The organism is Afipia birgiae 34632, assembly GCF_000308295.2.
GTDB classification, from domain to species: domain Bacteria; phylum Pseudomonadota; class Alphaproteobacteria; order Rhizobiales; family Xanthobacteraceae; genus Afipia; species Afipia birgiae.
The window spans coordinates 2,603,563-2,660,329 of record NZ_HG326652.1 but is presented as its reverse complement, the minus strand read 5'-3'; the positions used below and the strand labels follow the sequence as shown (position 1 = coordinate 2,660,329).

Sequence of the window (56,767 nt, the reverse complement as noted above, 5' to 3'; positions counted from 1 at the left end):
GCTGAGATCTGCTGAGATCGCCAAGCACGCGCCGCTGCTGACGGATGCGATCGCGCATGTCGCGCATCCGGCGATTCGCAACAGAGGCACATTCGGCGGCAGTCTCGCGCACGCCGATCCTGCATCGGAGCTTCCTGCCTGTGTTCTCGCGCTTGATGCTGTTCTCCTCGTGCGCAGCAAGAATGGCGAGCGCCGCATCCGGGCCGTGGAGTTCTTTACCGGCATCTATGAGACGTTGTTATCTCCCGAAGAGTTGCTGATTGCCGTCGAGATTCCTGTCGCAAAGCCGAATGCGGTTCACTTCTTCCACGAATATTCGCGGCGGAAAGGCGACTACGCCATCGTTGGACTGGCGGCATCTGCAATTCGGGATGGTGATGTGTTGGAAAACCTGCGGCTTGGTTACTTCGCGGTGGGCGACAAGCCGATGCTTGCGACGGCGTCGGAGCATCTGACGGGGCGACCGGTCACCGCGTCGATGCTGGCTGACGCGCAGACTGCGCTCGACGCGGAGCTTGATCCGCAGGAAGATCAGCAGGCCTCTGCCGGAATGCGCCGCTATCTCGCGCGCCAGTTGATGGCGCGGTGTGTGTCGACCTTGCTCGACCGTCAAGATCTTGCAACAAGGGCGCTGGTGTGACGGATCTCGTGCCAATTTCTCTGACGGTCAACGGCGAGCGCGTTTCCGCGCAAGTACTGCCACGATTGAATCTGGCTGATTTCCTGCGGGAACAGCTGGGGCTCACTGGAACGCATGTCGGCTGTGAACACGGCGTGTGCGGAGCGTGCACGGTTCGCGTCAATGGCGACACCGTGCGTGCCTGCCTCTTGCTTGCCGTGCAGGCAGAAAATGCATCCGTTCAGACGATCGAGGGATTGTCCGATAGCGGGGAAGTATCTGACCTTCAGGCAGCATTCCGCGCGCGCAATGCCCTTCAGTGTGGATACTGCACGCCGGGTATGTTGATGGCCGCGCAGGATATTCTGATTCATGAACCGCAAGCAGATCGCGAGCAAATTCGCGAGCATCTCTCCGGCAACTACTGTCGCTGCACGGGTTATCATGCGATTGTCGATGCTGTGCAAGCGACGGCCCGTGCGCGTTCGGAGCAGACACGATGAACGACGGCTCCGAGAAGCAGTCCGGTCTTTCGGTTTTGGACCGTCCGAATTCGTATATCGGAAAGACGGTGCCGCGCCCCAACCTCGACCGGCTCATGCAGGGGCGGGGGCAGTATGTCAGCGACATGGTGCTGCCGCGCATGGCGCACGTCGTATTTCTGCGTTCACCCTATGCCCACGCGAAGATCCTGAGCATTGATGCCGCAGTAGCAAAGACGATGCCGGGCGTGATCGCGGTGGTCACGGGGGCCGAGCTCGCGAAAGTCATTACGCCGTGGGTCGGCGTGCTGTCCCATCTCAAGGGTCTCAAGTCGGCTCCGCAGCACGCCATCGCGATTGATCGCGCTTGTTGGCAGGGCGAGGCGGTGGCGGCGATCATTGCGACCAGCCGGGCTCTGGCTGAGGATGCCGCCGAAGCTTTGTCGGTGGATTACGAAGAGCTCGTTCCAGTCACGGACATGCGCACTGCGCTTGATCCCGATACGCCGGTGATTCATTCGACCTTGGGGGACAATCTGGCCTTCGAGCGCAATCTCGATGCTGGAGCCGTTGATCAGGCTTTTAAGGACTCGGATGAGGTTGTGGAAGCCGAGTTCGTCTTCGGCCGTCACACCGGTGTTACGCTAGAGCCGCGCGCGGTTCTTGCGGACTGGAATTCCGGAGAGGATCGCCTGACCGTTTATCTGGGCACCCAGGCGCCGCATATGGTGCAGAATATCGCTGCCCTGCATTTGGGTCTCGATGAGGCGCAGGTTCGCGTGGTGTGCAAGGATGTCGGCGGTTCGTTCGGCATCAAGGTTCACATCTATGCCGACGAGATGGCAACACTTGCCCTGTCGAAACTGCTGCGCCGCCCGATCAAATTCGTTGCCGACCGCGTCGAGAGCTTCAACACCGATATTCACGCGCGCGATCATTTCTGCAAGGCGCGCATCGGCGTCAGCAAAGACGGGACAATCAACGCATTCGAGATCGACGACGTTACCGGTATCGGCCCGTACTCGATGTATCCGCGCACCAGCGCGATCGAGGCCAATCAGGTCGTCAATCTGGTCGGCGGCCCCTACACGACTCAAAATTATCGCGCGCGGACTCGCGTGGTTTTCCAGAACAAGAATGTCACCTGCCAGTACCGCGGCGTCGGGCATCCGATCGCCTGCTCGATCACTGAAGGGCTTGTCGATCTCGCGGCGCAGCGGATCGGGATGGATCCGATTGAAATCCGCCGCCGCAATCTTATTCGCGATGACGCCTATCCTTGCGGCTCGCCGTCAGGACTTAAATTCGAGGCGCTGTCGCATCATGCGTCGCTCGATAAACTCGTCGCAATGATGAATTACGATGCGTTACGAGCTGAGCAGGCCGATCTGCGCAAGCAGGGGATCTATCGCGGCATCGGCATTGCGAGCTTTATCGAGGTCACAAACCCGAGCGCGGCGTTCTACGGCGTGGGCGGGGCGCGGATTTCGTCACAGGACGGTGTTGCCGTGCGTCTCGACGCCACCGGCCGGGTGATTTGCCAGACCAGCATCACCGAACAGGGGCAAGGGTCAGAATCGCTGACCGCGCAGATCGTCGGCAGTGTGCTCGGCGTATCGATGGAACGCGTGCGCGTGATTCTGGGAGACACCGATAATACGCCATACGGCGGCGGCACCTGGGCATCGCGCGGAGCCGGCATCGGCGGCGAGGCCGCCTTGCAGGCGGCGAAGGTGCTCCGTAAAAACATTCTGGATGTCGCGGCAGCCATTCTTCAAGCCAAACCGGGTGATCTCGATATCGTCAATAATGCGGTCGTGGATGCCGACGGTGGACAGCAGCGCATCGAATTGCATGAACTGGCGCGCATCGTGTACTTCAGGCCTGATACCCTGCCGCCTGGATTCCAGCCCGAATTGATGGCGACCCGGCATTTCGTGCCCCGCGAGTATCCGTTCGCGTTCACTAACGGTGTTCAGGCTTCGTGGCTTGAAGTGGATACTCAGTCAGGATTTATCAAGCTGCTCAAGCATTGGGTCGTCGAGGACTGCGGCACGATCATCAATCCCCAACTGGTAGATGAGCAAATCCGCGGCGGGGTGGTTCAGGGGCTAGGTGCGGCGCTTTACGAACACTGTATCTATGACGAGCGCGGACAGCTCACCAATGCCAACATGGCGGATTACCTCGTTCCCATGGCGGGCGAGATGCCGGATATCGACGTTGGGCATATTGTCTCTCCCACACTGGATGGCGAACTCGGGGCCAAGGGAGCGGGAGAAGCGGGGACAGCAGCAGCAGCAGCTGTCGTCACCAATGCCGTGAACGACGCGCTTGCGCCATTCAATGTCGCCGTTACTGAAATTCCGCTGACACCAAAAATCATTCTCACCGCTCTCGGGCGGATCTGATCGCACAACAAAGAACATCAACCTTGGAGGAATACATGGCTAACAAGACGACAGGTTCCATCTCTCGCCGCCGCTTGCTGACAACCGCTAGCGCCGGCGCTGTTCTGGCGGCCTCGCCGTTTCGTATTAATCTGCTTCAGGCGCAGGAAGCGACGATTAAGGTCGGATTTCCGGTCCCGCTGACCGGTCCATACGGCACCGAAGCGCAAGATCAGGTGCGTGCGGCTGAAGTTGCCATCGCTGAATTCAATGAAGCTGGCGGCCTCAACGGCCGGAAGGCCGAGTTGCTCGTACGCGACGACAAGCTCAATCCGGGCGAGGCGGCGACCCGTACGCTGGAACTGATCGAGAAGGAAAAGGTCAACTTCATCGTCGGCAGCCTGTCTGCGTCGGTTCAGCTCGCCGTGAACAATGTCACCAAGGAACGAAAGACCATTTACAACTCGATCAGCCAGTCCGATGAAATCAACGAGGTCAAGGATTTCAGCAAGTACACGTTCCACGAAGCACTCACGCCGCACCTGACCGCGGGCGCCGTCGGACGTTATGCGTTTCCGAAATTTGGCAAGAAGGTCGCGTTCCTCACGGCGGACTATGCCTACGGCCATGAGATGGTGCGCGGCTTCCAGGAGGCCGGAAAGGCATTTGGCGTTGAAAGTCTCGTCGATATTCGTCATCCGCTCGGCACAACAGACTTCTCGGCCCTGCTGCCGCGTATCCAGGCGTTGAAGCCGGACATCCTCGTCATCAGCAACTTCGGCCGTGACCAGCAGATCGCGCTCAAGCAGGCCACCGACTTCGGTATGAAGAAGAGCATGAAGATCGTTGCTCCGATCCTGCTTTATACCGGTCGCATTGCCGCTGGAGCGCAGGCATTCGAGGGCGTCATCGGTGGAACCTCGTATTACTGGGGTATCGAAGACAAGGTTGCGTCTGCGAAGGCGTTCAACGACCGCTTCCGCAAGATGCACGGTGGAAAGGTGCCGTCGGATTACGGCGCGCTGGGCTATGCCGGCGTGAAGACCTTGCTGATGGGGGCCAAGGCAGCTGGCACCACTGACACCGACAAGGTCATTGAGGCCGTCGAAGCGCTTAAGTACGACTATTACAAGGGCCCTGAGTACTATCGCAAATGCGACCATCAGGCAGTGCAGTCGGTTCTCATCATCGAGTCTAAATCGAACCCTGAGAAGGGCGATGCCGACGTTTTCAAGGTCCTCGCCACCGAGGAGCCGACCGAAAAGAACCTGCGCACCTGCGAAGCGCTCGGCCACAAGTCCTGAACCATTTGAACTAACGGACGCGCGTCCATCATGGGCGCGCGTCCTCTCTGGAGATATCCATGGCCGGTTTGAGTTTCGATCTGATCGCGTTGCAATTGTTCACCGGTCTGGCGCTCGGCGCGATCTATGTGCTGTTCGCCATTGGGTTGTCGCTGATCTTCGGCATGTTGACCGTTGTGAACTTCGCGCACGGTGCCTTCTATATGGTCGGCGCATATGTCGGACTTTTCCTTCTCTCGCTGGGAGGAAATTTCTGGCTTTGCCTCATCGCGGTCCCATTGATCGTTGGCACCGTCGGTCTCGTTGTCGAGCGGTTCTTGATCCGGCCGCTGTATGGCCGCGGCATTGATTATCCGCTGCTTCTGACATTCGGTCTGAGCTATGTGATGGTCGAGCTCGTTCGTATTGCCTTCGGCAAGAGCGGCTATCCGTTCGATACGCCTGAGATCCTGCAAGGTGCGGTGAACATAGGCGTCGGATACTTCCCACTCTATCGCTTGTTCGTCATCGGTATCGCGGCAGCTGTTCTTCTGGGTCTCTGGCTTTTCCTCGAGCGTACAAGCTTCGGCCTGATCATCCGTGCGGGTGCGCGTGATCCGCAGATCGTCCGCGTGCTTGGCGTCAACGTCTCGCGGGTCTGGCTGTTTGTTTTCGGCATCGGTTCCGGTATTGCGGCATTGGCCGGGCTTCTTGCCGCGCCGCTGCAAGGCGTTATTCCCGAAATGGGAGCGACGATTCTTGCCGAGGCGTTTGTCGTGACAGTTGTCGGCGGCATGGGCTCGATCGGAGGCGCAGTCATTGCTGGCCTTCTCGTTGGCGTGGTCGTCAGCATGACGTCGCTGTTCGCGCCCGAAATGGCCAAGGTTTCGATTTTTGCCTTGATGGCAGTAGTTCTTCTCGTCCGTCCGCAGGGCTTCTTCGGCCGTGCCGGGCTCATGAGCTGAGGCGAGTAAAACAATGAATGAACTTTCACAGACCCTGACGCAGCCGGGCGTTGCTTCGGCGAGTTGGTTCGATTTCGCCAAGCGTCATCGGGCGATCCTTGCCAGCATTTTCGTACTGGTGTTTCCCTTGGTAATGCCGTTCACGGCATTGGCCGTGAACATCTTGATCTATGGACTCTACGCACTCGGTTTCAATTTGCTGTTCGGATATCTCGGACTGCTGTCGTTCGGGCACGCAGCATTGTTTGGAACCGGCTCCTATCTCTGCGGTATCGCAATCGTTCATTTCGGGTTGCCGTGGTATCTCGCCATTGTGGTCGGAATTATTGGCGGCGCTGTGATGGCTGCTGCGATCGGCGCGTTGGCGATCCGTACCCGCGGCATCTACTTCGCTATGGTGACGATGGCGCTGTCGCAATGCGTCTTTTATATCTTCTATCAGGCGGTCGATTGGACCGGTGGCGAGAACGGTCTGCGCGGAATCAACGTTCGCGTCATTGACATATTCGGTCTGAAGCTCGACTTCATCGATCCGCTGACCCGTTATTATGTCGTTGCGGTGTTTGTCATCCTGGCGTTGTTCATGCTGTCGCGGATTCTGGCGTCGTCGTTTGGCGCCGTAATCGAAGCCATCCGGGAGAACGAAGCGCGGGCGCGTGCCTCCGGATATGACGTGACGCGAACGCGGCTCATTACATTCATCCTCTCCGGTGCATTCTGCGGCCTCGCCGGAGCGCTGATGGCGCTCCATCTGTCCATCGTACCGATCGAGATCTTGCATATCGAGACATCGGGCATGGTGGTGATGATGTCGCTGCTGGGAGGAATGGGCACGTTCTTCGGCCCGTTCGTCGGGGCTGCGGTTTTCCTGTTGCTTGAGAATCTGGTCTCGATCTGGACCGTCCACTGGCAGCTGTTCGTGGGCGCGGTCTTTATGATCTGCGTCCTGTTCTTCCCGGCAGGCATCTGGGGAACGATCTTGAAGTGGGTCAATAAATGACGTCGGTAGACACATCCTCGCAGGTTATTCTGCGCACTACCGGTGTGAGTAAATCGTTCGGGAAATTCGTCGCCCTGAGCAATATCTCTGCCGAGTTCTCGCGGAACGCGATCACATCTATTATTGGGCCGAACGGCGCCGGGAAGAGCACCTATTTCAATCTGTTGTCAGGCGCTTTTCCTCCGTCCACCGGCAAGGTCGAGTTCGAAGGACGCGACGTCACCAATATTGCGCAGCACGAATTCGCACATATGGGCATCGCAAAGTCCTTCCAGATTACCAACGTATTCCCGCAGCTGACGACGCGTGAGAACGTTCGCGTCGGGCTTCAGGCATTTGTTTCGCGTTACGATATCTGGCGGCCACGGGCCAAACTTCCGGGCCTTGTCGAAAGGGCCGACGCGTTGCTTGCACAGGTCGGGTTGTGGGATCGTCGCGAGCGGCTCGCGAAGGAACTCGCGCACGGCGAGCAACGCGCGCTCGAAATCGGCATGGCTCTGGCGAGCAACCCGCGCCTGTTGCTGCTGGACGAGCCGACTGCAGGAATGAGTCCTGAAGAGACGCGCGTAATGATGGACCTCATTGTTAAGCTCGCCCAGGAACGCACCGTCATTCTGGTCGAGCACAAGATGAAGCTCGTGATGGGTATCAGCGACAGGGTGCTCGTACTTCACCACGGCGAGCTGCTTGCACAAGGAACGCCGACCGAAGTCCGCCAGAACGAGCAGGTCAAGCGGGTCTATCTTGGCCAGCGGGAGCACTAGAGCGATGTTGCGTGTCGAAAATCTCAACTCATGGTACGGCGCCAGCCATGTGCTGCAGGACATTGGCCTTGAGGTGAACAAGGGCGAGATCGTTTGTCTGATCGGCCGTAACGGGGCCGGCAAGACCACAACCCTGAAGTCGATCATCGGCCTTCTGGACAAAACGCGGGGTTCGGTGACGTTCAAGGGCAAGGAAGTGCTTGGCGAGCCGGCGCATGTCCGATTCGGCCTGGGACTGGCTTATGTCCCTGAGGAGCGCCGGATCGTTCAGGGACTGACCGTGCGGGAAAACCTGCGGCTCGGCCTCGTCGCGTCGCCTGACAAGAAGGACGAGGTTCGGCGTATCGCGCAGATCGCCGAAATTTTTCCACGACTGGCGGAGCGGCTGGATCAGGAAGCCGTCACAATGTCCGGCGGCGAGCAACAGATGCTCGCGATTGCGCGCGCCATGATCGCCCGGCCGGATCTCATCATGCTTGATGAGCCCTCCGAAGGCATCATGCCGGTACTGGTCGATGAAATGTTCGAACTGTTCCGCAAGATGAAATCGGAAGGGACGACCATTCTGCTTGTCGAACAGAACGTGGAACTGGCGCTCGATATCGCCGATCGTGCCTACGTGCTGGATCAAGGCTCTGTCGTGCATCATGCGACCGCCGCCGCTCTGCTGGCCGACGACGAAATCAAGGAGCGCTATTGCTCGGTCTAGCCCAAGGGCTGCCGAGACATTCGCTCGTCCATAAAATTATCGATCGATAAATAAAACAGAAGGGCATCATCATGAAAGTCGACAGAGCCGCGATCTATGAAGCCGCCAAGAAGCTCTCAAACTGGGGCCGTTGGGGCGCGGACGACCAGATCGGGACGCTTAACAACGTCACGTCTGAAGATGTCATTAACGCGGGCAAGCTGATCAAGAAGGGTAAGGTCTTCTCGTTGGGGCTTTCGCTGAAAGAGCCTATCCAGTCGGGATTGTTCGGAGGCCGGTGGAACCCGATTCATACCATGCTGGCGACGGGCACCGATGCTGCGGCAGGGAATCAGGACATCCCATCACCCTATCTGCGCTATGCCGACGATGCGATCAACATGCCTTGTCAGGCATCGACGCAGTGGGACGCTCTCTGCCACATCTTCCTCAATGACAAGATGTACAACGGCTATGATGCCAAGCTGGTCGACGCGCGCGGCGCGAAGAAACTTGGTATCGAGCACACCCGCGACAAGATGGCAGGCCGCGGAGTGTTGCTCGATGTTGCCCGGTTCAAGGGCGTTGAATCGCTCGACGACGGCTACGCCATCACCAATGCGGACCTCGATGCCTGCGCCAAAAGGCAGGGCGTCGAAATTCGCAAGGGTGACTTCGTGATTGTTCGCACCGGCCACCAGGAGCGCTGCCTGAAGAAGAAGGATTGGTCGGGCTACGCGGGTGGCGATGCACCCGGCATGGCATTTGAGACTTGTTATTGGATTCGCGAGAAGGACATCGCTGCGATCTGTACCGATACCTGGGGATGCGAAGTCCGCCCGAACGAGACCAACGAGGCCAATCAGCCCTGGCACTGGGTGGTGATCCCGGCGATCGGGATTTCCATGGGCGAAATCTTCTATCTGAAGGAATTGGCGGAAGATTGCGCAGAAGATAAGATCTATGAATTCTTCTTCGCTGCACCGCCGATGCATTTGCCGGGCGCAGCCGGATCGCCGATCAATCCTCAGGCAATCAAGTAATCGCGGAGAAATCTGATGGCGAAGTATCTCAAGCGTAGCCGCGACGCTGCTCAACGGGCTGAGGACGATTCAAAGGTCCGCACCTCAGTTGAAGGGATTCTTGCGGACATCGAGAAGCGTGGCGATGACGCGGTTCGGGAACTGTCGGTGAAGTTCGACCAGTGGGATCGCAAGGACTACCGGCTGACTGATGCCGAGATCAAGGATTGCGTTGGGCAATTGTCCAGGCGGAACATCGATGACATCAAGTTCGCTCAGGAGCAGGTCCGCAATTTCGCTCAGCATCAACGCGATGCGATGAAGGATGTCGAGGTCGAGACGCTGCCGGGTGTCGTTCTTGGTCACAAGAATATTCCGGTCAACTCCGTCGGTTGCTACGTCCCCGGCGGCAAGTATCCGCTGCTGGCATCTGCGCATATGTCGGTCATCACCGCAAAGGTTGCCGGTGTCTCGCGCATCATCACCTGTGCGCCACCGTTCCAGGGCAAGCCGGCTCCGGCCATTGTTGCCGCGCAGCATCTTGCAGGTGCGGATGTCATCTATTGCCTCGGCGGCATTCAGGCTGTCGGTGCGATGGCGATCGGGACAGCGTCGATCGCACCGGTCGACATGCTGGTTGGACCGGGCAATGCATTCGTGGCGGAAGCGAAGCGTCAGCTTTACGGGCGCGTCGGGATCGATTTGTTCGCGGGCCCAACCGAAACGCTGGTGATCGCTGATGAAACCGCGGACGGCGAGATATGCGCGACCGATTTGCTCGGGCAGGCCGAGCACGGGCCGAATTCCCCGGCGATTCTGCTCACCAACTCCGAGAAGCTCGCACGCGAGACCATGGCGGAAATCGAACGCCTCCTGAAGATTTTGCCGACCGGGGCCGTCGCGGCCAAGGCGTGGGAAGACTATGGCGAAGTAATTGTCTGCGATTCCGAAGAGGAAATGGTGAAGGAAGCGGACCGCATAGCCTCCGAGCACGTGCAGGTGATGACCCAGGATCCGGATTACTTCCTGAAGAACATGACCAACTACGGCGCTTTGTTTCTGGGATCGCGAACCAACGTGGCTTACGGCGACAAGGTGATTGGCACCAACCACACCCTGCCGACCAACAAGGCAGCACGCTACACTGGCGGGTTGTGGGTCGGAAAATTTCTCAAGACCGTGACTTATCAGCGCGTCCTGACGGACGAGGCATCTGCCATGATCGGCGAATATTGTTCGCGCCTCTGCATGCTGGAAGGCTTCGCTGGTCATGCCGAGCAGGCTAATGTTCGCGTCCGGCGTTATGGTAGACGCAACGTGCCCTATGCGAGCGCCGCGGAATGAGCGGCCAGTCGCTGCCGGCAACGCCGACCTTCCGGCTTGATGGCCGGCGTGCCTTGGTCACCGGAGCAGGTCGTGGCATCGGCCTCGCGGCGGCTGCGGCGCTGGCGGAAGCAGGTGCGCATGTCACGTTGTGCGCACGTACCACGAGCGAGATCGACGAAGCGGCAGCGGCGCTAAACAAGAAGGGCTTTGCGGCGGATACGCTCGCCCTTGATGTGACGAACGTGGCGGCCTTCCGCGCGGCGATTGACGCGCGGGAGCCATTTCACGCTTTCGTCAATAATGCGGGGACTAACCGGCCCAATCCCTTCACCGATGTGCCGGTTGAGGATTTCGATGCGGTGATGAACCTGAACGTGCGTGCGGCGTACTTTGCAGCACAATCCGTCGCCAAGCGGATGCTTGCGGCGGGCGCTCGTGGCTCGATCATCAATATGTCGTCGCAGATGGGGCATGTCGGCGGCGCCAACCGATCGCTTTACTGCGCGTCGAAGTGGGCGATGGAAGGCTTCTCCAAGGCGATGGCGATTGACCTTGCTCCGCAAGGCATTCGCGTGAACACACTATGTCCGACCTTCATCGAGACGCCGATGACAAGGCCGTTCTTCGAGAATGCTGCGTTCAAGGAAAGTGTGCTCTCAAAGATCAAGCTCGGGCGCCTCGGTACCGTTGAAGATCTGATGGGGGCGATCGTCTTCCTCGCCGGCGATGCGTCAGCGCTGATGACGGGCTCCTCGCTCATGATCGACGGTGGATGGACGGCGGATTGATGCCTCGGGCGTCGTCAGAACTGTGAGCTAGGGCATCTGTAACGACGCCGCATCATAGATCTGGATCGTGGAGGGCTCGGACAGCATGCCCCGCAGCGCCTTCACGAATTCGCGAGATGCCGGCACCTGAAAGTGAGCCATCAAGGCTCGCCCATCAACCCATTGCTCGACGAACACGAAGCGTAGCGGATTTTCACAATCGATATGCACGGCATGCGAAATGCAGCCGGGTTCCGTGCGCGAGCGATGAACATGCTCCAGGCTTAGCCTGCGAACTTCGTCGAATGTTTCAGGCTTGGCGATGGCGTCTCCGGTCACGACAATCATGTGTCTCTCCCAGGATGCTTCCACCAGGCGGCTTTGCCGGCTGATGGAGCGCGTGGAGAGATTAGCCCATTGGGACGGCATGGAAGAGCGGCGCGGTGTTGTTCTCACCGCGCCGTCAAACTCAATTTCAAGGTACTTATCGTAAAATCAGGCCTTGGCGACTTCGTGGCTGGCCATTGTCTCCAGCGCTTTCACCATTGCGGAATGGTCCCAGGCTTTGCCGCCTTGAGCCACGCAGGAATTGAAGAGCTGCTGGGTCATTGATGTATTTGGCAACGACAGGCCAAGCGCCCGCGCGCCGTCCAGCGCGAGGTTGAGGTCCTTCTGGTGCAATTCGATGCGGAAGCCCGGATTGAACGTCCGCTTGATCATACGTTCCCCATGCAATTCGAGGATGCGCGATGTGGCTAGTCCCCCCATCAGCGCCTGTCTCACCAGTGTCGGATCGGCGCCTGCCTTTGATGCAAACAGCAGGCCTTCGGCGACGGCCTCAATGGTCAACGCAACGATGATCTGATTGGCGACCTTGGTGGTTTGGCCGTCGCCGTTGCCGCCGATCAGGGTGACGTTCTTGCCCATCCTCTCGAACAGGGGCTTGACCGTGTCGAATGCGCTTTGTGGTCCGCCCACCATAATAGTCAGCGATGCGGCCTTCGCGCCGACTTCGCCGCCGGAGACTGGCGCGTCCAGATAGTCCGCGCCCTTCGCGTTGACCTTCTTTGCGAATTCTTTTGTCGCGATTGGTGAAATCGAACTCATGTCGACGACGACCTTACCCTTCGAAAGTCCTTCCGCGACGCCGCTGGCGTTGAAGAGAACCGACTCAACGTCAGGCGTATCGGGCACCATGATAATGACGACGCTCGCTCTCTCTGCGATCTCCTTGCCGGACTTGCAGGCGATAGCGCCCGCGGCAACGAGTTCTTTCGACGCGGCGGACTTCTCCAGCACAAACAGGCGGTGCCCGGCGGCCTGCAGGTGGCCCGCCATCGGCCGCCCCATGATGCCGAGGCCGATGAAACCGATATCGGTCATTTTCTGATCTCCCTGGTTCTTCTTGATTACGCATCGACCGTATGCGCTTCGTACCACCCAAGACCTTCCAGGGTGGTGGTCCTCGGCTTGTATTCGCAGCCGATCCAGCCACGATATCCGATCTCGTCGAGATAGCGAAAGAGGAAGGGATAGTTGATTTCGCCGGTCCCCGGCTCGTTCCGGCCGGGATTATCGGCCAGCTGGATATGCGCGATGCGATCCAGATGCTTCTTCATGGTCGGTGCGAGGTCCCCCTCCATGATCTGCATGTGATAGATGTCGTACTGGACAAACAGATTCTCCGAGCCGACTTCCGAAATGATCTGGATTGCCTGCTCCGTCCCGTTGAGGAAGAAGCCCGGGATATCGCGGGTGTTGATCGGCTCGATCAGTAGCTTGATTTGCTGCTTTGCAAGCGCTGTAGCGGCATAACGGAGATTCTCTACGAAAACGGCGTGCAACTCTGCTGGATCGGCGTCCGCCGGCGCTATCCCAGCGAGGCAGTTCACCTGCCGGCAGCCCAGCGCCTTCGCGTATTCAATGGCGCGCTTGACGCCGTCGCGGAATTCGGCGGTGCGATCGGAAAGAATTGCGATGCCGCGTTCTCCGGCGCCCCAGTTTCCCGCAGGCAAATTGTGCAGCACCTGAGTAAGTCCATGTTGCTGCAACTGTTCGCCCAACACTGCCTTTTCAAAGTCATAGGGAAACAGATACTCCACGCCGCTGAACCCAGCCGCCTTGGCTGCCGCGAAACGCTCGAGAAACGGCAGTTCGTTGAAGAGCATGGTGAGATTGGCTGCGAATTTTGGCACGAGGAATGTCTCTTTCTTGTTTGTGACGCTGGTCGCGCGGTCAGACAGGTAGCAGCTTGCCTCGGGAGGTCTTCTCTGGGCTCGCCGGCGTGTCGTCGAGCGGCAAGTCGAGCACTTCTTCGAATTCGACAATATTGTCGATCTCGGTCCCCATCGCGATGTTGGTGACCCGTTCGAGAATGAATTCGACCACTACCGGGACGCGATATTCCGCCATCATCTGACGCGCCGTCGCGAACGCGGCCTGTGCGTCTTCCGGATGCGTGACCCGGATCGCTTTGCAGCCAAGCCCTTCCGCTACGGCAACGTGATCGACGCCATAGACTCCGAGTTCCGGCGCATTGATGTTCTCAAATGAAAGCTGGACATGGTAATCCATGTCGAAGCCACGCTGCGCCTGACGGATCAAGCCGAGATAGGAGTTGTTCACGACGACGTGGATGTAAGGCAGCTTGAACTGCGCGCCAACGGCCAGTTCCTCGATCAGGAATTGAAAATCATAGTCCCCGGAAAGTGCAACGATCTCGCGCGTCGGATCGGCGGCGCGTACGCCGAGCGCGGCGGGCAGGGTCCAGCCAAGCGGGCCGGCCTGACCGGCATTGATCCAGTTGCGCGGGCGATAAACGCCGAGGAATTGCGCGCCGGCGATCTGTGACAGACCGATTACGCTGACATAGCAGGTATCACGGCCGAAAGCCTTGCTCATCTCCTCGTAAACGCGCTGCGGCTTGATCGGCACGTTGTCGAAGTGGCTCTTGCGCAGCATGGTGCGTTTGCGGTCCTGAACCGCCGCGGGCCATGCCTGCCGCTCTTTCAGCTTGCCTGCTTTGCGCCATTCCTTCGCGATAGAGACGAATAATTCGAGCGCGGCTTTTGCGTCCGAAACGATTCCGAAATCTGGATTGAACACGCGGCCGATCTGAGTCGGCTCGATATCGACATGCACGAAGGTGCGGCCCTTGGTGTAAGTCTCGACCGATCCGGTGTGGCGATTGGCCCAGCGGTTACCGATGCCGAGCACAAAGTCCGACTCGAGCATGGTCGCATTGCCGTAGCGGTGGCTGGTTTGAAGGCCGACCATTCCGGCCATCAGGACATGATCATCCGGGATCGCGCCCCAGCCCATCAGCGTCGGCACCACGGGAACATTAACGATCTCGGCGAACGCCACGAGAAGGTCGGACGCATCGGCATTGATGACACCGCCGCCGGCCACGATCAGCGGGCGTTCGGCGGCGTTGAGCATATCGAGCGCCTTCTCGACCTGCCTGCGCGTTGCGGCGGGTTTGTAGACCGGCAGGGGCTCGTAGGTCTCGTCGTCGAATTCGATCTCGGCGAGCTGGACATCGAGCGGCAAGTCGATCAGCACCGGGCCGGGACGGCCTGAGCGCATGATGTGGAACGCCTGACTGAAGACACGTGGCACCAGCGCTGGTTCGCGCACCGTAACGGCCCATTTGGTGACGGGCTTTGCGATCGACTCGATGTCGACGGCCTGGAAGTCCTCTTTGTAGATGCGTGCACGGGGCGCCTGCCCGGTGATGCATAGGATCGGGATTGAATCGGCGATAGCCGAATAGAGCCCGGTGATCATGTCGGTTCCGGCCGGGCCGGAGGTGCCGATGCAGACGCCGATGTTCCCCGCCTTGGCGCGGGTGTAGCCCTCGGCCATGTGAGATGCGCCCTCAACATGGCGCGCCAGGATGTGATTGATCGATCCGCGCTTCTTGAGAGCGGAGTAAAGTGGATTGATCGCGGCGCCCGGAACGCCGAATGCGCAGACGATGCCTTCCTTCTCAAGGATACGCACCGCTGCATCGATTGCCCGCATCTTCGCCATGTCACACCTCGAATGGTTAGGTTCGATGTGATCATCACGAGGACGGCGGGTCGTCTCAATGGTCTTGAATTTGTTTCCCGCGATGCGACGTACATGTGAAATTCTCTCGCGCGATCAAACGACTAGAGAGAAGTAAAAGTGAAAATCTGAATGTAAGCAAAATTGCGCTGCGCTCAGCTCTTGCCTTGAACAACCGGCATCACGCCTCCGAGTGCGATGGTCAGCTCGGCTGCAACGTCGCGTACGATATTGCCGATGATCGGTACGCGCTCCTCGGTGATGCGGGATGTCATCCCGGAGACCGAAATCGCGGCTAGCGGCTCGCTGCAATCGTTGTAAACCACCGCAGCGATGCACCGAAGCCCCATACGGGCTTCCTCGTCATCGACGGCGAAGCCGCGCTGCCGGACGATCTGCAGCGCCTTGAACAGTTCGCCCGGACGGACGATCGATTTCTCCGTCAATCGCGGCATACCCTGACGGTGAATGATCGCATTCACGTCTTCATCGGAATATGTCGCCAGCACTGCCTTGCCGACGCCGGATGCCACCATGGCCACGCGGCCGCCCACCTTTGTGAGCGAGCGCATGATCTCGCGGCTCTCCATGCGGGTCAGAACAATGATGGTTTCGTCATCAACAACCGCAAGGTTCGCGGTTTCACGTGTTAGATCGCGCAGCTTGCGCAGATAGGGCATCGCATGGGCGACGAAGTTCCGGCGCCGCGCGAACGTCGATCCAACGGCGAAGCTGCGGGCGCCGATGTGCCACTTAGCCTCGCTTCGGTCGAACTGCACGAAACGGCGCTTCTCAAGGGTTGTCAGCAGGCGATGGACCGTAGAGGTGGACAGGCCGGTACGCACGGCAAGATCGGTGAGCCGGTAGCCTTCATCGTCCTCGGCAAGAGTTTCGATCAGCGTCAGAGCGCGGTTGACGGACTGAACGCCGCCGTCCTTGCCTTCGGTTTCCGCCTCAACGCCGCTTCGCGGCTCGATTAGCCTTCGCCGGATCACACTTTTCTTCATTACTACCTACGGCCGTCGATAGAAGTGAAGCTCGTGCTGAAAAGAGAAAGGGGTGCCGCCCCATTGGGGCGGCACCCCCGGTCTAGATTACAGCAGGCCCGCGCCGCGTGCCCACTTGTATTTCGCGCCAAGCACTTCGACAGGGAGTTCAGTGGAGTACGCATAGGCCGGGATACCGTTCTGGTAGAGATACTCGGCGGCTTCCTCGACCTCGACGTCGCCGGCAAGTGAAGCCACCATCGGCTTGCTGATGCCCTTCGCTTCCATCTCTTTCTTCACCTCGACCATGTTCCTGGCAAAGACCATCGGCGGAGTGACGATGGTGTGCCAGTAGCCGAGGATCAGGGAGTGGATGCGATCATCCGACAGGCCGAGCTTCACGGTATTGACGTAGGTGATCGGCGGTTCGCCGCCAGTGATGTCCACAGGATTGCCCGCTGCACCGAACGGCGGGATGAACTTGCGGAAGGCAGTATCAAGATCCGGCGGCATCGCCATCAGCGAGAGACCGTTGTCGACTACGGCGTCGGACAGCAGCACGCCTGAGCCACCCGCACCGGTAATGATGAGAACGTTCTCGCCCTTCGGAGTCGGCAACACGGGAATGCCGCGTGCGAACTCCAGAAGCTGCCGCAGCGAACGGGCGCGAATAACACCCGACTGTTTCAGCACGTCCTCATAGATCTTGTCGTTGCCAGCCAGCGCGCCGGTATGGGACGAGGCTGCCTTGGCGCCGGCCGAAGTACGGCCTGCCTTGAGGACCACAACCGGCTTCTTCTTGGAGACGCGCTTGGCGGCTTCCGCGAAGGCGCGGCCGTCCTTCAGATCTTCGCAGTGCTGCGCGATGATCGTCGTGTTCGGGTCCTGCTCGAAGAAGGCGAGCAGATCGTCCTCATCGATATCCGACTTGTTGCCGAGGCCGACAATGGCGGACACACCCATCTTGGCGGAGCGGGAGAAGCCGATGATGGCCATGCCGATGCCGCCTGACTGTGACGACAGCGCCGCAGAGCCCTTGACGTCGTAGGCCGTACAGAAGGTCGCGCAGAGATTGGATGGCGTATAGTAGAAGCCATAGATGTTCGGCCCCATCAGACGCACATTGTACTTCTTGCCGATCTCGACGATTTCTTCCTGCAACGCAGGTTCGTTTGCCTCGGCAAAGCCCGACGGAATCAGGACTGCGCCGGGGATTTTCTTCTCGCCGCACTCGGTGAGCGCTGCAGCAACGAGTTTCGCGGGAATCGCGAACACAGCGGTGTCGATCGTGCCCGGGACGTCCTTGACACTCTTGTAGGCCTTGATGCCCATGATTTCGTCGGCCTTGGGATGGATCGGATAGATCTGACCCTTGTAGCCGCCGTTGATGAGGTTTTTCATCACCGAGTTACCGATCTTGCCGGCCTCAGCCGAAGCGCCGATGACGGCGACCGCCTTCGGCATCATGATGCGGTTCATCGCGGTGACGATTTCTTCGTTCGAACGAGGCGCGGGGCGCGGCTTGTAATCGAAGTCGACGACGATGCGAACGTCGGCAGCGATTGCGTCCTTCTTGGTCGCGAACACCGGGTTGAGATCGAGTTCGACGATTTCAGGGAAATCGCTGACAAGCTGCGAAACATTGACAATGATGTCCGCGAGCGCCTCACGATTCACCGGATCGCCACCGCGTACCCCGTTCAGCATTTCGTGGGCCTGGATACCGTCCAGCATGGACAGCGCATCGGCGTTGGTCGCGGGGGCAAGGCGGAAGGTGACGTCTTTCAGCACTTCGACGAGAACGCCACCGAGGCCGAACGCTACCAGCTTGCCGAACGAGCCGTCGGTGATGCTTCCGACGATGACTTCCGTGCCGCCCAGCAGCATCTGCTGAACCTGGATGCCTTCGATCTTGGCGTCGGCCTTGTACTTCTTCGCGTTTGCGAGAATGGTCTCATAGGCCTTTTCAGCGTCAGCTGCGGTTTTCACGCCGACGATCACGCCGCCGGCCTCGGTCTTGTGGAGGATGTCGGGGGAGACGATCTTCATGACTACGGGAAAGCCCATGCCGGTCGCGATCTTGGCGGCATCGGCGGCGGACTTGGCAACGCCTTCCTTCGGAACCGGAATTCCGTAAGCATCACAAACCAGTTTGCCTTCCGGTGCGGTCAGGCTGGTGCGTTTGTCTGCTTTGACGGCGTCGAGAATCTTCCGAACTTCGGCCTTTGCCTGCTGTCCAACGTCGATCTTTCGCGCTGCGTCCTGCGAATGAGCCATTACTTCCTCCTGTCACGTCCACTTCTTGAGATCGGATTGCGCACGGGTTGTCGGACGGTCGTCCCCGAGCGCTTGAGCACCACGTTTTAACGTTGGCCAGCGCGTTTCAAGAGGCGCGCGAGCAAAATGCCTACATTTGGCATTTGGCATACCAAGAACCATGTTTGTCAAGCCCGTTCGGTGGGCTTTCGTGGCGCAGGGCGGCTGCTTGACACGTTGGCATCTGGTATGCCAAGAACATAAACAACGCTCCCGTGGTATACAGCCCTCAAACCAGAGAGGGAGATGATTCATGGTTACTCAGAAAAACTCAAAGGTTCCACTGAACGAGCAGGATATCGCGATCGTGCGCATCGCGCCGGAAGCCAGTTTTAAGAACAAGGCTTACGACGCGCTTAAGGAAGCTATCCTCAAAATGGATATCTACGCCAGCCCGGACCCTGTCATGCTCGATGAGCGTGCGCTTTCGGAACATCTCGGCGTCAGCCGGACACCGATCCGCGAAGCGATCGCGATGCTGGAGCAGGACGGTTTCGTCAAAACGGTTCCACGCCGTGGCATCGTGGTTGTGCGCAAGACGAAGGCTGAAATCGTCGACATGATTCGTGCATGGGCCGCGCTCGAAAGCATGGCCGCACGTCTCATCACCACGACCGCGCGCAAGAAGGACATCTCGGCGCTGCGCAACTTCTTCAAGGACTTCAACAAGGATCGTCTGCCGCAGGATCACATCAATGAGTACTCGAAGGCGAACATCGCGTTCCATCAGGCGCTGATTTCGCTGAGCGAGTCCCCGGTTCTGGTGGATATGACCAACGACATCCTTCTGCACGTGCGCGGTTACCGTCAGCTCACGATCGGCCGGACCGATCGTACGGCGGTGTCGCTGCCTGAACATCTCGCGATTATCGAAGCACTCGAAGAGCGCGATACCGAACTCGCTGAAAAGCGCGCGCGCGACCATACGCTTGGGCTTGCGACTTATGTCGAAACCCATGGACAGGAAATCTTCACGTAGACGAACGATCAAAAGAAGAGACTAGGGAGGCCACCGATGCTGACGACGGCGAGTAAGGTAGAGACGACGGCTGCAAACGATGCAGAGCAAGAGCTGACGGATGGCTTTCATCTGATTATTGACGCTCTCAAGCTGAATGGTCTCAATACGATTTATGGCGTTCCGGGTATTCCGATCACGGATTTCGGCCGCATGGCGCAGGCCGAAGGCATTCGCGTTCTGTCGTTTCGTCACGAACAAAATGCCGGCTATGCCGCTTCGATCGCGGGCTTTCTGACGAAGAAGCCTGGTGTTTGTCTCACTGTTTCGGCGCCCGGCTTTCTCAACGGCCTGACGGCGCTCGCTCATGCCACGACCAATTGCTTTCCCATGATCCTGATCTCTGGTTCATCGGAGCGCGAGATTGTCGACTTGCAGCAGGGTGACTACGAGGAAATGGACCAGCTCGCGATCGCGAAGCCGCTGTGCAAGGCCGCGTTCCGCGTGCTGCATGCGCAGGATATTGGTATCGGTGTTGCTCGCGCGATCCGCGCTGCGGTCTCCGGTCGTCCGGGCGGTGTCTATCTCGATCTCCCGGCCAAGTTGTTCGGGCAGGTGATGAACGCGGACGCCGGCAAAAAATCGCTGGTGAAGGTCATCGACGCGGCCCCGGCACAGATTCCGGCTCCGGATTCGGTCAAGCGCGCGCTCGACGTGCTGAAGTCGGCGAAGAAGCCGCTCATCATTCTCGGCAAGGGCGCATCGTACGCGCAGGCCGATGACGCGATTCGCGCGCTGATTGAGAAAAGCGGCATTCCGTTCCTGCCGATGAGCATGGCCAAGGGCCTGCTGCCGGATACACATCCGCAGTGCGCCGGTGCGGCGCGGTCGACGGTGTTGAAGGATTCGGATGTCGTCATGCTGATCGGCGCGCGGCTGAACTGGCTGCTGTCGCACGGCAAGGGCAAGTCATGGGGCGACGCTCCGAAGAAGTTCATCCAGATCGACATCGAGCCGAAGGAAATGGACTCGAACGTCGAGATCGTGGCGCCTGTGGTCGGCGACATCGGTTCGTGCGTCACCGCTCTTCTGCAAGGCATGGGCGGCAACTGGACTGCCCCGCCGGCGGATTGGACCAAATCCGTTCAGGCCAAGCGCGATGACAACGTTGCCAAGATGGCGCCGCGTCTGATGAACAACAATTCGCCGATGGATTACCACGGCGCGCTCGGTGTTCTGCGCACCATCATCAAGGAGCGTCCGGACGCCATCCTTGTCAATGAAGGCGCCAACACGCTCGATCTCGCGCGCGGCATCATCGACATGTATCAGCCGCGCAAGCGCATCGACGTCGGCACCTGGGGCATCATGGGCATCGGCATGGGTTATTCGATTGCTGCGGCCATTGAGACCGGCAAGCCGGTACTCGCGATCGAAGGCGACAGCGCATTCGGGTTCTCTGGCATGGAAGTGGAAACGATCTGCCGCTACAAACTGCCGGTCTGCGTGGTGATCTTCAACAACGACGGCATCTATCGCGGTACAGACGTCAATCCGTCGGGCGGCTCGGACGTGGCTCCGACCGTTTTCGTAAAGGGCGCTCGTTACGACAAGATGATGGAAGCTTTCGGTGGTGTTGGCGTCAATGCGACGACTCCCGATGAGTTGAAGCGGGCTGTCAACGCGGCGATGGATTCAGCTAAGCCCACGCTTATCAATGCGGTGATCGACCCCGCTGCGGGCAGCGAAAGCGGCCGCATCGGCAATCTCAATCCGCAAAGCGTTCTGAAGAAGAAATAAGGCCACACCGTTGGGTTCCGCTCAACCAATTTCAGTCCTCGAACTCGGCGTCAGAAGGCGTCGGTTGATACGGAGTAACAGATAATGACACAGGCGCTGAAGGGCGTTCGCATCCTTGATTTCACCCACGTTCAGTCGGGACCGACATGCACGCAGTTGTTGGCATGGTTCGGCGCCGATGTGATCAAGGTGGAGCGTCCCGGCGTCGGTGACATCACCCGCGGCCAGCTCATGGACGTCCCGAATGCGGACAGCCTCTACTTCACGATGCTCAACCACAACAAGCGTTCGATCACGCTAGACACCAAGAACCCGAAGGGCAAGGAAGTCCTCACCGAGCTGATGAAGAAGTGCGACGTGCTGGTCGAGAACTTCGGTCCCGGCGTGCTGGATCGCATGGGCTTTCCGTGGGAAACTATCCAGAAGATCAATCCGAAATTGATCGTGGCGTCGATCAAGGGTTTCGGTCCTGGCCCTTACGAAGACTGCAAGGTGTATGAGAACGTCGCGCAGTGCACCGGCGGTGCTGCATCGACGACTGGTTTCCGCGACGGCCTGCCCCTGGTGACCGGTGCGCAGATCGGCGACAGCGGTACCGGTTTGCATCTGGCGCTCGGCATCGTCACCGCGCTCTACCAGCGCACGGTCACGGGCAAGGGTCAGAAGGTCACGGCGGCGATGCAGGATGGCGTGCTCAATCTGGCGCGCGTCAAGATGCGCGACCAGCAGCGTCTCGCACACGGTCCTCTCAAGGAATACAGCCAGTTTGGCGAAGGCATTCCGTTTGGTGATGCTGTGCCGCGCGCCGGCAACGATTCCGGTGGTGGCCAGCCGGGCCGCATCCTGAAGTGTAAGGGCTGGGAGACCGACCCGAACGCTTATCTCTATTTTATCACCCAGGCTCCCGTCTGGGAGAAGATTTGTGACGTGATCGGCGAGCCTGGCTGGAAGACGCATCCGGATTACGCTAAGCCGGCAGCGCGTTTGCCGCGCCTGAATGAGATTTTCGCGCGCATCGAACAGTGGACCATGACCAAGACCAAGTTCGAGGCGATGGATATCCTCAACAAGGATGACATTCCGTGCGGTCCGATCCTGTCGATGAAGGAAATTTCCGAGGACAAGTCTCTCTACGCTACCGGCACTCTTGTTGAGGTCGATCATCCGACGCGCGGTAAGTACATCTCGGTCGGTAATCCGATCAAGCTCTCGGACAGTCCGACCGTGGTGACGCGCTCCCCGCTGCTCGGTGAGCACACTGACGAAATCCTGAAACAGGTGCTCGGCTTCAACGACAACCAGGTTGCCGAAACGCACAATTCGGGTGCGCTTGCTCCGCCCCGGAAGGTTGAAGCAGCCGAATAACAACGAGCGATTCTTCTATTTATTGCTGGGGCCGGCGGTTCTTCCGCCGGCCTTTTCTTGCGGTTGGCATCGCGTCAAACAGGTAAGCTACGAGAGGGGTTGCGGCATTTTGTCACCATGTCGCTCGCTGTTGCGATGCGGCGAAGAAAATGCCGCGATGCAAAATCGCGCATTGAGGCTGGTATCTGGTATGCCTAGATAAGGGGAGCGAAGCGCCTGGCTCATGATGGGCGCTGATTAATCGCTTCGAAAGGTCGCCCAAAAATGTCAAAGACTGCCCTCATCGACACTGTTTCCTCCCCTGGAATCTTCCGTCAGCTGCTTGCTTTCGTTGACGATTTTCTGATGAAGAGTGCGCAGATTTCTGTCCGCAATGGTGATCTGCCGCGGTTCGGCCTCTGAGGAGAGCGCCTCCATCCTAAGTTGGGATGGATAGCCGAAAGACTTCAGCTGCTTGTCAAAGGCCCCGATTTTCGGGGCCTTTTTCTTATTCCAAGTCCAAACGATATCGCACCGCCCAACGGGGATGCCTCAGAATTTCTCTTGTAGTCTGGTATAATGCATACAAGGATATGGCTCAGGCAGTGTTTGTCGATAACAAAACAGAACAACGCGCCTTGGGAGGGGAAACTGGCCAACATCGTCCTGACGATTGCAGCCGCTGCTGATCACAGGGCCGACGGATGTCGGTCTAGCTATCAGCGTGAACTTCCTCACAATGATTGCGATGACCGCTGCGTGCTGCGCATGCGGGCATCTTGCGCCATGTGTACCGCAACTCGGTTTCAATGAGGGGCTTGCACGGGACGCAATAACGATAAGAAAATCCGGAGCTGCGCAAAGCAGATTTCGGGACCAAGCCGCCGTTGAGCGGCATGAAACAACGGGTGGGAGAAACGCGATGATGTGGTCGTCTAATCGAACGTTATGTCTTGCACTGGGTGTTGGAGTTTCGCTGGGAGCGGGTTTCGCATCCAGTCCCGCTTCGGCGGCATGGGAGCCGACACGGCCAGTGGAGATCGTTGTACCCGCAGGCACCGGCGGCGGCGCGGACCAGATGGCTCGCACCATTCAGGGCATTATCACCAAGCACAACCTGATGAAGCAGCCGTTGGTGGTGGTGAACAAGGCTGGCGGCGCCGGCGGCGAAGGCTTCCTGGATGTGAAAGGCTCGGCGGGCAATCCGCACAAGCTGGTCATCACTCTCTCCAATCTCTTCACGACGCCATTGGGAACCGGCATCCCATTCAGCCACAAGGATCTGACGCCGGTCGCCATGATGGCGCTCGACGAATTCATCCTGTGGGTGAATGCGGACAGTCCCTACAAGTCTGTGAAGGATTACATCGAGGCTGTGAAGGCTAAGCCCGGTGAGTTCAAGATGGGCGGCACAGGATCGAAGCAGGAAGACCAGATCATCACGGTTGCGATCGAGAAGGCCTCCAACACCAAGTTCACCTATATTCCATATCGTGGCGGCGGTGAAGTGGCAGTTCAACTCGTCGGCAAGCATGTCGATTCCACCGTCAACAATCCGATTGAAGCTGTCGCGCAATGGCGCGGTGGAGCTGTGCGCCCGCTCTGTGTGTTCGACGCCAAGCCGCTGCCGTACAAGGATGCGGTCGCGGATGGAAAGGCATGGGGTGACATTCCGACCTGCAAGTCGCAGGGGCTGGATGTCGAGTACGTGATGCTGCGCGGGTTCTTTACATCGCCGAAAGCGACCAAAGAGCAGGTCGACTATTACGTCGATGTGTTCAAGAAGGTTCGCGAAACGCCCGAGTGGCAGAGCCTGATGAAGGATGGCGCCTTCAATCAGACCATGATGATCGGTCCCGAATATTCGGAGTGGGTCGACAACGAGCAGAAGCGGCACCAGGCCTTAATGAAGGACGCCGGCTTTCTAGCGGCGCCGCAGTAGCATCAAAGGTCAATACTGCCGGCGGATTATCGCCGCCGGCAGGGCTTTAGCGCGGGAAAAAAACATGAGCGAGCATTCTTCTGGAGTTGGGCAGCGCGGTCCGTCGCATCGATGGACTGAATTAGGGGTCGCGGTATTCTGCATCCTGTTTGGCGTGATCACGATCATAGGCAGCGTGAAGGCTGGATCCGGGTGGGGTCCTGAAGGTCCGAAAGCCGGATTCTTTCCCTTCTACATCGGCGTCATCATTGTGCTGGCGAGCCTCGTGACCTGCATTCAGGTCTTCATGGAGTCCGATGACGGGCAGCTTTTCGCGGAGTGGGGTCAGCTTGGTCAGGTGATGTGCGTCGTTGTTCCGACCACGATCTACACTCTGAGCATTCCGTATCTCGGCATCTATGTCGCTTCGATCATCCTGATTGCGCTGTTCATGAAATGGCTCGGTAAATACCCGTGGACCATCACGGCTGCCATAGCGCTCGGCACTCCGTTCGCGATCTACTTGTTCTTCGAAAAATGGTTCCTCATTCCGTTGCCAAAAGGACCGTTGGAAGACTTGCTCGGTCTCTGAAAATTCAAAGCTGCGGTAGAGGACTTCGACATGGAAGAAATCGTAAATCTGTTTCACGGCTTCGCGACGGTTCTGCAGCCGTTCAACATTATGGTCATGATCATCGGGATCTTGCTCGGCGTTATCATCGGCGTGCTTCCCGGTCTCGGCGGTGCTAACGGTGTGGCGATCCTGCTGCCACTCACATTTAGCATGACGCCGACGTCGGCCATCATCATGCTGTCTTGTATCTACTGGGGAGCGCTGTTCGGCGGCGCCATCACGTCGGTGCTGTTCAATATCCCCGGCGAGCCTTGGTCCGTGGCCACGACATTCGACGGCCATCCCATGGCTCAGAAGGGCAAGGCCGGCGAGGCGCTCACCGCGGCATTCACGTCGTCATTCGTTGGCGCATTGTTCGCTGTGATCATGATCACGCTGGTCGCGCCGCTGGTTGCGAAGTTTGCACTTCAGTTCGGCCCGGCGGAAAAGTTCGCGGTGTTCTTCATAGCGTTCTGTAGTTTCATCGGCATGGGAAAGGAGCCGCCGTTCAAAACAATTGTCGCGATGATGATCGGCTTTGCTCTGGCGTCCGTCGGCTTGGACAGCGTCACGGGGCAGCTCCGCTTGACGTTCGGATTCACCCACTTGCTGAGTGGTTTCGACTTCCTGATCGCAGTGATCGGGCTGTTTGGAATCGGCGAGATCCTTCTCACCATGGAGGAGGGGTTGAACTTCCGGGGTAAGGCCGCCAAGATCAATGCAAGGGTGGTGTGGGAAACTTGGAAGGAGCTTCCGCGCTACTGGGCGACATCACTGCGCTCGTGTTTCATCGGCGTGTGGATGGGGATTTCGCCGGCCGGCGCAACGCCTGCATCTTTCATGAGCTATGGCATCGCCAAGCGCATGTCGAAGAGCGGCAAGAACTTCGGCAAGGGTGAGATTGAGGGCGTGGTTGCGCCCGAAACAGCCGCGCATGCGGCCGGTACCGCCGCGTTGCTGCCCATGCTGTCACTCGGGGTTCCGGGTTCGCCGACGGCTGCGGTGCTGCTCGGTGGCTTGCTGATCTGGGGACTGCAGCCAGGACCGCTGCTGTTCGTCGAACAGAAGGAATTCGTCTGGGGCCTGATTGCCAGCATGTATCTCGGAAACTTCGTCGGCCTGATCATCGTTCTGACTTGCGTGCCGCTGTTCGCGGCGATCCTGCGTATCCCGTTCAGCATCATTGCGCCGGTCATTCTCGTGCTGTGCGCCATCGGTGCATACACCGTGCACAACAACACCTTCGATGTCGTTATGATGATGGTGTTTGGCGTGGTCGGATACGTGATGAAGAAGTGCAACTATCCGATGGCGCCACTGGTGTTGGCCATTGTGCTCGGTGACAAGGCGGAAGAGGCGTTCCGTCAATCGCTGCTGGGATCGCAGGGCAACCTTGGCGTGTTCTTCTCCAACGGTCTGGTCGGAACGATCATGATGCTGGGATTGATTGCACTGTTCTGGCCGATGATCTCGAACGGATGGGCGTGGCTGTCGTCGCGCGCACCGAAAGCGGCAATGTAAGCTAAGGGAGATCTGCGTGCTGCTGGCTTAAGTTGCCTGAGCAGCGCACGGTTTTTCATAAGAATACTATCCTATCCAAAGGCTCCGGCGGTTGCTGGAGCCTTTTTTCTTCCCAAACTCATGCCAGAGGTGCATAGCTAAAAAGTCTCCGGAACCTCAGAATACCTCTTGCGTGCTGGCATATCATATACCAGTCTCCGCGCCGGTAGCGCCTGTCGGACTTCAAACAGAACAGGGCGCCTTCGGAGGAACGATGACGGACACAGTTCATACGGCGGTCCCGGCGGATACACGCGTCAGCGATACCTATCGCTGGCTTCAGTTAGCGATCGGCGTCGGCGCCATGGTGATGATCGCGAACTATCAATATGGCTGGACATTCTTCGTCCCCGACATTCAGAAAAAATTCGGATGGGATCGCGCATCGATCCAGTGGGCCTTCACGTTGTTCGTCTTGTTCGAAACGTGGCTGGTCCCGGTCGAGGGCTGGTTCGTCGACAAGTACGGTCCGCGCATTGTCGTTCTTGTCGGTGGCATTCTTTGCGGCATCGGCTGGGCGATCAACGCGCAGGCCACATCGCTCAACGGTTTCTATCTCGGCATGATCATCGCGGGTATCGGCGCCGGTGCCGTTTATGGCACCTGCGTCGGCAACGCGCTCAAGTGGTTTCCTGACAAGCGCGGTCTTGCTGCAGGTATCACCGCGGCGGGCTTCGGGGCAGGCTCCGCGCTCACGGTCGCGCCGATCCAGGCCATGATCCAGGGCTCCGGCTTCCAGACGACGTTTCTTTACTTCGGTCTGGGGCAGGGCATCATCATTGTGATCCTGTCGTTCTTGATGTTCGCACCAAAGCCCGGACAGGTGCCTGCGGTCACCCAGAATGCGAATATCATCCAGACGCGCCGCGACTACGCGCCGACGGAAGTGCTACGGCAGCCGATTTTCTGGCTGATGTACTTCATGTTCGCCATCGTCGGCGCCGGTGGACTGATGGTCACCGCCAACCTGAAGCCGATCGCAGTCGATTGGAAAGTCGACAACGTGCCGGTCACGCTGATGGCGGTGACAATGACTGCGGTCACGTTCGCCGCCACCATTGACCGCGTGCTCAACGGCTTGACACGCCCGTTCTTCGGCTGGATTTCCGATATGATCGGCCGCGAGAATACGATGTTCATCGCGTTCGGCATGGAGGGCTTCGGTATCTATATGCTCTATCTGTGGGGCCACGATCCGGTTTGGTTCGTGCTGTTGTCGGGCTTCGTGTTCTTCGCCTGGGGTGAAATCTATTCACTTTTCCCTTCGACCTGCACGGACACGTTCGGCTCGAAGTTCGCGACCACGAATGCCGGGTTGCTCTATACGGCAAAGGGAACGGCAGCCTTGCTCGTTCCTGTCGCAAACTACATGCAGCAGAGTTCGGGCACCTGGGACATGGTTTTCATCGTCGCAGCGGGTGCGAACATTCTCGCTTCCTTGCTTGCGATCATGGTGCTGAAGCCGTGGCGCAAGGTCGTGGTCGCCAAGTCGCAACAGATGGCCTGACACGAACGTCGAGGACAGCCTCAAAGGCGCGCTCATCTCGGATGGGCGCGCTTTTTCTTTCCCGATCCGATTGACTCGCGCATGGCGAGCGGGCAATCTCTGGTATACATAATACAAGGCGACGTTGGATCTCATAAGCCCTGAAAACAGGGCGTTTCTTGACTTCAGTCATGACGGGAGGAATGCGATGAATATCCATGAGTATCAGGGCAAGGCGGTCCTGAAGAATTTCGGAGTGACGGTGTCCGCGGGCGCACCGGCCTTCACGGTCGATGAAGCGGTTGCCGCGGCGAAGGCGTTGCCGGGTCCGGTCTACGTCGTGAAATCACAGATCCACGCCGGCGGGCGCGGCAAGGGCAAGTTCAAGGGATTGCCGGCGGATGCCAAGGGTGGCGTGCGGCTGGCGAAGTCCGTCGATGAAGTCGCAAGCTTCGCGAAGGAAATGCTCGGACGCACGCTCGTCACCGAGCAGACGGGACCGGCCGGCAAGCAGGTCAACCGGCTGTACATCGAGGACGGCTCCGAGATCGAAAGGGAATTCTACGTCTCTATGCTGGTCGATCGCGAAACCTCGCGCGTCGCTTTCGTGGTGTCGACCGAAGGCGGCATGGACATCGAGAAGGTGGCGCATGATACGCCCGACAAGATCGTGACATTCTCCATCGATCCGGCGACCGGCGTGATGGCGCATCACGGCCGCAAGGTCGCGCAGGTTCTGGGCCTCACGGGCGATCTCGCCAAGCAGGCGGAGAAACTCACGGCGCAGCTCTATAACGCCTTCCTTTCCACCGACATGGCGATGCTGGAAATCAATCCGCTGGTGGTGACGAAGCAGGGCGAACTGCGCTGCCTCGACGCCAAGATCAACTTCGATTCCAACGCACTGTATCGTCACCATGAACTGGTGAAGCTGCGTGACCTGACGGAGGAAGACGAAAAGGAAATCGAGGCGTCGAAATACGACCTGAACTACATCGCGCTCGAAGGCACCATTGGTTGCATGGTCAACGGCGCGGGACTGGCGATGGCGACCATGGACATCATCAAGCTCTATGGCGCGACGCCGGCGAACTTCCTCGACGTCGGCGGCGGTGCGACCAAGGAGAAGGTCGCCGCTGCTTTCAAGATCATCACCTCCGATCCGAACGTGAAGGGCATCCTGGTCAACATCTTCGGCGGCATTATGCGTTGTGACGTCGTCGCCGAAGGTGTGGTCGCCGCCGTGCGCGAAGTCGGCTTGAGCGTGCCGCTTGTGGTGCGCCTCGAAGGCACCAACGTCGAACTCGGCAAGAAGGTGATCGCCGAGTCCGGACTGAATGTAGTTGCCGCCGATGATCTCGACGATGCGGCGCAGAAGATCGTTCGCGCCACACGAAAGGAAGCCGCGTAATGTCCATCCTCATCGACAGCAATACCAAGGTGATTTGCCAAGGTTTTACGGGCAAAAACGGCACTTTTCATTCCGAGCAGGCGGCGCTTTACGGCACCCGGATGGTTGGCGGTACGTCACCCGGAAAGGGCGGCTCCACGCATCTCGGCCTGCCGGTATTCGATACGGTGGCGCAGGCGCGCGAGGCCACCGGCGCCGATGCCAGCGTGATTTACGTGCCGCCGCCGGGCGCTGCAGATGCGATCTGCGAAGCCATTGACGCCGAGGTGCCGTTGATCGTCTGCATCACCGAAGGCATTCCGGTCACCGACATGGTGCGCGTCAAGCGTGCGCTGGAAGGATCATCGTCGCGGCTGATCGGTCCCAACTGTCCCGGCGTGATGACGGCGGGCGAATGCAAGATCGGCATCATGCCCGGCAATATTTTCAAGAAGGGCAATGTGGGAATCGTGTCGCGCTCCGGCACGCTGACCTACGAGGCGGTGTACCAGACCTCCGCTGAAGGTCTCGGCCAGACCACGGCGGTCGGTATCGGCGGTGATCCGGTGAAGGGTACCGACTTCATCTCGATGCTTGAGCTGTTCCTCGCTGATCCTGACACGAAGTCGATCGTGATGATCGGTGAAATCGGCGGCTCATCGGAAGAAGACGCGGCGCAGTTCATCAAGGACGAGGCAAGGCGCGGACGCAAGAAGCCGATGGTCGGTTTCATCGCAGGACGCACCGCACCTCCAGGCCGCCGCATGGGTCATGCCGGTGCGATTATCTCGGGCGGGAAGGGTGATGCGGAATCCAAGATCGCCGCGATGGAAGCCGCCGGCATCCGCGTCTCGCCGTCGCCTGCGCGTCTCGGCAAGACGCTGGTGGACGTGATGAAGAGCTGAGCAGAGTCTTCGCGCAGAAAAATTCTGCGCGAAGCCGTCTTTCAACAAATTCGATACACACGACATGATGCCCGGGCCCGTCCCGGGCATTTGTGTTTGTAGATCGATCTTGCATCGTCATTGCGACCGCAGCGAAGCAATCCAGACAAGATCATCGTCACGTGACGGCTGGATTGCTTCGTCGCTGCGCTGCTCGCGATGACGGAGGAGGTGCGTCGCCCAAGCTGATTTTACATCAGCCCTCAGATATTGGCAGACGAAGGGCCTTTGCTATGTGCTTCCAGTAGCTTGCCCGCGATTTGCTGCTCGCGTCGATGCAAATGGCCAGACCGTGACAAACTCCAGCGCAAAGGGCGGAATGGAGACCGCATTGCGGCGGCTGTGCCAGGCGTGATTTCGCGCTGCTGACACTCAGGCATGCCACCGAAAATAGGAATTTGTTCCGATTGACTCTTGGCATAATGTATACCAATCTTCGTCCATCAGAGAGGACATCTGTCCTCGCGCATGCACCGTCCACGGGGACCCTGGTCCCCACCTAGCAAGGAGGTTGTGATGAGAGTCGGAGACATCCTGAACAGGAAGGCCACCCGTATCGCCACCGTCCGCATGAATGAAACCGTCGCGACGGCGGCGCGGCTGCTCCGCAACGAGAACATCAGCGCACTTGTCGTGAAGGATGTGTGCCGCACTGAGGGCAATGTCGCGGTCGGCATGTTTTCGGAGCGCGACGTGGTGCGCGCCGTCGCCGAGCATGGGCCTGCGGGACTGAACATGAAGGTCTCGGCGCTGATCTCGGTGCAGAAGCTGGTGTCGTGCCATTCCACCGACACGCTCGATCACGTGCGCGATCTGATGAACGAAAATCACATCCGGCATCTGCCGGTGATCGACGATCACACCTTGATTGGTGTGATCAGCATGCGGGACATCAACGCTTCCACCGGCTTCGATGCGGTGGCGCGCCCCGGGCCGAGGCCGGCCGATTTCGCGTTTGCCTGACGTTTTCCCCTGCAGGGCGCGATCACATGCTCTCCCTGGATATGTGATTGCGCCTTGCTTCTTTTTCGCCATGCCGGCGCATGGTCGATGAACTCAGCCGATAGTGGACGTGCGTAAGCCGAAACACGGTTTGTGCATTGGTTTTTTTGGCAACTGTTTCGGGAAGCCGCGATGAAGATTTGTATTTACGGTGCGGGCGCGATTGGCGGGTATCTCGGTGTCCAGCTCTCGCTGGCGGGGGCTGATGTCAGCCTTGTCGCGCGCGGCGCGCACCTCGCGGCGATGAAGGCCAACGGCCTCAAGCTTCTCATCGGTGATGAAGAGCGCGTGGTGCATCCGCGTTGCACCGACAATCCCGCCGAGCTAGGCCCGCAGGATTTCGTCATCATCTGCCTCAAGGCGCATTCGATCACCGGCGTGCTCGAGGCAATGCAACCGCTGCTCGGGCCGAAGACACGCGTCGTCACTGCCGTGAACGGCATTCCGTACTGGTATTTCTACAAGCACGGCAACGAGTGTGAAGGCTCGGCGCTGGAGAGCATCGATCCCGGCGGACGCCAGTGGAAAGAGCTTGGACCGGAGCGTGCGATCGGCTGCGTGGTTTATCCGGCGACCGAAATCGAAGCGCCGGGCGTGATCCGCCATGTCTACGGCGACCGCTTTCCGCTCGGTGAACCTTCGGGCGAGAAGAGCGCCGATGTCGAGGCGCTGTCGGCCATGTTCGTCAAGGCCGGCCTTCAGGCTCCGGTGCTCGAGAATATCCGCGATGAAATCTGGCTCAAGCTGTGGGGCAACGTCTGCTTCAATCCGATCAGCGCGCTGACCCACGCCACGCTCGATGTGATCGGCAGCGATCCGGGCACGCGAGCGGTGGCCAAGTCGATGATGGTGGAGGCGCAGACCATCGCGGAGAAGTTCGGCATCAAGTTCCGCGTCGATGTCGAGCGCCGGATCGAAGGTGCGCGCAAGGTCGGTGCGCACAAGACGTCGATGCTGCAGGATCTCGAACGCGGCCGTCCGATGGAAATCGATCCGCTCGTCACCGTGGTTCAGGAAATGGGTGCGCTGTCGAAAATCCCGACGCCGTCGATCGATGTCGTGCTGGCGCTGGTGGCCCAGCGCGCCAAGATCGCGGAGCTTTATTGAATTCGTATCCTGTCGTCTCAATCGTCATTGCGAGCGAAGCGAAGCAATCCAGTTTTCTTGCATAAGGACTGGATTGCTTCGTCGCTACGCTCCTCGCAATGACGGGAAGCATTTTCTTGGAGGTTTCACAGTGACGCAGTGGGTTCGCTTTCGCCATCAGGATCAGACCGGGTTCGGCACACTGTCGGGCCAGAACATTATCGTTCATCACGGCGATATGTTCGACAGCCCGCGGGCGAACGGCAAGACGCTTGTGCTGTCCGATGTCGAATTGCTCGCACCCACCACGCCATCGAAGATCGTTGCGCTGTGGAATAATTTTCACGCGCTGGCGGCGAAGCTTAATGTCGCCGAACCCGCCGAGCCGCTCTATCTGCTGAAGGCGCCGACCACCGCGACATCGCCGAGCGCGGTGGTGCAGAAGCCCGCGTGGTATGACGGGAAGGTGGTCTATGAAGGCGAGCTTGCCATCGTGATCGGAAAGACATGCCGCGCGGTTTCGGTCGCGCAGGCCGATGATTTCATCCTCGGCTATACCTGCATCAACGACATCACTGCCGCGGACATTCTCAACAAGGACCCGACGTTCCCGCAGTGGGCGCGCGCCAAGGGCTTCGACGACTTCTGTCCGTTCGGCCCCGCCATCGTCACGGACATCGATCCGGCTACGCTGACGGTGCGCACCATTCTCAACGGCGCGGAGCGGCAGTCCTACCGGATCTCGGACATGATCTTCTCGGCGCAGGAACTGGTCAGCAAGATCTCGCACGACATGACGCTGCTGCCGGGCGATATCATCGCCTGCGGCACGTCCTTGGGCGTCGGCGTGATGAAGGAGCCGGTCAACAAGATCACCATCGCCATCGACGGTATCGGCGAACTGACGAACGAGTTTCGGAACTAGCCGGCGGCGTTGCTTCACCTCGCCCCGTTCTTACGGGGAGAGGTCGCGAGCAAAGCGAGCGGGTGAGGGGTTTTCCTTTGGGTCGCATTTATCAATGCCCCTCACCCCAACCCTCTCCCCGCAAGAGGGAGCGCATTGCGATTGTGGCTGGCTCGTTGAAGTTGTCGGTGGCGCAGGGCGTATGGGTCCCGGCTTTCGCGGGGACGACGCGTGGAAAGATTATCGCCTCACCTTGAATTCTCCGGCTCGTTCCGCGTCACCTTCGCCCCGGTGAGTTCGGCGAAGGCGGGGCCGAGACCTGCCATGCGCACCAGCAGCGCGATGTCATTCTTCTGTGTGCCGCTGAGTTGCGTGTAGAGTGCGCGGGTCGCGGTCTTCAGCCGTGTGATGGCGTCGCTTTCCGTGTCGAACGAATCGTCGCGGTTTTTCTTCAGCCGTTTCTGGTAATCCTCGATTTGCAGCGTGACCTCGCGCATCGCGTTTTCCACCGGCGGCCAGTACTTCTGCTGCGCTGGGGTGAGGTTCAGCCGTTTCTTGATGCCCGCGATCTGGGTATCGTTGAGAAACAGCCGCGATGGCTTCTCCGATTTCGAGGTCAGCCTGCGCGGCAGGGTCACCGGCGCGGCGAGCCAGGCGCGCGCGGTTTCATACATGTCGTTCGGAACGGTGGACTCGGTGCTTTCGGCCGGAACCGGCGAGGCGATCACGCGGTCCTGTTTCATCATCGTGTTGGAGACCGGATAGCGTGCGTCGAAATCCAGTTCTTCCCTGGGTTCGTCGTTGGGCTCGTCGCTGGTCAGCGATGCGGATGCGCTCTGCAAGAACAACCGGTCGCCGATCAGCCAGCCGCCGACACCGGCCAGAATGCCCGCGCCGCACATCAGCACGATATATGTCGTCCGGATCGCCAACACGTTTCTCTGTCGCGGGTGCTCACGCTCGCCGAAAGCGGGGAGTGTCGCCCAAATTGTTGAACAATTATGGCTTTCCGAGGCTCCTTAGCCTCGCAGGCCTTAGCGTGGAGTTGCCAATATCGGATAAATCCAGCCGTCACAGCGACTTTCGCGGTGCAAGACACGGCATCGCGGATCGGCTAAAGGGACCGCTGCGGCGACGCGGACGGTCATGTTTGGGCATGGTCCTGTCCGCGCGCCGGTTCCCGCCCTTGGGTCCGCCCGAGGGCATGCTGCTGACCATGCCCCATTCGGAGACAACAATGAGCGAAAAGCCGCATGGCGAGAAGAGCGACGGCGACAAGGCCCTGACGCAGTACGAGGCGGAAGGCCGCGCGGTGCGCGCCAACATGGAAAAGCTGCGCGCGCTGCGCCTCGCCAAGGAGGCTGCCGAGGCGGCTGCCGCTCCGCCGGCCCGGGCCAAAACCAGGAAAGTGGCGGCAAAGCCCGCCAAGAAAGAGGCTCCGGCGAAGCTCTCCGACTGGCTCGCCAATCAGCAAAAGGGCGGCTTCCGGACCTGAGGACATGATGGGGACTTGTGCGTCATTGCGAGGAGCCCTTGCAACGAAGCAATCCAGCCCCTGCTTTGCTCAAGACTGGATTGCTTCGCTTCGCTCGCAATGACGACGCGGATACCGTACTTTCCGGGTCCGATTTGCGGGACTCGCGCAGGAGAGCGCCATTGACGACGGTCTACGATTTTTCGGCGGCGATGCTGGACGGCGGAGAGCGTCCGCTCAAGGATTACGAGGGGCAGGTGCTGCTGATCGTCAACACCGCCAGCGCCTGCGGCTTCACGCCCCAGTATGCACAGCTCGAGGAATTGCAGCGCGCGCTCGGCCCGCGCGGCTTTTCGGTGCTCGGCTTTCCGTGCAACCAGTTCGGCGGCCAGGAGCCGGGGACGGCGCAGGAGATCGCCACGTTCTGTTCGCAGAAATACGACGTGACGTTTCCGATGTTCGCCAAGATCGACGTCAACGGCGACAATGCGCTGCCGCTGTTCGATCACCTCAAGACCGAGAAGCCGGGATTGCTCGGCTCGACGGCGATCAAATGGAATTTCACCAAATTCCTGGTCGATCGCGCCGGCAAGGTCGTCGCGCGTTACGGCTCGACCACGGCGCCCGGCGCGCTGACCCGCGATATTGAAAAGCTCCTGTAAATCAGGACACCGTACCTTCAGACCAATGTGAATCAGGATATGACGATGAGCGACCAGCTGCCCGACCGCCTCTCCATCGACCCCCGCAGCCCGTATTACAACGCGGAGGTGCTGTCGCGCGATGTCGGCATCCGCTTCAAGGGCGTCGAGAAGAACAATGTCGAGGAATACTGCGTCAGCGAGGGCTGGGTGCGCGTCACGGCGGGCACATCGAAGGACCGCTTCGGCAATCCGCTGACCATCAAGCTGACCGGCCCGGTCGAGCCGTATTTCCGCGACGAGAAGTAACGCCGGGCTACGAGGCCGGCACGACAATATGCCCCGGCCTCTGTCCCGCCTTGCGGCGCGCATGCATGGCGGCATAGGCCTGCTCCAGGTGCCGCGTGAAGCGCACCGTGTCGAACAGCGGCGTGGTCAGGCGATTGTCCGCGAGTTTTCGCCGGAGCGCCGCGAGCCTGTCCGGCTGCGTCGCAAGTTCAATGGCGAGGCGCTCATAGTCCGTCTGCGATGACGTGACGAGTTCGGGCAGGCCGATAGCCCCGAGCAGGCTGGCCGCGACGCGCCCCGCGAAGGTGTCTCCCATGCATGTCAGCAGCGGAAGCCCCGCCCACAATGCGTCGCTTGCGGTGGTGTGCGCGTTGTAGGGCAGGGTGTCGAGAAACAGATCGGCGCAGCGATGCCGCGCCAGATGCTCGTCCGGCGGCATGCGCGCCGCGAACACCAGCCGCTCCGGTGCGATGCCGCGCGCGGCGGCCTCTTTCCTGAGATTGCCGCTGGCGGTCGCGTTGTCCTCGATCAGCCACATCACGCTGCCGGGGACACGCGCCAGAATCCGCATCCAGCCATCGAACGTCTGCGGCGTGATCTTGTAGTTGTTGTTGAAGCAGCAGAACACGAAGCCGTCCTGCGGCAGGCCGAACTCGTCGCGGGTAAAGGCGCGATCCGCGATCGGGCGCGCACGGTCGTTGGCCTGATAGCTGTCCGGCAGATGCACGACCTTTTCGTTAAAGAACGGTCGCTGGGACTCCGGGATCACGGTGGCATCGGCGACGATGTAGTCCATGTAGGCTGCGCCGAGCGTGCCGGGAAATCCGAGATAGTTGACCTGCACCGGCGCCGGATGCTGTGCGAACACGCGGGTGCGGTCATCGCCGAAATAACCGTTGAGGTTGACCAGAATATCGATGCCGCTGTCGCGGATCGCGCTCGCGGCCTGTGCGTCATTCAGATTGCGGATATCGACGATGCGATGAACCGCATCGGCGATGCGTCTGCGGGTCTCGCTGCCGTCGTCCCAGCCGTTGTCGAAGGCATGGATCTCGAACTGCGAGGTGTCGTGTTGCTCCAGCACGCCGGCAAGAAGGAACGATGTCGCCTGCGCGCGAAGTTCGCCGGACAGATAGCCAATATTTATTTTTTGCCGGATCCTGTCGCGGTTATCGGGCCGCGCCGCCGGCGCGCCACGATGGTTCGCCGGAAATGTCGCTGCGCTGTAAAGTTCGGCGCAGGCTTGCAGGCTGCGGTCCGAGGTGGCGACACCCTGCCAGCCGAATGGCTCGGCAGACAGCTTGCCCGCGGCGATGTCGCTTTCGATCTCCGCGATCAGGCTGCCGGTGTCGTGCCAGTCACAGGTCAGCATCCGCTGGTGCAGCAGGATGCCCTTGAGAAACGGATACGACGGATTGCGTTGTAGCGCGGTTTCATAAGCGTCCGCGGACTCTGGATGCCGCTTGAGCTTGTGCAGGGTGAGCCCGGCGCCGGTCCAGCTGTCCACCAGATCCGGTTTCAGTGCGACTGCGCGTTGATAGGCCGCCAATGCGTCGTCGTAGCGGGCGAGCCCGAACAGCGCGTTGGCTTTGTTGTGATGGGCCAGTGCATAATTCGGCTGCAGCGCGATCGCCTTGTCGAAATCGGAAATCGCAGCCTGATATTCCTTGAGGTCGTTGTAGACCGTGCCGCGATTGCTCCACGCTTCGGCATCGTTCGGGCTGACCGCAAGCGCCTGCGTGAAACGTGCCAGCGCTTCATCCGGGCGGCCGAGCGCCTTGAGCGCGAGCCCGTGATTGTACAGGGCCGCATACGCGTTCGGATTGAGCTGCAGCGCCGACCGCAGCAAGCGCTCGGCTTCCGTATATTTTCCAGTGCCGGTGAGAATGGCGCCCAGTACGCTCAAGCCCAGCGGGTGAGCGGACTGTTTGCGCAGCAGTTTGCGAAGGGACTTCTCGGCCTCGCGCATCCGCCCGGCCTGAAAGAACGACATCGCCTCTCTGAACAACTCATCGGTCGGGGCCACTGTCAATCTCGCTAAGAGAGAAGGTGGCTGACCCGGAGTTCGTATCCGTCGAGCGTTGTCAGGTCCGTTGGGACCCGTATGGCGCGGAGGCTACGGTGTGACGATCAGGTATCCGCCGACCACTAGAATAACTGAGAGCAGGGTGAGGACGCCAAGCACCCCGGCGATGATCGCCGGTAGTTCATGGGTTTCGAGCCAGTTACGCAATGCTTTGACCATGCGGGTTTTTTAGCCCGGGCCGTTCCGCCTTGCAATCGGCCGCGGCGGAACTGCCGCGATCCAGTCAGCGTTTGCCCTTGTCGACCACCTCGGTCGAGGGACGGTCGGTGCCCCGGACAGTTTCCTCGCGCCAGTTGCCCTGGCCGTCCTCGAACTGGATGACCTCGGTCCGGCCCGGCACACGCTGCTCTGCCGCAGCGCGGGTTGCGGCGGCGCGCGCAGCCTCATGGGTCCGGAAGGTCTCCGAAAACACGTTGTTGAACTTGTAAGCCCAGCCGCCATCGTGCTCGACCACTTCGTAAACGACCTTGACCATGCTGGCACCCTTGGGTTCACGGCTCGATAGCCTCATTAGGTGTTGTCTGCCGCCGCCGATTTCAACGCCCCGTGGTCGCTGGTTCCCGGGCCAGAATGGCCGGCATGACCAGACTGTCATTGGTTCGTCAAAGCATCCTGTATTAGGAAGTACGGGAATCACTGCAGCGGCAATGGGGGCTGGACCATGGACAAGGCGAATCCTGAAAAGCTGCGCTCTCGCGGCATTTTGACCGGTTTTCTGATCGCCCTTCTGCTGGCGCTGCTGCCGGTGGCGGTGTGGCTCGATCTGACAAGTCTCGGGGAAGCGGCGCTGCGCCGGCAGGCGACCGACCTCAATTCCCTGGTTTCCAGCGTGCGCAGCTACTACGCCAGCAATGTTGTCGGGCGCATCCTGTCCCACTCCGGACAGACCCAGGTGATCCACAACTATGAGACCGTGCCGGGGGCGGTGCCGATTCCGGCCACGCTGTCGCTCGAACTCGGCAAGGTGATCAGCGAGCAGCAGCAGAACATCATCTATCGCTTCGTCTCGGATTATCCGTTCAAGAACCGCTCGCCGCACCAGCTCGATCCGTTCGAGACCGCCGCGCTGGCGAGCCTGCGCGTCAATCCGAACCAGAAGATCGAGGATGTCTCCCATTCGCTGTTCAGCGACCGCGTCCGCCTGGTCGTGCCCATCATCATGGGCGCTGCCTGCGTCAGTTGCCACAACGCGCATCCCGAGAGCCCGAAGAAGGACTGGAAGGTCGGCGATGTGCGCGGCATTCAGGAGGTGGTCATCGCGCAGCCGATCGCCGCCAACATCTTCTCGTTCAAGTACCTGCTGGCATACTTTGCGCTCGCCGGAGCCAGCGGACTGTCGTTCCTCGGCATGCAGCGGCGGCAGGCCCGGCAGATCATGGGCATGAACAGGGAACTGGAAGCCAACAACGATTTCCTTGCCTCGCTGTCGATGAAGATTTCACGTTACATCTCGCCCCAGATCTACAAGAGCATCTTCAGCGGCCAGAAGGATGTGACGATTCACACCGAGCGCAAGAAGCTCACGATCTTCTTTTCCGACATCCAGAATTTCACGGCGACAACCGAACGCCTGCAGCCGGAAATCATCACCCATCTGCTCAACGAGTACTTCACCGAAATGTCCGCTATCGCGCTCAAGCATGGCGGCACCATCGACAAGTTCATCGGCGATGCGATGCTGATTTTCTTCGGCGATCCCGAAACCAAGGGCGAGCGGCTGGATGCGCAGGCGTGCCTGCAGATGGCGTGGGACATGCAGCGCAGATTGACTGAACTGAACGCGAAATGGCGCATGGAAGGCGTCGAGCAGCCGTTCAAGACCCGCATGGGCATCAATACCGGATATTGCAACGTCGGCAATTTCGGCAGCGCCGATCGCATGGACTACACGATCATCGGGGCCGAGGCGAACCTCGCCGCGCGCCTGCAGTCGATTGCGGAGCCGGGCCGGATCGTTGTCAGCTACGAGACCTTCGCGCTGGTCAGCGACGTGATCGCCGCGCATCCGCTGCCGCCGATTACCATGAAGGGCATCAGCCGCGAGGTGGTGCCGTACGCGGTCGATGACCTGCTCGATCACTCTACCGAGAAGGGAGGCGTCGTCATCGAGCGCATGCCCGGCCTCGATTTCTATCTCGATCCCTCGCTGATCGAGGCGAAGGAGGCCGAGCGGATTCGCGCGATACTGGCCGATGCGCTGGCCGCGCTGGACAGGCGGCAGCCCGCGGTGGGAGCTTAGCTTTTTTCACCTCTCCCCGTTTACGGGGAGAGGTCGACGCGCAAAGCACGGGGGTGAGGGGCATTGGCTCCGGGATCACCAATATCACGTTTGCTGAATGCTCACCCTCACCCCAACCCTCTCCCCGCAAGAGCGGGGCGAGGGAGCAGAGAGGCTTTTCCAATTCGCGTTCTCAACTCAACGAGATTCAGAATATTCGCCAGCGCCGCGCTCGCTAACGGTGGCTGGTTACCCTTTTCGCGTTGCGCATTTGAAATAGCGACCGAACTCGCTGCAGCGAGTCTTTGTTGTGCCGCGATTCAATTGCATCGGTGGTGCGTGTTGTAAGAACTGAAGGATGGAATGCGAATGACGCGAACCTTGATGCTGGTCGCCGTTGCTGTGGCGACCTTGTTCATGGGCAAGGCTGCAACGGCTGCACCGCTTGCGCCTGCGGAGATCACCCGCCTGGCGAAGGCCATGCAGGTTGAGAAGACGCAGTATTACCCTGTGCCCAGCTACAATCAGCGCCGACATGACCGGCCCCGCTATCACCGCGGGTATGACCGCCCGCGCCACCATGTGCGTCCGCGCTATTATGCGCCACCCCGCCACTATGGGCCAAGGCGTCATCACTGAACGTAAACCCCGCTTCGGCGGGGTTTTCTTTTGCGCACGACGACATCGGGTGTGTGTGTTGCCGGGCTATGTCAGGTCCCGCAACACGCCCTCGACGATCTTGCGCTCTTCCGGTGTCAGGGCTGTCTGCGGCGCGATCGGGTCGCCGACAGCATAGCCCTGCATGTCCAGCCCGGCCTTGATGCAGGCTGCGAGATTGAACCGCGCGAACACCTCATTCACCCGCCACAGCTTGCGTTGCAGCGCCACGGCTTCGTCCCAGCGCCCCGCCTTGCACAGATCATAGAGCTTCACGCTTTCGCGCGGCACGATGCAGGCCGGTCCCGCCATCCAGCCGACGCCGCCGATCAGCATCACCGCCGCCGGAATATGCGCCGACGCCGCGAACACCCGCATCTTGTCGCCGCAGCGGTTGATGATCGAGAGCAGGCGGCCGGTGTTGTTCGAGGCATCCTTGATGTACTGGATGCGCGGATGTTCGGCGAGGCGTGCGATCACGTCGAGGGTGAGGTCCGAGCGCTGGAAGTTCGGGTTGGTGTAGATCACCACCGGAATATCGACGGCGTCCGCGATGGCGCGGAAATACGCCTCGACCTGCGCGTCCTTCACCGGGAAATAGGCTTCGAGAATCGCCAGGATGCCGTCGGCGCCGAGCGCCTGATAGGCCTTGGCCTGCGCGACCGCGTCCGCGGTTGATGTCGAGGCTACGCCCGCGATCACCGGCACGCGCTTCGCGGTCGCTTCCACCGTCGCCGTGACCGCGGCGGTGCGCTGTTCGCGGCTGAGATAGGCGAACTCGCCGGTCGAGCCGAGCGGCGTCACCCCGTGAACCCCCGCCTTGATCATGTCGTCGCAGAGCTTGCCCAGCACATCGGTCTTGATGCGGCCGTCAGTCGTGGTCGGCGAGACGAGATAGGGAAACACACCGTGCAGGTCTGTGGGCAGGTCGCTCATTTGCGGGCTTTGCTCTTTGTTGTTCTTGGGCTGGTTCGTGGCGGGTGAGCGTTAACGATTGACGCCTGTTTTCGACGTTTCGCCTGATCCGCGCAACCCTCGCAAAGCATGATGTGGACGCGCCGCGTGCATGCGGCACAAGATGTCGGTGCGCCGTCAGGCGAGCATGGTATGAATCGCTGATTCGGGCGCGTTTCGTTCCACCCGCGTTCCAAATCTTAAGATTGCGCAAGATATTGGCCGCCAACGCCGTTACGTTCTGAGACAGTTTGCGCGGGATGCGCGGAAACGCTTCGATATGGCGAAGCTTTGAGGAGGTCGGACATGATGAGATTCCTGATTGCCGCTGCACTGCTCGCGGCTGTGCCGCATCAAGCGATGGCGCAGGACGTGCCCGGCATCGAGATCTGCACCGCCGAGAAGACCATGGAGCGGCGCACCGGCTGCCTGCAGAGCAACGTCAACTTCCTGAAGTCGTCGCTGACCAAGGCGTCGCTGGACAGCCAGCAGAAGATCGACGCCGCCAACCGGCAGATCGATGCCTTGAAAGCAACGGTGATCGGCCTGCAGAACACCGTCGCGCAGTTGCAGGGGCAGGTGCAGGCGCTGGGCAAGTCTAACGGGGCGGCCAAGGATTCGTCGAAGGACGCGCCAAAGGCGCCCGCCGCCAAGTGACGCGAATGCCGGCTAAACCTCGCGCGGCGGCATCAAAGTCTCGAGCGACGAAATCCAAGCCTCGCGCAGCAAAAGTGAAATCCAAACCCGCCGCCTTCGTCTATGTGCTGGGCAGCTTTCACAAGGGCCGCTACACATCCTACGTCGGCTGGACCAACGATGTGACGCAGCGACTGGAAAAGCACAATGCGGGGACCGGCGCGCGCTCGACGCGCGGGCGGGTCTGGCTGCTGCTGCACACCGAGCCGTTCAAGACGCGCAATGAAGCGATGAGCCGGGAATGGCACCTCAAGCGCGATCGCGCGTTCCGGAAGAAGCTGATGGACAAGGTGAGGGCAGGGCAATGAGGCTCGCATATGGCGTATTAAAGGGGTCGTCCCGGCGAAGGCCGGGACCCATAACCACCGAACGTGGTGTTCGTCCGCGATGCCAGATTAGCCAGTGGTTCGCTTTCCGTTTTGAACGATAGTGTAGGGAGTATGGGTCCCGGCCTTCGCCGGGACGACGTGGAGAGATTTCAGTTTGAGCACAACGCCATCCCCCATCGTCATCGACGCCGCTCGCACCCGTGCGAGTCTGCCGTTCGACCGGCTGATCCCTGCCTTGCGCGAGGCGTTCACGGCGGGCGCGGATGTGCCGCTGCGACACCATCATTTCATGCCGCAGCCGGACGGCTCGACCGCGACCATTCTGATCATGCCGGCGTGGCAGCGCGCGTTTGTCGGCATCAAGATCGTCACGATCTTTCCCGAGAACGGCAAGAAGGCGCTGCCGGGCCTGTTTTCGAGTTACCTCTTGTGCGACGGCGACACCGGCCAGCACATCGCACTGATCGATGGCAACGAGATCACCTCGCGGCGCACGGCGGGCATCGCCGCGCTCGGCGGGTCGTTTCTCGCGCGCAAGAATGCGCGGAAGCTCCTGATCGCAGGTTCGGGCCGGATCGCCAGTCTCACAGCAGATGCGTTCCGCGCCGTGCGGCCGATCGACAAGGTCGCGGTGTGGAATATCAATGAGGCAGGCGCAGCGCGGCTGGTGTTCGATCTGCGCGCCAGGGGCATCGATGCGTCTGTTGCGCCCGATCTGGAGCGTGCCGTCGGCGAGGCGGACATCGTCAGTTGCGCCACGCTCTCGGAGAAGCCGATCATCAAGGGCGCATGGCTGAAGCCGGGCACGCATCTCGATCTGATCGGCAGCTTCACGCCATTCATGCGCGAGGCCGACAATGAGGTGTTTCGCAGGGGGCGCGTCTATGTGGACACCTACGATGCGCTGAAGGAGAGCGGCGAGCTGCTCGATCCGATCCGCGATGACGTCATTGCGCCGGACGATATCGCCGGTTCGCTGGCCGAACTGTGCCGCGGCGAGCGGAAGGGCCGCGAAAGCGACCGTGAGATCACGGTGTTCAAGGCGGTGGGCAACGCGCTGTCGGACATCGCCGCTGCCGGACTGGTGTGGAAAGACTTCGAGAAGAAAGACTAGCTGATCTCTCCACAGGTCGTTCCGGCGAAGGCCGGGACCCATCACCCCTGTCGGAGTATTTTGCAAAGGCGTGTCCGGCCTACCAGCTCTAACGGCAAGATGGTGGTTATGGGTCCCGGCCTTCGCCGGGACGACGTACTGATGGAGTGCGCTTTCCATCACACGACAACAGAGCCTGCGCCCCCGCACTGGTCATCGGCAAAACCGCACGATAGGTTTCACGCGTCAAAATCAAAAACACTGTCCGGGAGGTCTTCATGTCAAACGTCCGCGTCATCGCAACCGGTCTCGAATTTCCCGAAGGGCCGGTGGTGATGCCCGATGGCTCGGTGGTGCTGGTGGAAATACGGCGTCAGACATTGACCCGCGTTTATCCCGACGGGCGCAAGGAGATCATTGCGAAGATTCCCGGCGGGCCGAATGGCGCGGCGCTGGGACCAGACGGCAAGATGTACCTCTGCAACAATGGCGGCTTCTCGTGGGCGCCCGGCCCGCGCGGCAACATCATGCCGGGCGCGCCGCGTCCGTCGGAATATATCGGCGGCTCGTTGCAGCGCGTCGATCTCTCAAACGGCAAGGTCGAAACGCTGTTTACTCATTGCGGCGAACGTCAGCTCAAGGGACCGAACGATCTTGTGTTCGACAGGGAGGGCGGGCTCTGGTTCACCGATCTCGGCAAGCGTCGCGCGCACGATCTCGACGTCGGCGCCGTCTATTACATGAAGAAGGGCGGGACCGAACTCGTCGAGGCGGTGCCGCACATGTTGCCTGCCAACGGCATCGGCCTCTCGCCGGATGAGAAAACTGTCTATGTCGCCGAAACCCCGACCGCACGGCTGTGGGCTTTTGCTATCGGTGCGCCGGGGGAAATCACGCCCGGCGAAGCGATCTATCGCGGCGAACTCGGCAAGCCGATTTCGGGCCTCGGCGGTTACCAGATGTATGACTCACTCGGCGTCGAAGCCTCGGGCAATGTTTGCGTCGCGACGCTGATCTCCGGCTGCATCTCGGTGATCGCGCCCGACGGCAAACTGGTCGAGCAGGTGCCGACCGGTGACAACGTCACCACCAACATTGCGTTCGGCGGGCCGGAGTTGAAGACGGCGTACATCACGCTGTCCGGCAAGGGCGAACTGGTAGCGATGGACTGGCCGCGCGGCGGCCTGCCGCTCAACTTCCTGAACAAGTAAGGACATTCCGATGGCGTGGCTTGAGCCAACGACCCTTGAGGGGCCGCACGCGCGGCTTGAGCCGCTGTCGAGGGATCACACGGATGGTCTGATCGAGGCGGTGAAGGACGGCGAGCTGTGGAAGCTCTGGTACACCTCCATCCCCGCGCCGGAGACCATGGACGCCGAAATCGCGCGGCGTCTCGGCCTGCAGGCCGCAGGATCGATGCTGCCGTTCGTAGTGACGGACGCGGGTGGAAAGATCGCCGGCATGACCACCTACATGAACGTCGATGCGGCGAACCGGCGCGTCGAGATCGGCTCGACCTGGTACGCAAAGCGCGTCCAGCGCACACCGCTCAATACGCAATGCAAGCTGCTGCTGCTCACCCATGCCTTCGAAAAGCTGAACTGCATCGCGGTGGAGTTCCGCACGCATTTCTTCAATCACCAGTCGCGGCGCGGCATCGAGCGGCTGGGCGCGAAACAGGACGGAATCTTGCGCAGCCATCAGGTTGCACCGAATGGCACGCTGCGCGACACGGTGGTCTACAGCATCATCGCGTCGGAATGGCCGACGGTGAAAGCGCATCTGACCTATCAGATGAGCGAGCGCGCGCGATAACGGCGCCTGCCGCCAATAAGCCGTCATTGTGAGGAGCCCTTGCGACGAAGCAATCCAGTCTTGGTCATTCGAGTTTTGCAAGACTGGATTGCTTCGCTTCGCTCGCAATGATGTTGCGCGAGACGTTTGCCATTCACATCCAGCGCCGCCCGCCAATCCGCTCATGGTTCCAGAATTAACCCGCGCGGCGGACATTAAGGTTTAAACGCAGCTTTCGTTGCGCGCGCGTACCGTCGGATTAACGTCCGATTGCGGACAATTGCCCATGTCCGTCAATACCACGACGGGATCGCCGGGCGGTATACTGCGCCCGGCGATCCTCTCACAAGAGGCAGCCATGTCCGAAGTTCTGTTCATTGCTCTGGTGTTCGCCGCAGGCATCGGCGTCGGCTACGGCCTGCGATCTCATCTGGTCGTCATGCACCGGGAAAAACTCCGCCGCAGAATGTGATGCGCGCGGGGGCGTGACTGGAACAGAACAGGCGAGCGGGTAAAGCGAGCCTAGGTGCCGCCGAGAAACCGGCGGATCTCGTCGAGAAAGATCGGCAAGCTGGGATCCTGTTCGAGCGGGATATGGTTTTTGCCCGGCAGTGTGACGAACCGCGCGCCGGGAATGGCTGCCGCTATCTCGCGGCCTGACGCAATCGGCACCCTGCGGTCATCGCGGACATGCATGACGAGGGTGGGCACCTTGATTTGCGGCAGCAGGTCGCGGACGTCGAAGTTGATGACAGTTTCCAGATATCTGACAGCGCATTCCGCCGACGCGCTGACGCGCTGGGCCTCGTTGAAGGCGTCCATCTGTTCCTTCGTCGCAGTGGGGATCATCGACGCCGTGAAGAGCTGGCGGAAGGTTGGCTCGTTCGCGCCCCAGCCGAGCTTCATCAGCGTTTTCATCGCGTCGAACTGCTCGCGCGCGGCGGGCGTCACGTTCGGGCTCTTGTAGACGCCGGTGGCAAAACCTCCGTACAGGATCAAATGGGACACCCGATCCGGATGTCGGACAGCGAACGCGATCGCCACCGCGCATCCTTGAGACAAGGCAAGAATCGGAAACCGGTCGAGGCCCGCCGCGTCCGCGACGCTTTCCATGTCGCTTACCCAGTGATCCAGCGAGATATTGCCGACATCCCAATCCGACAGCCCGTTGCCGCGCGCGTCGAAGCGGACCAGCGAAAAGGTCGAGGCCAGCTCGAGCAGGAGGCGGCGAAAGATCGGCAGCTCCCAGTCATACTCGAGATGCCCGAGCCAGTGCGCCGTTCGCAGCAAGGGCGGGCCGTTGCCGACCTTCGCAAAAGCCAGCCGCACTCCGTCAGCAGCCCTGCAATAGCGAATCTCCTGCTTGAGATTCGCGCCGGTCAGGATGCGCGCCGCCTTGGATGCACCGTCATGGAGATCGATCGCAAAGACCTCGATCGGCCGTGCAATGTTCTTCAGGTTCTGACGACCCATTTCGCGGAACTGAAGCCTGAGCTTGCCTTCGATCTGGTCGAGCACTTGCCTGGAAATACAGACGCCGCCGCTCGGCGCGATACTCTCCAGCCGGGCTGCGACGTTGACGCCGCCGCCGAAGATTTCGCTACCGTCCTCGATGACATCGCCGACATTGATGCCGATCCGGAATTCGAGCCGGCTCCCCGCAGGCACATTCGTATTGCGTGTGATCATCGCGCGCTGGATTTCGACCGCGCAGCGCACGGCTTCGACCGCACTGGCGAATTCCGCCAGCAATCCGTCGCCGGCGGTGTTGATGATACGCCCGCGATGTTTCTTGATCCGCCGGTCGATCAGGTCGTGGCGGTGCGCCTTCAGCTGTGCGTGGGTGCCTTCCTCGTCCGCGCCCATTAGCCGGCTGTAGCCGGCGACGTCCGCGGCGAGAATGGCTGTCAGGCGGCGATCGACGTGCTTTTTGGTCACGCGGCACCTCGCATCCGAGGTCGCCAGTGTAGGCGCGCCCGGCGACAGTGGCCAGTGTCATGCGGCGTTCAGAGGAGTTCGCAGCGTGCGCCGCAGCGGCTTCTTCTCCCTCCCCCTTGTGGGGAGGGTGGCTTGCTGGAGCGAAGCGAACAGCACGTCGGGTGGGGGATTTCTCGCGATGTGCCGGATGTGAACCCCCACCCCGGCGCTTCGCCATAGCCGATGCAACGCATCGGCGTTCTTTAGCGACGGCGGCCGAAGGCCGCCTATCCCTCCCCACAAGGGGGAGGGATGAGAAAGCTAAACTTCCCGGCGGCTGAGGAAGGCGAGGCGCTCGAACAGGTGGACGTCCTGCTCGTTCTTGAGCAGCGCGCCGTGCAGCGGCGGGATCAGCTTGCGCGGATCGCGTTCGCGCAGTTGCTCCACCGTCATTTCTTCGTTGAGCAGGAGCTTGAGCCAGTCGAGCAGTTCCGAGGTCGAGGGCTTCTTCTTCAGGCCCGGCACGTCGCGCACTTCGAAGAAGATCTTCATCGCTTCCTGCACCAGACGCTTCTTGATGTCGGGGAAGTGGACTTCCACGATGGCGTTCATGGTGTCGATGTCGGGGAACTTGATGTAGTGGAAGAAACAGCGGCGCAGGAACGCGTCCGGCAGTTCCTTCTCGTTGTTCGACGTGATCATGATGATCGGGCGCTGCTTCGCCTTGATGGTTTCGCCGGTCTCATAGACATGGAATTCCATGCGGTCGAGTTCGAGCAGCAGGTCGTTCGGGAATTCGATGTCCGCCTTGTCGATTTCATCGATCAGCAGGACAGGGCGCTTCTCGCTGGTGAAGGCATCCCAGAGCTTGCCGCGCTTGATGTAGTTGGAAATGTCGGACACGCGCGGATCGCCGAGCTGGCTGTCGCGCAGACGCGAGACCGCGTCGTATTCGTAGAGGCCCTGCTGCGCCTTGGTGGTGGACTTGATGTGCCAGGTCAGCAGCGGCGCATCGAGCGCCTTGGCGACTTCTTCCGCCAGCACGGTCTTGCCGGTGCCGGGTTCGCCCTTCACGAGCAGGGGACGTTCGAGCACGATCGCGGCGTTGACCGCGACCTTGAGATCATCGGTGGCGACGTAATTCTTGGTGCCGGTAAATTTCATCGAAGTTTGCCTTGGTCAGTTTGTCTGGGTTCGTTTGTTTTGCGAAAGAGAATGCCGCCGCCGTTTCGTTTCAAACAAGAAGCGACCGCTTTATGGGCGGTCGCTTCCCGAAGCCGTTTAGGTCGTCACGCGCGGCGGATCAATGAGAGGATGACCAGCACGATAATGCCGCCGATCGCGGAGTTGATGATCGCGCTGACGATGCCGGTTCCGAGACGAATGCCGAGTTGCGGCAGCAGCCAGCCGGCGACGACTGCGCCGACGATGCCGATCACGATGTTGCCGAGCAGGCCGAAGCCGCCGCCCTTGACGATAAGACCCGCAAGCCAGCCGGCGATCGCGCCAACGATCAGCCAAACAATAATGGATTCAATGCCCATCAGCCAAACCCCTTGTTTTAAACGCTGCGACTCCCGCCTCGGGGCGTCGCGCGTCCCCGGTCAACGCCGCGAACTGTCTCCGGCTGGAGCGGTCCGGGGGGCGTCAAACAACAGTTTAAATGAATTTGCACACCAATCCAAACCGCGCCAGTACTGTTTTTGAACGCAGGCCTGCCTTGCAGGGCGGTTTTCAGGCCGCGCGCGGGCAGACGGCTGGCCCGCAAGCCTGTAGTTTCATCACTCTAATCCGTCAGTGAGGGCGGCGCCCGCACTTGACGGAAGCGGCTGCGGAGGCGATCTAAGTCCCATGTTCCTGCAATTCTTCACATCGCTGCGCGACGCGCAGGTGCCGGTCACGCTGCGTGAATATCTGACGCTGATGGAGGCGCTCGACGCCAACCTCGCGGATCAGAGCGTGGAGCATTTCTATTATCTGTCGCGCGCATCGCTGGTGAAGGACGAGCGCAATCTCGACAAGTTCGACCGCGTGTTCGGCACCGTGTTCAAGGGGCTCGAAAGCCTGCTGGACGCCATGGACAAGGCCGAGATCCCGGCAGAGTGGCTGCGCAAGGCCGCCGAGAAATATCTCACCGAGGAAGAGAAAAAGCAGATCGAGGCTATGGGCTGGGACAAGCTCATGGAGACACTGAAGAAGCGTCTTGAGGAACAGAAGAAGCGCCACGAGGGCGGCAGCAAGTGGATCGGCACCGGCGGCACGTCTCCCTTCGGTGCGAACGGCTACAATCCGGAAGGCATCCGCATCGGCCAGGAGAAGAACCGCAACTTCTCCGCGGTGAAGGTCTGGGACAAGCGCGAGTTCAAGGATCTCGACGGCAACGTCGAACTCGGCATCCGCAACATCAAGGTGGCGCTGCGCCGCCTGCGCAAGTTCGCGCGCACCGGTGCGCCAGACGAACTCGATCTCGACACCACCATTCGGGAAACCGCCAACCACGGCTATCTCGACGTCCACATGCGCCCCGAGCGGCGCAATGCGGTAAAGGTCCTGATCTTCTTCGACATCGGCGGATCGATGGACGGTCATATCGCGCAGGTCGAGGAACTGTTCTCGGCGGCGAAGGCCGAGTTCAAGCACATGGAGTATTTCTACTTCCACAACTGTCTCTATGAGGGCGTGTGGAAGAGCAACAAGCGCCGCTTCACCGACCGCACCCCGACCTGGGATATCCTGCACAAGTATCCGCATGACTATAAGGTCGTGTTCGTCGGCGACGCGTCGATGTCGCCGTATGAGATCGTGGTGCCGGGCGGCTCGGTTGAGCACGTCAACGAGGAACCCGGCTCGGTGTGGCTGGAGCGCGTGACGCGCACCTATCCGCATGCGGTCTGGCTCAATCCCGTCGCGCGCAAGCACTGGGATTATTCGGAATCCACCACCGTGATCCGCCGGCTGTTCTCCGAGCGCATGTTCCCGCTGACCCTCGAGGGACTTGAGGGCGCGATGAAGGAATTGACGCGGTAGTTTTCTGCCTTGTCTTGTTGGCGGGAAGAGGCGAGTGTTGCGCCATTCACCCCGCCCCCATGACCGGAAGAAAAAATGCCCTCTACAATTACCCGCGGTTACAAAAAACTTCTCGACGAAGCCAACGCGCAGATCGAGACCATCAATGCGGCGGAAGCCGTCGAGCGTTTTCCGCAAGGTGGCGTCGGGCAGGACGAGGTCGTGATCGTCGATTTGCGCGATCCGCGCGAGATCGAACGCGAAGGTCGCATTCCCGGCGCGTTTCACTGTCCGCGCGGCATGCTGGAATTCTGGATCGATCCGGAAAGCCCCTACGCCAAGCCGGTGTTTCAGGAAAACAAGAAGTTCCTATTCCAGTGCGCCTCGGGCTGGCGCTCGGCGCTGGCCGCCAAGACCGCGCAGGACATGGGGCTTGCTCCCGTGGCACATCTCGGCGGCGGCTTCACCGCATGGAAGGCCGCCGGCGGTCCGGTCGAGAAGGTCGAGCCGAAGAAGAAGGATTGAGCGTTTTCGTCATTGCGAGCGAAGCGAAGCAATCCAGAAGCAACAAGCAAGACTGGATTGCTTCGTCGCTATGCTCCTCGCAATGACGACATTGTTGATAGCGAACTGCAGGGAATAGACATGAGCACCGACCCTCTCGTCTCCACCGAATGGCTTGCCGCGCACCTGAACGATCCGCGCGTGAAAGTTCTCGATGCGACATTCAAGCTGCCCGGCGTCCTGCCGCTGCCGAAGGACGACTATCTGGCGCAGCACATTCCGGGCGCGGTGTTCTTCGATGTCGATGCGGTGTCGGATCACGCGAGCCCGCTGCCGCACATGTTTCCGTCGGCCGAGCAGTTCGGCCGCGACATCGGAGCGCTCGGCATCGGCAACGACGACACCGTGGTGCTGTACGACGCCGGCGGCTGGGTCGCAGCGCCGCGCGGATGGTGGATGTTCCTCTCGTTCGGCCACGCAAATGTGCGCGTGCTCGATGGCGGCCTGAAGAAGTGGCTGGCTGAAGGGCGCGCCGTCGAGAGCGGCGACGCAAAGCCGAAGCCTGCGACCTTCAAGGCGACGTTCGACGCCAGACGTGTCCGCAGCATGCAGCAGCTGATCGGAAATCTTGAGAGCAAGGCCGAGCAGGTGATCGACGCGCGGCCGAGCGCGCGGTTCGAGGGCTCTGTGCCCGAACCGCGTCCGGGCCTGCGGGGCGGACATATTCCCGGTGCGAGAAGCGTGCCTTACGCGGGCCTGTTCGATGCCAACACCGGTGCGATGAAGCCGCTTGAGGACTTGCGCGCGGCGTTTTCCGGCGCGGGTGTCGATCTCGACAAGCCCATCGTCACGAGCTGCGGCTCCGGCGTATCCGCCGGCGTGCTGACATTGGCGCTGTACCGGCTCGGCATCGCCGACACCGCGCTCTATGACGGCTCATGGTCGGAATGGGGCGAGCAGGGGGGGCCGCCGGTGGTAACCGGTCCGGCGTAGTCAAGCAAAGTCCGGCGTTCCTGGGCGCAGAAGCGCGCCACTCCGTCAAAATGAAAAGCCCTCGTACACAAATGCGCTTCGGATCGTTTCAGCATCCTTTTCAGTTACCCCTTGCGCGCGGACAACATCGTACCAGGTCGTGCGTACCTTGTCGGTCATACCTGAAACAATGGCCTTCGCTTCTTCCTCTTCGAGGAGAAATCGCGTGTGTTGCGAAAGAAGGTTCTTGGCATTTGCATAACGGCCCAGATCGCCGATCTCCATCGCGAGGTCGCGGTGATCCTGAGCGACCACAGCTGCTGGGGTCAAATCATAGGCAGGGGAGAGACTCCACTCACGCTCTTTCGCAATGAGAGCATGGTTGCGCGGATGATCGTCGATGTTCGAAATCAGCGCGTTGAAAGTCATACGGCGAAAAAGCTCGAGCGCATCCCTTTTGGGTTCTTCCACCACACGGCGCAGCTCCTCGGCCATCAGGACATAGGACCATCTCGCGTCCGGTGTTTCCTCGGCGCGAAGCAGAGTAAGGCCGCTGATCATTCTTGATTTTGTGTATCCCTTGCCGGTCTTTGCTCGGTCAAAGCGCTTGATCAGCAATACATCCTTTCCGGCAATGGTTTCGATGCGGTTCGCCGCAACGCTAATGCCGCAGATTTTTGCAAGCTCAAGCATGGCGTGTTCGACGCGCGCGTTGTTCCAGCGATCGTCGGGACGATTGAATTTTGCGACCCACAATCCATCAGCGTCTTCCACGACAGCTTTTGGGCGCGCGCCGCCCATCGACGTGCCAATCAGCATCAGATCCTGTATCTGAGCAGCTTCTTCCGTCTTGATATCTTCCTCGCGCATCAGCGCTTCGGCAATTTCCTGAAGCTTCGCGAGTTCAAGTGTTTTATTGAACTTGCGCCGGGGGGCGGGCGGGTTCTGACCCAGGCCAAAGCCAAGTGCTCCCGCGCGGTCGTCGGCTGAGTTGAGCAAGTAATCGAGTTCGCCGAGTTGCGGGATGCCCGCGCGTTTCTCAATCACGCGACGGCCCCAATAGTCAGGACCCAAATCTCGGAGCGCGCCGAACACGCCATTCAGCCGCGCTGTTTCGTAAGTCGCGCCTGAGAGCTTGAGTTCGATCGGATCTATGGCGACGGCGTTGCCGCGTGCGAGATAGGATTTGCCGTAGACGAATTTGCCGAGCGCATTGCCGCGCCGGTCCTTCGTCAATTCGAAACGTCCTGCTGTCACGGACTCGGTTTCACCCGGCAGTGTCATGTAGACAAAGCATTCCGTGCCGGTCTTAGAAGTCATTATCGAGGCCGCCGCTCTTGCGCACGCGGGTGCGTTCTCTCGCTGATTGCAGCGAAAGCCCCTCCGGATCCTTCAAGGGATCGGCGATATCTTCAAAAGGCTGAAGGAGATCATAGAGCCAGAGAAGCCCTGCGTAGACGACGATGCCGGTAGAGGCCTTGCCTTTCTCGGCATCCATGACTGCACGCGGTCCCGTGCCGATCCTTGCTGCGGCATCTGCGATCGTAATGCTCCGGCGGATTCTTGCCGTGCGCAGGTTTTCGCCCAAGCGCTTGAGGGCCTGTTCCACTGGATATGGTGGGGCTTTTTGAAGTTTATTTAAGGCGACCATGTGCTCTCAAGAGCCTTTAAGGCGGTTAATCTGCTCTTGAAAGCATAGCATGGAATTGAGTGAGGTGCAATGCATTAGCTCTTAAGAGCGTTTTAAGCTGGATAAGATGCTCTTAAGAGAATATTTCTTATCCGTCATGGAATGGCATTGCAGACCATAGGCCTGCGTAGGCGACCTGACCCGCGTAGCTCTGCCGTCTTGGCGTGGCGGCTCGCGGTGCAAAATGACGCGGGCTTCGGATTCAGGCACTAGCCGCCGAACAGGGAAAATGCGTTTTGCTGCTGCCGCAGTTGTTCGGCCCTCGCGCGCGCTTCGGCGCGGGCGCGTGCCGCCTCACGCCGCTGTGCGATGGCACGGGCGCTCGCGCGCCGGTTTTTTTTCGCAGCCGGATACGGCTCGGTGGCGGAAGCGGTCGCCTCTGATGAGCGTTCGATCGATGCCACCGTCGACAGAGGTTCGGAGGCTTCGGTCACCGGCGCTTTCGACGGCGACGGTTTGACGTCCGATGACTTCAGCTCGGCGGACTTCAATTCCCAAGACTTCAACTCCCAGGACTTCAACTCCCAGGACTTCAACTCGGATGACTTCAACTCGGATGACTTCAACTCGGATGACTTCAGCTCCGTGGGTGCGGGCTGCGCCGGTTCGAGGATCCTGCTGTCGGGCGCCTTGACGTCCGGCGTCTTCACGTCAGGAGCATTGGCTTCCTGGAGCGCGGCGTCGGGCTTTGCAGGAGTCTCGATGCTGGCCGGCGCGCTCCAGGCCGCGGCCTGCTCGCTAACAGGCGCGCTTGCCGTTGCCTCATCGGCGTCCTTGACCGCGCTGCCGCTGTCCTGCGTCGCCGTCTCGGCTGGTCTTACATCCAGTACCTCGGCGGGCGTGACCTGAGTGGTGGCCGGTTGCTGCGGAGCCGGTTCAGGCAGAACGACCTGCGGGCGAAACGTTTCCGGAAGCGGCTTCGTCCCCGGCGCTTCGATTCTTAGCATCGCCAGCACCGGCGTGGTTTCGAGCCGAGGCACCTGCGGCGTGAATGGTGTGAGAACCGGCTGCTGGGCCAGCCGCCATGACGGCAGGCTGGCGAATTCCTCGTGCGCGGCGCGCAGCAGCGCCGCAGCGCCGAGGCCGAAGACCAGAATGGAAATCGCCAGCACGGTCGTCGCAAACAGGATTCGGAAGCCGGGGAGCATATTGTCGTGTCCTGCCTTCGACGATGGCGGCGCGAAGATGATCGAGCCAAAACGGAACGCTTGCGAACGCTGGAAAACACAAAACCCTGACCGGAAAGCTGAACAGAGGCCGGGGAACAGGGCGCGATGAACGGGCGAAAGGCTCGAATCAGACCCGAGATCAAGGATATCGCACGCCGCGAAATTGCCCGAAAAAAGTTAGGCTGGACCCGGGTGTGCCGCGACATTGCCCAGAACCTGTTGCCCGGTTGCAATCTCGCGAAAATGTCAGCCATTCCAAGGCGCTTTTTTCAATCAATGTCTTGAATGCGCCGCTATCCTGCGCGAACTGCCGTTAACGATACGGTGGCGGGTTCGCGCTATAAAAGGGGCATGATGTTCAATCGGCTTTCCAAGTCTTTCACGACGGCTTTTGCGGTTTCCGCGGTAGCCGGTCTGGCAGGTGCGCCTGTCGCTCTGGCGCAATCCTATCCGCCGCCTCCGGGCTATTCACAGCCGCTCCAGCCCGCGCCGTATGGCGCGCCGGGCGGCTATCAGGACGACCGCCGCGGGGTTCCGGATTTCGACCGGCTTGACGGCGATGACCGCGGCACCGCGCTGTCGCCTCCCGGTTATCAGCAGCAGCCGAATTACCAGCAGTCCGCTCCGCAGCAGCACAGCTATCAGCAGCCGGGACTGGACCCGCGCGGCCCGGTGATGTCGCCGGATGATCCGCGCTATGGCCGTCCCACGGCCTATTCGGGCGCGCCGCCTGCGCCGGCCTATTCGGATCGCGGCCCGGCCCCGATTTACAGCGAGCGCGGCCCGCCGCAGGGCGCCGATTTTACAGATCGTCCGCGTCCGCCGGGCGGAATCGATGCCGGCGCAGTCCAGCAGGGCAACGTCGCGCCCAATGGACAGCCGATGGCTCTGTCGGCGCTGCCGCCGGAAGAACAGCCCGAAACCGGCCCGCGCAAGGAATTGCCGCCGAACCTGCGCAAGCAGGAAGTGAACTATCCGACGAAGGAGCCTGCCGGCACCATCATCGTCGATACGCCGAACACGCATCTCTATTACGTTCTCGGCAATGGCCGGGCGATCCGCTACGGCGTCCGCGTCGGGCGGGATGGCTTTACCTGGACCGGCGTGCAGAAGATCACCCGCAAGGCGGAATGGCCGGATTGGCACCCACCGACGGAAATGATCGAGCGCCAGCCTTACCTGCCGCGCTTCATGGCCGGCGGCGACGGTAACCCGATGGGCGCGCGCGCCATGTATCTCGGTTCGACCTTGTACCGCATCCACGGCACCAACCAGCCGTCAACCATTGGTCAGTTCGTCTCGTCGGGCTGCATCGGCCTGCTGAACGAGGACATCACCGATCTGTTCGAGCGCGCCAAGGTCGGTACCCGTGTGGTGGTGTTGCCGGGCGGCAAGCCGCCGCCTGTCGCCGCGTCCGCGCAGCCGTATCAGGGCGGACCCGCACCTGTGTCGATGGCCAACGACGCCGCTCCGCAGCAGCGTCCGACCGCCTCGATGGGCGTCGCCAATCAGGGGCCGACGGCAGTGCCGCCGCTACCCGCGCCGGTCACGATCCGCTAAGCGAAGATTTCAAATGGAATGATAATGCCCGCGCCTGTCGCGGGCATTTT

The 56,767-nt window shown here is 60.3% G+C and carries 55 protein-coding genes (1 of these 55 cut by a window edge); 38 read left to right on the top strand and 17 right to left on the bottom strand.

Annotated features, from left to right (window positions below):
• From BN32_RS12515 to BN32_RS12465, 11 genes are all read left to right on the top strand, one after another.
• On the top strand, positions 1–640 hold the 3' portion of the coding sequence (locus BN32_RS12515) for an FAD binding domain-containing protein (protein ID WP_019198549.1). 242 nt of this gene lie to the left of the window's left edge; the window shows 640 of its 882 coding nt (coding positions 243–882); its start codon lies beyond the left edge, outside the window; its stop codon occupies positions 638–640.
• Positions 637–1,122: a (2Fe-2S)-binding protein gene (locus tag BN32_RS12510; protein WP_019198548.1), complete on the top strand. Its 486-nt coding sequence runs from the start codon at positions 637–639 to the stop codon at positions 1,120–1,122. The genes BN32_RS12515 and BN32_RS12510 overlap by 4 nt, the downstream gene beginning before the upstream one ends.
• Positions 1,119–3,512, top strand: coding sequence for a xanthine dehydrogenase family protein molybdopterin-binding subunit (locus BN32_RS12505; RefSeq protein WP_019198547.1), 2,394 nt, complete (start codon positions 1,119–1,121; stop codon positions 3,510–3,512). Before BN32_RS12510 ends, BN32_RS12505 begins: the two co-directional genes overlap by 4 nt.
• A 35-nt stretch (positions 3,513–3,547) precedes the next feature.
• Entirely contained in the window at positions 3,548–4,795 is a 1,248-nt protein-coding gene (locus tag BN32_RS12500; RefSeq protein WP_019198546.1) for an ABC transporter substrate-binding protein, read from the top strand.
• A 59-nt stretch (positions 4,796–4,854) separates the two neighbouring features.
• Entirely contained in the window at positions 4,855–5,739 is an 885-nt protein-coding gene (locus tag BN32_RS12495; RefSeq protein WP_019198545.1) for a branched-chain amino acid ABC transporter permease, read from the top strand.
• A 13-nt stretch (positions 5,740–5,752) separates the two neighbouring features.
• The gene (locus BN32_RS12490; RefSeq protein WP_019198544.1) at positions 5,753–6,739 is read left to right on the top strand and encodes a branched-chain amino acid ABC transporter permease; all 987 of its coding nucleotides are present in this window, start codon (positions 5,753–5,755) and stop codon (positions 6,737–6,739) included.
• Positions 6,736–7,503 (top strand): ABC transporter ATP-binding protein, encoded by a 768-nt coding sequence (locus BN32_RS12485; RefSeq protein WP_019198543.1) that lies wholly within the window; start codon positions 6,736–6,738, stop codon positions 7,501–7,503. The genes BN32_RS12490 and BN32_RS12485 overlap by 4 nt, the downstream gene beginning before the upstream one ends.
• A gap of 4 nt (positions 7,504–7,507) precedes the next feature.
• Positions 7,508–8,212 (top strand): ABC transporter ATP-binding protein, encoded by a 705-nt coding sequence (locus tag BN32_RS12480; protein WP_019198542.1) that lies wholly within the window; start codon positions 7,508–7,510, stop codon positions 8,210–8,212.
• 71 nt (positions 8,213–8,283) lie between these two features.
• The gene (locus tag BN32_RS12475) at positions 8,284–9,234 is read left to right on the top strand and encodes a cyclase family protein (protein ID WP_019198541.1); all 951 of its coding nucleotides are present in this window, start codon (positions 8,284–8,286) and stop codon (positions 9,232–9,234) included.
• Positions 9,235–9,249: 15 nt separating this feature from the next.
• Positions 9,250–10,557, top strand: a complete 1,308-nt coding sequence (gene hisD, locus BN32_RS12470; protein ID WP_019198540.1) for a histidinol dehydrogenase — start codon at positions 9,250–9,252, stop codon at positions 10,555–10,557.
• The gene (locus tag BN32_RS12465) at positions 10,554–11,327 is read left to right on the top strand and encodes an SDR family NAD(P)-dependent oxidoreductase (RefSeq protein ID WP_019198539.1); all 774 of its coding nucleotides are present in this window, start codon (positions 10,554–10,556) and stop codon (positions 11,325–11,327) included. Before hisD ends, BN32_RS12465 begins: the two co-directional genes overlap by 4 nt.
• Positions 11,328–11,354: 27 nt before the next feature.
• On the opposite strand, the gene BN32_RS12460 is transcribed toward BN32_RS12465, so the two are convergent.
• The 6 genes from BN32_RS12460 to BN32_RS12435 form a co-directional block, all read right to left on the bottom strand.
• Positions 11,355–11,654 (bottom strand): putative quinol monooxygenase, encoded by a 300-nt coding sequence (locus BN32_RS12460; protein ID WP_019198538.1) that lies wholly within the window; start codon positions 11,652–11,654, stop codon positions 11,355–11,357.
• A gap of 147 nt (positions 11,655–11,801) precedes the next feature.
• Positions 11,802–12,689, bottom strand: a complete 888-nt coding sequence (locus BN32_RS12455; protein ID WP_019198537.1) for a 2-hydroxy-3-oxopropionate reductase — start codon at positions 12,687–12,689, stop codon at positions 11,802–11,804.
• Between the two features lie 26 nt (positions 12,690–12,715).
• Positions 12,716–13,501: a hydroxypyruvate isomerase gene (gene hyi, locus BN32_RS12450; protein ID WP_019198536.1), complete on the bottom strand. Its 786-nt coding sequence runs from the start codon at positions 13,499–13,501 to the stop codon at positions 12,716–12,718.
• Between the two features lie 40 nt (positions 13,502–13,541).
• The gene (gene gcl, locus BN32_RS12445; RefSeq protein ID WP_019198535.1) at positions 13,542–15,341 is read right to left on the bottom strand and encodes a glyoxylate carboligase; all 1,800 of its coding nucleotides are present in this window, start codon (positions 15,339–15,341) and stop codon (positions 13,542–13,544) included.
• A gap of 173 nt (positions 15,342–15,514) precedes the next feature.
• Positions 15,515–16,366, bottom strand: a complete 852-nt coding sequence (locus BN32_RS12440) for an IclR family transcriptional regulator (RefSeq protein ID WP_019198534.1) — start codon at positions 16,364–16,366, stop codon at positions 15,515–15,517.
• A gap of 87 nt (positions 16,367–16,453) precedes the next feature.
• Entirely contained in the window at positions 16,454–18,622 is a 2,169-nt protein-coding gene (locus tag BN32_RS12435) for an acetate--CoA ligase family protein (RefSeq protein WP_019198533.1), read from the bottom strand.
• Between the two features lie 292 nt (positions 18,623–18,914).
• Here BN32_RS12435 and BN32_RS12430 point away from each other — a divergent pair, with 292 nt between their 5' ends.
• From BN32_RS12430 to BN32_RS12375, 12 genes are all read left to right on the top strand, one after another.
• Entirely contained in the window at positions 18,915–19,640 is a 726-nt protein-coding gene (locus tag BN32_RS12430) for a GntR family transcriptional regulator (RefSeq protein ID WP_019198532.1), read from the top strand.
• Positions 19,641–19,676: 36 nt separating this feature from the next.
• The gene (oxc, locus tag BN32_RS12425; protein ID WP_019198531.1) at positions 19,677–21,419 is read left to right on the top strand and encodes an oxalyl-CoA decarboxylase; all 1,743 of its coding nucleotides are present in this window, start codon (positions 19,677–19,679) and stop codon (positions 21,417–21,419) included.
• A gap of 84 nt (positions 21,420–21,503) precedes the next feature.
• Positions 21,504–22,784, top strand: coding sequence for a formyl-CoA transferase (frc, locus tag BN32_RS12420; RefSeq protein WP_019198530.1), 1,281 nt, complete (start codon positions 21,504–21,506; stop codon positions 22,782–22,784).
• 901 nt (positions 22,785–23,685) lie between these two features.
• Positions 23,686–24,705 (top strand): Bug family tripartite tricarboxylate transporter substrate binding protein, encoded by a 1,020-nt coding sequence (locus tag BN32_RS12415; RefSeq protein ID WP_040425674.1) that lies wholly within the window; start codon positions 23,686–23,688, stop codon positions 24,703–24,705.
• A 64-nt stretch (positions 24,706–24,769) separates the two neighbouring features.
• Entirely contained in the window at positions 24,770–25,276 is a 507-nt protein-coding gene (locus BN32_RS12410) for a tripartite tricarboxylate transporter TctB family protein (protein ID WP_040425673.1), read from the top strand.
• Between the two features lie 30 nt (positions 25,277–25,306).
• Positions 25,307–26,818 carry a tripartite tricarboxylate transporter permease gene (locus BN32_RS12405; protein ID WP_019198526.1) on the top strand — a complete coding sequence of 504 codons (1,512 nt, stop codon included), beginning with the start codon at positions 25,307–25,309 and terminating at the stop codon, positions 26,816–26,818.
• Positions 26,819–27,071: 253 nt separating this feature from the next.
• Entirely contained in the window at positions 27,072–28,364 is a 1,293-nt protein-coding gene (gene oxlT, locus BN32_RS12400; protein WP_019198525.1) for an oxalate/formate MFS antiporter, read from the top strand.
• Between the two features lie 187 nt (positions 28,365–28,551).
• Positions 28,552–29,754 carry an ADP-forming succinate--CoA ligase subunit beta gene (gene sucC, locus BN32_RS12395; protein ID WP_019198524.1) on the top strand — a complete coding sequence of 401 codons (1,203 nt, stop codon included), beginning with the start codon at positions 28,552–28,554 and terminating at the stop codon, positions 29,752–29,754.
• The gene (gene sucD / locus BN32_RS12390) at positions 29,754–30,638 is read left to right on the top strand and encodes a succinate--CoA ligase subunit alpha (RefSeq protein WP_019198523.1); all 885 of its coding nucleotides are present in this window, start codon (positions 29,754–29,756) and stop codon (positions 30,636–30,638) included. The genes sucC and sucD overlap by 1 nt, the downstream gene beginning before the upstream one ends.
• 555 nt (positions 30,639–31,193) lie before the next feature.
• Positions 31,194–31,640, top strand: a complete 447-nt coding sequence (locus BN32_RS12385; RefSeq protein ID WP_019198522.1) for a CBS domain-containing protein — start codon at positions 31,194–31,196, stop codon at positions 31,638–31,640.
• A gap of 171 nt (positions 31,641–31,811) precedes the next feature.
• On the top strand, positions 31,812–32,786 hold the full coding sequence (locus tag BN32_RS12380) for a 2-dehydropantoate 2-reductase (RefSeq protein WP_019198521.1): 975 nt from the start codon (positions 31,812–31,814) through the stop codon (positions 32,784–32,786).
• 130 nt (positions 32,787–32,916) lie between these two features.
• Positions 32,917–33,690: a fumarylacetoacetate hydrolase family protein gene (locus tag BN32_RS12375; protein ID WP_019198520.1), complete on the top strand. Its 774-nt coding sequence runs from the start codon at positions 32,917–32,919 to the stop codon at positions 33,688–33,690.
• 227 nt (positions 33,691–33,917) lie between these two features.
• Here the strand turns inward: BN32_RS12375 and BN32_RS12370 are convergent, their stop codons facing one another.
• Positions 33,918–34,604 carry a hypothetical protein gene (locus BN32_RS12370; protein ID WP_244438137.1) on the bottom strand — a complete coding sequence of 229 codons (687 nt, stop codon included), beginning with the start codon at positions 34,602–34,604 and terminating at the stop codon, positions 33,918–33,920.
• Between the two features lie 302 nt (positions 34,605–34,906).
• Here BN32_RS12370 and BN32_RS12365 point away from each other — a divergent pair, with 302 nt between their 5' ends.
• The 3 genes from BN32_RS12365 (at position 34,907) to BN32_RS12355 (ending at position 36,093) form a co-directional block, all read left to right on the top strand.
• Positions 34,907–35,164: a hypothetical protein gene (locus BN32_RS12365; RefSeq protein ID WP_040426395.1), complete on the top strand. Its 258-nt coding sequence runs from the start codon at positions 34,907–34,909 to the stop codon at positions 35,162–35,164.
• A 161-nt stretch (positions 35,165–35,325) separates the two neighbouring features.
• Positions 35,326–35,805, top strand: coding sequence for a glutathione peroxidase (locus BN32_RS12360; protein ID WP_019198517.1), 480 nt, complete (start codon positions 35,326–35,328; stop codon positions 35,803–35,805).
• Between the two features lie 39 nt (positions 35,806–35,844).
• Positions 35,845–36,093: a DUF3297 family protein gene (locus tag BN32_RS12355; RefSeq protein ID WP_019198516.1), complete on the top strand. Its 249-nt coding sequence runs from the start codon at positions 35,845–35,847 to the stop codon at positions 36,091–36,093.
• A 7-nt stretch (positions 36,094–36,100) separates the two neighbouring features.
• Here the strand turns inward: BN32_RS12355 and BN32_RS12350 are convergent, their stop codons facing one another.
• From BN32_RS12350 to BN32_RS12345, 3 genes are all read right to left on the bottom strand, one after another.
• Positions 36,101–38,098 (bottom strand): O-linked N-acetylglucosamine transferase, SPINDLY family protein, encoded by a 1,998-nt coding sequence (locus BN32_RS12350; protein WP_019198515.1) that lies wholly within the window; start codon positions 38,096–38,098, stop codon positions 36,101–36,103.
• A gap of 90 nt (positions 38,099–38,188) precedes the next feature.
• Positions 38,189–38,317, bottom strand: coding sequence for a hypothetical protein (locus tag BN32_RS28065; RefSeq protein WP_019198514.1), 129 nt, complete (start codon positions 38,315–38,317; stop codon positions 38,189–38,191).
• 64 nt (positions 38,318–38,381) lie between these two features.
• Positions 38,382–38,633 carry a DUF2188 domain-containing protein gene (locus BN32_RS12345; RefSeq protein ID WP_040426391.1) on the bottom strand — a complete coding sequence of 84 codons (252 nt, stop codon included), beginning with the start codon at positions 38,631–38,633 and terminating at the stop codon, positions 38,382–38,384.
• Between the two features lie 186 nt (positions 38,634–38,819).
• On the opposite strand from BN32_RS12345, the gene BN32_RS12340 reads away from it, so the two are divergent.
• A complete protein-coding gene (locus BN32_RS12340) occupies positions 38,820–40,397 on the top strand; it encodes an adenylate/guanylate cyclase domain-containing protein (RefSeq protein ID WP_019198512.1) in 1,578 nt (525 codons plus the stop codon).
• 348 nt (positions 40,398–40,745) lie between these two features.
• Positions 40,746–41,015, top strand: a complete 270-nt coding sequence (locus tag BN32_RS12335) for a hypothetical protein (protein ID WP_019198511.1) — start codon at positions 40,746–40,748, stop codon at positions 41,013–41,015.
• A gap of 66 nt (positions 41,016–41,081) precedes the next feature.
• On the opposite strand, the gene BN32_RS12330 is transcribed toward BN32_RS12335, so the two are convergent.
• Positions 41,082–41,969 carry a dihydrodipicolinate synthase family protein gene (locus BN32_RS12330; protein ID WP_019198510.1) on the bottom strand — a complete coding sequence of 296 codons (888 nt, stop codon included), beginning with the start codon at positions 41,967–41,969 and terminating at the stop codon, positions 41,082–41,084.
• Between the two features lie 324 nt (positions 41,970–42,293).
• On the opposite strand from BN32_RS12330, the gene BN32_RS12325 reads away from it, so the two are divergent.
• The 6 genes from BN32_RS12325 to BN32_RS12300 all read left to right on the top strand — a co-directional run bounded on the left by BN32_RS12325 (position 42,294) and on the right by BN32_RS12300 (position 46,371).
• On the top strand, positions 42,294–42,644 hold the full coding sequence (locus tag BN32_RS12325; RefSeq protein WP_019198509.1) for a hypothetical protein: 351 nt from the start codon (positions 42,294–42,296) through the stop codon (positions 42,642–42,644).
• Between the two features lie 74 nt (positions 42,645–42,718).
• A complete protein-coding gene (locus BN32_RS12320; RefSeq protein ID WP_019198508.1) occupies positions 42,719–42,991 on the top strand; it encodes a GIY-YIG nuclease family protein in 273 nt (90 codons plus the stop codon).
• Between the two features lie 175 nt (positions 42,992–43,166).
• The gene (gene lhpI / locus BN32_RS12315; RefSeq protein ID WP_019198507.1) at positions 43,167–44,126 is read left to right on the top strand and encodes a bifunctional Delta(1)-pyrroline-2-carboxylate/Delta(1)-piperideine-2-carboxylate reductase; all 960 of its coding nucleotides are present in this window, start codon (positions 43,167–43,169) and stop codon (positions 44,124–44,126) included.
• A gap of 257 nt (positions 44,127–44,383) precedes the next feature.
• The gene (locus tag BN32_RS12310) at positions 44,384–45,316 is read left to right on the top strand and encodes an SMP-30/gluconolactonase/LRE family protein (protein WP_019198506.1); all 933 of its coding nucleotides are present in this window, start codon (positions 44,384–44,386) and stop codon (positions 45,314–45,316) included.
• Between the two features lie 10 nt (positions 45,317–45,326).
• The gene (locus BN32_RS12305) at positions 45,327–45,920 is read left to right on the top strand and encodes a GNAT family N-acetyltransferase (RefSeq protein WP_019198505.1); all 594 of its coding nucleotides are present in this window, start codon (positions 45,327–45,329) and stop codon (positions 45,918–45,920) included.
• Positions 45,921–46,185: 265 nt separating this feature from the next.
• On the top strand, positions 46,186–46,371 hold the full coding sequence (locus BN32_RS12300; RefSeq protein WP_019198504.1) for a hypothetical protein: 186 nt from the start codon (positions 46,186–46,188) through the stop codon (positions 46,369–46,371).
• Positions 46,372–46,421: 50 nt separating this feature from the next.
• Here BN32_RS12300 and BN32_RS12295 read toward each other — a convergent pair whose 3' ends face one another.
• The 3 genes from BN32_RS12295 to BN32_RS12285 all read right to left on the bottom strand — a co-directional run bounded on the left by BN32_RS12295 (position 46,422) and on the right by BN32_RS12285 (position 49,360).
• Positions 46,422–47,837: an alpha/beta fold hydrolase gene (locus tag BN32_RS12295; RefSeq protein WP_019198503.1), complete on the bottom strand. Its 1,416-nt coding sequence runs from the start codon at positions 47,835–47,837 to the stop codon at positions 46,422–46,424.
• Between the two features lie 300 nt (positions 47,838–48,137).
• Positions 48,138–48,980, bottom strand: coding sequence for an AAA family ATPase (locus BN32_RS12290; protein WP_019198502.1), 843 nt, complete (start codon positions 48,978–48,980; stop codon positions 48,138–48,140).
• A 125-nt stretch (positions 48,981–49,105) separates the two neighbouring features.
• A complete protein-coding gene (locus tag BN32_RS12285) occupies positions 49,106–49,360 on the bottom strand; it encodes a GlsB/YeaQ/YmgE family stress response membrane protein (RefSeq protein WP_019198501.1) in 255 nt (84 codons plus the stop codon).
• A gap of 307 nt (positions 49,361–49,667) precedes the next feature.
• On the opposite strand from BN32_RS12285, the gene BN32_RS12280 reads away from it, so the two are divergent.
• The 3 genes from BN32_RS12280 to sseA all read left to right on the top strand — a co-directional run bounded on the left by BN32_RS12280 (position 49,668) and on the right by sseA (position 52,319).
• On the top strand, positions 49,668–50,843 hold the full coding sequence (locus BN32_RS12280) for a vWA domain-containing protein (RefSeq protein WP_019198500.1): 1,176 nt from the start codon (positions 49,668–49,670) through the stop codon (positions 50,841–50,843).
• Between the two features lie 75 nt (positions 50,844–50,918).
• The gene (locus BN32_RS12275; protein WP_019198499.1) at positions 50,919–51,347 is read left to right on the top strand and encodes a rhodanese-like domain-containing protein; all 429 of its coding nucleotides are present in this window, start codon (positions 50,919–50,921) and stop codon (positions 51,345–51,347) included.
• Positions 51,348–51,467: 120 nt separating this feature from the next.
• Positions 51,468–52,319, top strand: a complete 852-nt coding sequence (gene sseA, locus BN32_RS12270) for a 3-mercaptopyruvate sulfurtransferase (RefSeq protein ID WP_019198498.1) — start codon at positions 51,468–51,470, stop codon at positions 52,317–52,319.
• Between the two features lie 45 nt (positions 52,320–52,364).
• Here the strand turns inward: sseA and BN32_RS12265 are convergent, their stop codons facing one another.
• From BN32_RS12265 to BN32_RS12255, 3 genes are all read right to left on the bottom strand, one after another.
• Complete coding sequence (locus tag BN32_RS12265; RefSeq protein ID WP_244438170.1) at positions 52,365–53,582, bottom strand: type II toxin-antitoxin system HipA family toxin; 1,218 nt, start codon at positions 53,580–53,582, stop codon at positions 52,365–52,367.
• Between the two features lie 25 nt (positions 53,583–53,607).
• A complete protein-coding gene (locus tag BN32_RS12260; protein WP_040425671.1) occupies positions 53,608–53,949 on the bottom strand; it encodes a helix-turn-helix domain-containing protein in 342 nt (113 codons plus the stop codon).
• Positions 53,950–54,197: 248 nt separating this feature from the next.
• Entirely contained in the window at positions 54,198–55,136 is a 939-nt protein-coding gene (locus BN32_RS12255) for a hypothetical protein (protein WP_019198495.1), read from the bottom strand.
• Between the two features lie 375 nt (positions 55,137–55,511).
• Between BN32_RS12255 and BN32_RS12250 the strand changes: the two genes are divergently transcribed.
• Entirely contained in the window at positions 55,512–56,717 is a 1,206-nt protein-coding gene (locus BN32_RS12250; RefSeq protein ID WP_040426388.1) for a L,D-transpeptidase, read from the top strand.
• Positions 56,718–56,767: the final 50 nt, after the last annotated feature.

Coding starts and splice junctions, on each gene's coding strand:
- BN32_RS12505 (WP_019198547.1), top strand. CDS start 1,119: ATGAACGACGGCTCCGAGAAGCAGTCCGGTCTTTCGGTTTTGGACCGT.
- BN32_RS12500 (WP_019198546.1), top strand. CDS start 3,548: ATGGCTAACAAGACGACAGGTTCCATCTCTCGCCGCCGCTTGCTGACA.
- BN32_RS12495 (WP_019198545.1), top strand. CDS start 4,855: ATGGCCGGTTTGAGTTTCGATCTGATCGCGTTGCAATTGTTCACCGGT.
- BN32_RS12490 (WP_019198544.1), top strand. CDS start 5,753: ATGAATGAACTTTCACAGACCCTGACGCAGCCGGGCGTTGCTTCGGCG.
- BN32_RS12485 (WP_019198543.1), top strand. CDS start 6,736: ATGACGTCGGTAGACACATCCTCGCAGGTTATTCTGCGCACTACCGGT.
- BN32_RS12480 (WP_019198542.1), top strand. CDS start 7,508: ATGTTGCGTGTCGAAAATCTCAACTCATGGTACGGCGCCAGCCATGTG.
- BN32_RS12475 (WP_019198541.1), top strand. CDS start 8,284: ATGAAAGTCGACAGAGCCGCGATCTATGAAGCCGCCAAGAAGCTCTCA.
- hisD (WP_019198540.1), top strand. CDS start 9,250: ATGGCGAAGTATCTCAAGCGTAGCCGCGACGCTGCTCAACGGGCTGAG.
- BN32_RS12465 (WP_019198539.1), top strand. CDS start 10,554: ATGAGCGGCCAGTCGCTGCCGGCAACGCCGACCTTCCGGCTTGATGGC.
- BN32_RS12460 (WP_019198538.1), bottom strand. CDS start 11,654: ATGATTGTCGTGACCGGAGACGCCATCGCCAAGCCTGAAACATTCGAC.
- BN32_RS12455 (WP_019198537.1), bottom strand. CDS start 12,689: ATGACCGATATCGGTTTCATCGGCCTCGGCATCATGGGGCGGCCGATG.
- gcl (WP_019198535.1), bottom strand. CDS start 15,341: ATGGCGAAGATGCGGGCAATCGATGCAGCGGTGCGTATCCTTGAGAAG.
- BN32_RS12440 (WP_019198534.1), bottom strand. CDS start 16,366: ATGAAGAAAAGTGTGATCCGGCGAAGGCTAATCGAGCCGCGAAGCGGC.
- BN32_RS12435 (WP_019198533.1), bottom strand. CDS start 18,622: ATGGCTCATTCGCAGGACGCAGCGCGAAAGATCGACGTTGGACAGCAG.
- BN32_RS12430 (WP_019198532.1), top strand. CDS start 18,915: ATGGTTACTCAGAAAAACTCAAAGGTTCCACTGAACGAGCAGGATATC.
- oxc (WP_019198531.1), top strand. CDS start 19,677: ATGCTGACGACGGCGAGTAAGGTAGAGACGACGGCTGCAAACGATGCA.
- frc (WP_019198530.1), top strand. CDS start 21,504: ATGACACAGGCGCTGAAGGGCGTTCGCATCCTTGATTTCACCCACGTT.
- BN32_RS12415 (WP_040425674.1), top strand. CDS start 23,686: ATGATGTGGTCGTCTAATCGAACGTTATGTCTTGCACTGGGTGTTGGA.
- BN32_RS12410 (WP_040425673.1), top strand. CDS start 24,770: ATGAGCGAGCATTCTTCTGGAGTTGGGCAGCGCGGTCCGTCGCATCGA.
- BN32_RS12405 (WP_019198526.1), top strand. CDS start 25,307: ATGGAAGAAATCGTAAATCTGTTTCACGGCTTCGCGACGGTTCTGCAG.
- oxlT (WP_019198525.1), top strand. CDS start 27,072: ATGACGGACACAGTTCATACGGCGGTCCCGGCGGATACACGCGTCAGC.
- sucC (WP_019198524.1), top strand. CDS start 28,552: ATGAATATCCATGAGTATCAGGGCAAGGCGGTCCTGAAGAATTTCGGA.
- sucD (WP_019198523.1), top strand. CDS start 29,754: ATGTCCATCCTCATCGACAGCAATACCAAGGTGATTTGCCAAGGTTTT.
- BN32_RS12385 (WP_019198522.1), top strand. CDS start 31,194: ATGAGAGTCGGAGACATCCTGAACAGGAAGGCCACCCGTATCGCCACC.
- BN32_RS12380 (WP_019198521.1), top strand. CDS start 31,812: ATGAAGATTTGTATTTACGGTGCGGGCGCGATTGGCGGGTATCTCGGT.
- BN32_RS12365 (WP_040426395.1), top strand. CDS start 34,907: ATGAGCGAAAAGCCGCATGGCGAGAAGAGCGACGGCGACAAGGCCCTG.
- BN32_RS12355 (WP_019198516.1), top strand. CDS start 35,845: ATGACGATGAGCGACCAGCTGCCCGACCGCCTCTCCATCGACCCCCGC.
- BN32_RS28065 (WP_019198514.1), bottom strand. CDS start 38,317: ATGGTCAAAGCATTGCGTAACTGGCTCGAAACCCATGAACTACCGGCG.
- BN32_RS12345 (WP_040426391.1), bottom strand. CDS start 38,633: ATGGTCAAGGTCGTTTACGAAGTGGTCGAGCACGATGGCGGCTGGGCT.
- BN32_RS12340 (WP_019198512.1), top strand. CDS start 38,820: ATGGACAAGGCGAATCCTGAAAAGCTGCGCTCTCGCGGCATTTTGACC.
- BN32_RS12335 (WP_019198511.1), top strand. CDS start 40,746: ATGACGCGAACCTTGATGCTGGTCGCCGTTGCTGTGGCGACCTTGTTC.
- BN32_RS12330 (WP_019198510.1), bottom strand. CDS start 41,969: ATGAGCGACCTGCCCACAGACCTGCACGGTGTGTTTCCCTATCTCGTC.
- BN32_RS12325 (WP_019198509.1), top strand. CDS start 42,294: ATGATGAGATTCCTGATTGCCGCTGCACTGCTCGCGGCTGTGCCGCAT.
- BN32_RS12310 (WP_019198506.1), top strand. CDS start 44,384: ATGTCAAACGTCCGCGTCATCGCAACCGGTCTCGAATTTCCCGAAGGG.
- BN32_RS12305 (WP_019198505.1), top strand. CDS start 45,327: ATGGCGTGGCTTGAGCCAACGACCCTTGAGGGGCCGCACGCGCGGCTT.
- BN32_RS12300 (WP_019198504.1), top strand. CDS start 46,186: ATGTCCGTCAATACCACGACGGGATCGCCGGGCGGTATACTGCGCCCG.
- BN32_RS12290 (WP_019198502.1), bottom strand. CDS start 48,980: ATGAAATTTACCGGCACCAAGAATTACGTCGCCACCGATGATCTCAAG.
- BN32_RS12285 (WP_019198501.1), bottom strand. CDS start 49,360: ATGGGCATTGAATCCATTATTGTTTGGCTGATCGTTGGCGCGATCGCC.
- BN32_RS12280 (WP_019198500.1), top strand. CDS start 49,668: ATGTTCCTGCAATTCTTCACATCGCTGCGCGACGCGCAGGTGCCGGTC.
- BN32_RS12275 (WP_019198499.1), top strand. CDS start 50,919: ATGCCCTCTACAATTACCCGCGGTTACAAAAAACTTCTCGACGAAGCC.
- sseA (WP_019198498.1), top strand. CDS start 51,468: ATGAGCACCGACCCTCTCGTCTCCACCGAATGGCTTGCCGCGCACCTG.
- BN32_RS12265 (WP_244438170.1), bottom strand. CDS start 53,582: ATGACACTGCCGGGTGAAACCGAGTCCGTGACAGCAGGACGTTTCGAA.
- BN32_RS12260 (WP_040425671.1), bottom strand. CDS start 53,949: ATGGTCGCCTTAAATAAACTTCAAAAAGCCCCACCATATCCAGTGGAA.
- BN32_RS12255 (WP_019198495.1), bottom strand. CDS start 55,136: ATGCTCCCCGGCTTCCGAATCCTGTTTGCGACGACCGTGCTGGCGATT.
- BN32_RS12250 (WP_040426388.1), top strand. CDS start 55,512: ATGTTCAATCGGCTTTCCAAGTCTTTCACGACGGCTTTTGCGGTTTCC.